The 41470-nt window shown below is 41.5% G+C and carries 46 protein-coding genes, 1 pseudogene, 1 riboswitch and 2 other annotated features (1 of these 50 cut by a window edge); of the genes and pseudogenes, 10 read left to right on the plus strand and 37 right to left on the minus strand.

All coding sequences use genetic code 11. The features are described from left to right. The 3 genes in view from PBF_RS10170 to PBF_RS10180 are tightly spaced (each overlapping or abutting the next) and all read right to left on the minus strand, a layout consistent with a single transcriptional unit that may run on beyond the window. Positions 1-61, minus strand: the 5' end (the start) of a protein-coding gene (locus PBF_RS10170) for a 4Fe-4S dicluster domain-containing protein (RefSeq protein WP_035329603.1). Its footprint begins 500 nt before the window's first position; only the first 61 of its 561 coding nucleotides appear in the window; it begins with the start codon at positions 59-61; the stop codon falls past the left edge of the window. Beyond that, positions 62-2230 (minus strand): molybdopterin oxidoreductase family protein, encoded by a 2169-nt coding sequence (locus tag PBF_RS10175; protein ID WP_035329604.1) that lies wholly within the window; start codon positions 2228-2230, stop codon positions 62-64. Next, positions 2217-3299 carry a hypothetical protein gene (locus PBF_RS10180; RefSeq protein WP_035329605.1) on the minus strand — a complete coding sequence of 361 codons (1083 nt, stop codon included), beginning with the start codon at positions 3297-3299 and terminating at the stop codon, positions 2217-2219. The genes PBF_RS10175 and PBF_RS10180 overlap by 14 nt, the downstream gene beginning before the upstream one ends. Positions 3300-3560: 261 nt before the next feature. Between PBF_RS10180 and PBF_RS10185 the strand changes: the two genes are divergently transcribed. Further along, entirely contained in the window at positions 3561-3770 is a 210-nt protein-coding gene (locus PBF_RS10185) for a hypothetical protein (RefSeq protein ID WP_035329672.1), read from the plus strand. Positions 3771-3810: 40 nt separating this feature from the next. Here PBF_RS10185 and PBF_RS10190 read toward each other — a convergent pair whose 3' ends face one another. Continuing rightward, positions 3811-4125, minus strand: coding sequence for a hypothetical protein (locus PBF_RS10190; protein ID WP_035329606.1), 315 nt, complete (start codon positions 4123-4125; stop codon positions 3811-3813). A 156-nt stretch (positions 4126-4281) separates the two neighbouring features. Here PBF_RS10190 and PBF_RS10195 point away from each other — a divergent pair, with 156 nt between their 5' ends. Beyond that, positions 4282-4794, plus strand: a complete 513-nt coding sequence (locus PBF_RS10195; protein WP_035329607.1) for a DUF3231 family protein — start codon at positions 4282-4284, stop codon at positions 4792-4794. Between the two features lie 181 nt (positions 4795-4975). Here PBF_RS10195 and PBF_RS10200 read toward each other — a convergent pair whose 3' ends face one another. Together PBF_RS10200 and PBF_RS10210 are read right to left on the minus strand one after the other, a co-directional pair. Beyond that, on the minus strand, positions 4976-5257 hold the full coding sequence (locus PBF_RS10200) for a hypothetical protein (protein WP_035329608.1): 282 nt from the start codon (positions 5255-5257) through the stop codon (positions 4976-4978). A gap of 447 nt (positions 5258-5704) precedes the next feature. Next, positions 5705-7831, minus strand: coding sequence for a peptidoglycan D,D-transpeptidase FtsI family protein (locus PBF_RS10210; protein WP_035329610.1), 2127 nt, complete (start codon positions 7829-7831; stop codon positions 5705-5707). 183 nt (positions 7832-8014) lie between these two features. Here PBF_RS10210 and PBF_RS10215 point away from each other — a divergent pair, with 183 nt between their 5' ends. Beyond that, complete coding sequence (locus PBF_RS10215; RefSeq protein WP_035329611.1) at positions 8015-8479, plus strand: DinB family protein; 465 nt, start codon at positions 8015-8017, stop codon at positions 8477-8479. A 26-nt stretch (positions 8480-8505) separates the two neighbouring features. Here PBF_RS10215 and PBF_RS10220 read toward each other — a convergent pair whose 3' ends face one another. Continuing rightward, positions 8506-9177: an SOS response-associated peptidase gene (locus PBF_RS10220; RefSeq protein WP_035329612.1), complete on the minus strand. Its 672-nt coding sequence runs from the start codon at positions 9175-9177 to the stop codon at positions 8506-8508. A gap of 100 nt (positions 9178-9277) precedes the next feature. Here PBF_RS10220 and PBF_RS26450 point away from each other — a divergent pair, with 100 nt between their 5' ends. Beyond that, positions 9278-9433, plus strand: a complete 156-nt coding sequence (locus PBF_RS26450) for a hypothetical protein (RefSeq protein WP_200870027.1) — start codon at positions 9278-9280, stop codon at positions 9431-9433. A 33-nt stretch (positions 9434-9466) separates the two neighbouring features. Here PBF_RS26450 and cdaS read toward each other — a convergent pair whose 3' ends face one another. After that, positions 9467-10066 carry a sporulation-specific diadenylate cyclase CdaS gene (gene cdaS / locus PBF_RS10225; protein ID WP_035329613.1) on the minus strand — a complete coding sequence of 200 codons (600 nt, stop codon included), beginning with the start codon at positions 10064-10066 and terminating at the stop codon, positions 9467-9469. A 130-nt stretch (positions 10067-10196) separates the two neighbouring features. Here cdaS and PBF_RS10230 point away from each other — a divergent pair, with 130 nt between their 5' ends. Further along, entirely contained in the window at positions 10197-10793 is a 597-nt protein-coding gene (locus PBF_RS10230) for a class I SAM-dependent methyltransferase (RefSeq protein WP_035329614.1), read from the plus strand. Positions 10794-10971: 178 nt separating this feature from the next. Here PBF_RS10230 and PBF_RS10235 read toward each other — a convergent pair whose 3' ends face one another. From PBF_RS10235 to PBF_RS10285, 11 genes are all read right to left on the minus strand, one after another. Then, positions 10972-11964, minus strand: coding sequence for an aliphatic sulfonate ABC transporter substrate-binding protein (locus PBF_RS10235; RefSeq protein WP_035329615.1), 993 nt, complete (start codon positions 11962-11964; stop codon positions 10972-10974). A gap of 16 nt (positions 11965-11980) precedes the next feature. Next, entirely contained in the window at positions 11981-12736 is a 756-nt protein-coding gene (locus PBF_RS10240; RefSeq protein ID WP_035329616.1) for an ABC transporter permease, read from the minus strand. After that, positions 12720-13508: an ABC transporter ATP-binding protein gene (locus tag PBF_RS10245; RefSeq protein WP_035329617.1), complete on the minus strand. Its 789-nt coding sequence runs from the start codon at positions 13506-13508 to the stop codon at positions 12720-12722. The genes PBF_RS10240 and PBF_RS10245 overlap by 17 nt, the downstream gene beginning before the upstream one ends. A 154-nt stretch (positions 13509-13662) precedes the next feature. Beyond that, complete coding sequence (gene trpA / locus PBF_RS10250; protein ID WP_035329618.1) at positions 13663-14448, minus strand: tryptophan synthase subunit alpha; 786 nt, start codon at positions 14446-14448, stop codon at positions 13663-13665. After that, on the minus strand, positions 14448-15650 hold the full coding sequence (gene trpB, locus PBF_RS10255) for a tryptophan synthase subunit beta (protein ID WP_035329619.1): 1203 nt from the start codon (positions 15648-15650) through the stop codon (positions 14448-14450). The genes trpA and trpB overlap by 1 nt, the downstream gene beginning before the upstream one ends. Next, positions 15647-16270, minus strand: a complete 624-nt coding sequence (locus tag PBF_RS10260; protein ID WP_035329620.1) for a phosphoribosylanthranilate isomerase — start codon at positions 16268-16270, stop codon at positions 15647-15649. Before PBF_RS10260 ends, trpB begins: the two co-directional genes overlap by 4 nt. Next, positions 16267-17055 carry an indole-3-glycerol phosphate synthase TrpC gene (trpC, locus tag PBF_RS10265; protein WP_035329621.1) on the minus strand — a complete coding sequence of 263 codons (789 nt, stop codon included), beginning with the start codon at positions 17053-17055 and terminating at the stop codon, positions 16267-16269. Before trpC ends, PBF_RS10260 begins: the two co-directional genes overlap by 4 nt. Then, positions 17056-18081, minus strand: a complete 1026-nt coding sequence (gene trpD, locus PBF_RS10270; RefSeq protein ID WP_035329622.1) for an anthranilate phosphoribosyltransferase — start codon at positions 18079-18081, stop codon at positions 17056-17058. Continuing rightward, positions 18053-18664, minus strand: coding sequence for an anthranilate synthase component II (locus PBF_RS10275; protein ID WP_035329623.1), 612 nt, complete (start codon positions 18662-18664; stop codon positions 18053-18055). Before PBF_RS10275 ends, trpD begins: the two co-directional genes overlap by 29 nt. Beyond that, positions 18661-20055 carry an anthranilate synthase component I gene (gene trpE / locus PBF_RS10280; protein ID WP_035329624.1) on the minus strand — a complete coding sequence of 465 codons (1395 nt, stop codon included), beginning with the start codon at positions 20053-20055 and terminating at the stop codon, positions 18661-18663. The genes PBF_RS10275 and trpE overlap by 4 nt, the downstream gene beginning before the upstream one ends. A gap of 66 nt (positions 20056-20121) precedes the next feature. Then, positions 20122-20365, minus strand: a binding site (T-box leader). 40 nt (positions 20366-20405) lie between these two features. After that, positions 20406-20657: a binding site (T-box leader), on the minus strand. Positions 20658-20709: 52 nt separating this feature from the next. Then, complete coding sequence (locus tag PBF_RS10285) at positions 20710-21351, minus strand: MOSC domain-containing protein (protein WP_035329625.1); 642 nt, start codon at positions 21349-21351, stop codon at positions 20710-20712. Between the two features lie 179 nt (positions 21352-21530). Here PBF_RS10285 and PBF_RS10290 point away from each other — a divergent pair, with 179 nt between their 5' ends. Then, positions 21531-22790 (plus strand): MFS transporter, encoded by a 1260-nt coding sequence (locus PBF_RS10290; protein ID WP_035329626.1) that lies wholly within the window; start codon positions 21531-21533, stop codon positions 22788-22790. Between the two features lie 37 nt (positions 22791-22827). Here the strand turns inward: PBF_RS10290 and PBF_RS10295 are convergent, their stop codons facing one another. From PBF_RS10295 to PBF_RS10330, 11 genes and pseudogenes are all read right to left on the minus strand, one after another. Next, entirely contained in the window at positions 22828-23589 is a 762-nt protein-coding gene (locus PBF_RS10295) for an alpha/beta fold hydrolase (RefSeq protein WP_035329627.1), read from the minus strand. A gap of 111 nt (positions 23590-23700) precedes the next feature. Next, entirely contained in the window at positions 23701-23826 is a 126-nt protein-coding gene (locus PBF_RS27010; protein ID WP_268745104.1) for a hypothetical protein, read from the minus strand. 282 nt (positions 23827-24108) lie between these two features. Next, positions 24109-24198 (minus strand): putative holin-like toxin, encoded by a 90-nt coding sequence (locus PBF_RS27190; RefSeq protein ID WP_219993454.1) that lies wholly within the window; start codon positions 24196-24198, stop codon positions 24109-24111. Positions 24199-24324: 126 nt separating this feature from the next. Beyond that, positions 24325-24579 carry a hypothetical protein gene (locus PBF_RS10300; RefSeq protein ID WP_035329628.1) on the minus strand — a complete coding sequence of 85 codons (255 nt, stop codon included), beginning with the start codon at positions 24577-24579 and terminating at the stop codon, positions 24325-24327. Positions 24580-24670: 91 nt separating this feature from the next. Continuing rightward, a complete protein-coding gene (locus PBF_RS10305; RefSeq protein ID WP_035329629.1) occupies positions 24671-25489 on the minus strand; it encodes a DUF2935 domain-containing protein in 819 nt (272 codons plus the stop codon). 106 nt (positions 25490-25595) lie between these two features. Further along, a complete protein-coding gene (locus PBF_RS10310; RefSeq protein ID WP_035329630.1) occupies positions 25596-26462 on the minus strand; it encodes a GNAT family N-acetyltransferase in 867 nt (288 codons plus the stop codon). 250 nt (positions 26463-26712) lie between these two features. Continuing rightward, entirely contained in the window at positions 26713-27705 is a 993-nt protein-coding gene (locus PBF_RS27195) for a PTS fructose transporter subunit IIC (protein ID WP_430515282.1), read from the minus strand. A gap of 114 nt (positions 27706-27819) precedes the next feature. Continuing rightward, positions 27820-28584: pseudogene (locus PBF_RS27200) on the minus strand (fructose PTS transporter subunit IIA); the annotation flags it as partial. A gap of 1 nt (position 28585) precedes the next feature. Beyond that, positions 28586-29515 (minus strand): 1-phosphofructokinase, encoded by a 930-nt coding sequence (pfkB, locus tag PBF_RS10320; protein ID WP_035329632.1) that lies wholly within the window; start codon positions 29513-29515, stop codon positions 28586-28588. Next, positions 29512-30264 carry a DeoR/GlpR family DNA-binding transcription regulator gene (locus PBF_RS10325; protein WP_035329633.1) on the minus strand — a complete coding sequence of 251 codons (753 nt, stop codon included), beginning with the start codon at positions 30262-30264 and terminating at the stop codon, positions 29512-29514. Before PBF_RS10325 ends, pfkB begins: the two co-directional genes overlap by 4 nt. A 405-nt stretch (positions 30265-30669) precedes the next feature. Further along, positions 30670-30942 (minus strand): DUF2188 domain-containing protein, encoded by a 273-nt coding sequence (locus PBF_RS10330; protein ID WP_035329634.1) that lies wholly within the window; start codon positions 30940-30942, stop codon positions 30670-30672. Between the two features lie 185 nt (positions 30943-31127). Between PBF_RS10330 and PBF_RS10335 the strand changes: the two genes are divergently transcribed. Together PBF_RS10335 and bioB are read left to right on the plus strand one after the other, a co-directional pair. Beyond that, positions 31128-31724, plus strand: a complete 597-nt coding sequence (locus PBF_RS10335; protein ID WP_035329635.1) for a biotin transporter BioY — start codon at positions 31128-31130, stop codon at positions 31722-31724. A gap of 24 nt (positions 31725-31748) precedes the next feature. Beyond that, positions 31749-32741: a biotin synthase BioB gene (gene bioB / locus PBF_RS10340; protein WP_035329636.1), complete on the plus strand. Its 993-nt coding sequence runs from the start codon at positions 31749-31751 to the stop codon at positions 32739-32741. A 49-nt stretch (positions 32742-32790) separates the two neighbouring features. Here bioB and PBF_RS10345 read toward each other — a convergent pair whose 3' ends face one another. The 6 genes from PBF_RS10345 to PBF_RS10365 all read right to left on the minus strand — a co-directional run bounded on the left by PBF_RS10345 (position 32791) and on the right by PBF_RS10365 (position 39808). After that, the gene (locus PBF_RS10345) at positions 32791-33828 is read right to left on the minus strand and encodes a ribonucleotide-diphosphate reductase subunit beta (RefSeq protein ID WP_035329637.1); all 1038 of its coding nucleotides are present in this window, start codon (positions 33826-33828) and stop codon (positions 32791-32793) included. Between the two features lie 10 nt (positions 33829-33838). Beyond that, positions 33839-36061, minus strand: a complete 2223-nt coding sequence (locus PBF_RS10350) for a ribonucleoside-diphosphate reductase subunit alpha (protein ID WP_035329638.1) — start codon at positions 36059-36061, stop codon at positions 33839-33841. Positions 36062-36195: 134 nt separating this feature from the next. After that, a riboswitch (cobalamin riboswitch) is annotated at positions 36196-36389 on the minus strand. Positions 36390-36510: 121 nt separating this feature from the next. Then, positions 36511-36639, minus strand: coding sequence for a hypothetical protein (locus PBF_RS27015; RefSeq protein WP_268745105.1), 129 nt, complete (start codon positions 36637-36639; stop codon positions 36511-36513). A 19-nt stretch (positions 36640-36658) separates the two neighbouring features. Further along, the gene (locus tag PBF_RS10355) at positions 36659-39094 is read right to left on the minus strand and encodes a heavy metal translocating P-type ATPase (RefSeq protein WP_051488858.1); all 2436 of its coding nucleotides are present in this window, start codon (positions 39092-39094) and stop codon (positions 36659-36661) included. Between the two features lie 148 nt (positions 39095-39242). Then, positions 39243-39449 (minus strand): copper chaperone CopZ, encoded by a 207-nt coding sequence (copZ, locus tag PBF_RS10360; RefSeq protein ID WP_035329639.1) that lies wholly within the window; start codon positions 39447-39449, stop codon positions 39243-39245. A 17-nt stretch (positions 39450-39466) separates the two neighbouring features. After that, complete coding sequence (locus PBF_RS10365) at positions 39467-39808, minus strand: metal-sensitive transcriptional regulator (protein WP_035329640.1); 342 nt, start codon at positions 39806-39808, stop codon at positions 39467-39469. Between the two features lie 163 nt (positions 39809-39971). On the opposite strand from PBF_RS10365, the gene PBF_RS26455 reads away from it, so the two are divergent. Beyond that, on the plus strand, positions 39972-40121 hold the full coding sequence (locus PBF_RS26455; protein ID WP_200870029.1) for a hypothetical protein: 150 nt from the start codon (positions 39972-39974) through the stop codon (positions 40119-40121). Between the two features lie 35 nt (positions 40122-40156). On the opposite strand, the gene PBF_RS10370 is transcribed toward PBF_RS26455, so the two are convergent. Continuing rightward, positions 40157-40336, minus strand: coding sequence for an H-type small acid-soluble spore protein (locus tag PBF_RS10370; RefSeq protein ID WP_009336786.1), 180 nt, complete (start codon positions 40334-40336; stop codon positions 40157-40159). 223 nt (positions 40337-40559) lie between these two features. Between PBF_RS10370 and PBF_RS10375 the strand changes: the two genes are divergently transcribed. Further along, positions 40560-41183: a LysE family transporter gene (locus PBF_RS10375; protein ID WP_035329641.1), complete on the plus strand. Its 624-nt coding sequence runs from the start codon at positions 40560-40562 to the stop codon at positions 41181-41183. Positions 41184-41470 lie beyond the last annotated feature (287 nt).

Genomic DNA, 41470 nt, shown 5'->3' on the forward strand with positions numbered 1-41470 from the left:
CTGCCAGACAAGAACGGCATCCTATACAGTTTTCAAGTTCCAAATACAGCCTCTTCTTCATTTATTGCACCTTCTTTAATTCGACTTTTTCCAGCTGTGCAGCACATGCCTTGAACTCAGGCATACGGGATATTGGATCTAATGCTGCAATCGTTAATAGATTAATAGAGTCTTCATGTCCAAAATGGTATGGAACAAAGACTGTATCCTTGCGGATGGCTTCGGTAAGTTTGACTTTATAGATAGCCTCGCCTCTTCTTGTAAATAAACGGACTCTTTCTTCATGTTCCATATTATATGTTAATGCTGTGTCCGGATGGATTTCCACATATGGCTCCGGACACATATCATGAAGGAATGGAATCCTTCTGGTCTGATTCCCTGATAGATAATGATAAACTACCCGGCCAGTTGTTAAGCGAAGCGGATATTTTTCACATGGTTCTTCCGCTGGCGGACGGTACGGCAGTGCGCATATCTTTGCTTTGCCATCCGGATGGTAAAACTTTTTATCAAGAAACATATGTGGTGTTCCTTCATCTTTTTCGTCTTTGCAAGGCCAGAAAACCCCATCCTGCTTATCGATCTTATCCCATGTGGCACCATAATAATCCGCATAGCCGCCCTTAGTTGCCAGCCTGAATTCATCTGCAACATCTCTGGCTGTTTTCAGGTGAGAGAAATATTTTCCTCTGCCTAACCGCTCAGCCAGCTCCACTTGAATCTGCCAGTCCGGCTTGGACTCACCTACAGGCTCCTGTGCCTTGTTGATTTTTATTATTCGACCTTCAATATTTGTTACTGTCCCTTCGTCCTCCGACCAGGTAACGGCTGGCAGGATCACATCTGCAAATTCTGCCGATTCAGAAAGATAGAAATCGGAGCATACCATGAAATCCAAGGCTTTAAATGCTTTTCTGACAAAATTCTGGTTCGGTGCAGATACAGCAGGGTTTGAGCATAGCAGGTATAGACCGCGAATGGTTTTTTGCTCCATCAGCTCAATCATTTCATATGCAGAAACACCGGGCTGCGGCATTTCTTCAGGCGTGATACCCCAAACGCTGCATACTTCTTCAACATGTTTTGGATTTGTAATCTTCCGGTAGCCTGGAAGCAAATCTGACTTTTGCCCGTGCTCTCTTCCGCCCTGTCCATTGCCCTGTCCGGTGAATGTGGCTACTCCGGCTTTAGGGCGGCCGATTTTTCCTGTTACAAGCGCCATGTTGGTATATGCAGAAACATTATCAACACCTTTATGCTGCTGTTCCACACCTCTTGCAAACATGACAACTGCATTTGGAGCTTTTCCGTATATTTCGGCAGCGCGGATGATTTTTTCCGGTGCTACACCCGTCAGCATGCTTGTATATTCAGGTGTAAAATCCTTTACAAGTTCATTTGTTTCTTCAAAGCCGTTCGTATGTTTATTAATGAATTCTTCATCTATATAGCCCATTTCAATCAATTGATTAACAATTCCGTTTGCAAGTGCAAGGTCTGTTCCAGGCTGAAGGTCGAGATGAAGGTCAGCTCTTCTTGCAATTGGCGTTTCACGGGGATCCACCACAATGATATATCCGCCTCTTTCCTGAACGTTCCAAATACGGAACATGGAAGTTGGATGGCATTCAGCTGTATTGCTTCCGGCGATGAACAGACAATCAGTTTCATGAATATCTGTCCAAGGCAATGTTGAGCCTCTATCTACTCCGAAGGAACGAAGGAATCCGCCGGCAGCGCTCGACATACAGAATCGCCCGTTATAGTCAATATAGCGTGTTCCCAGAGCAACCCGGGCAAACTTTCCTGTCAGATAACATTTTTCATTTGTCATGGAAACTCCGCTGAAGACGGAGAGTGAATCTTTTCCGTATTCTGTCTGAAGCTCTTTGAACTTTTTTGCGATCAAATCATATGCCTCATCCCAGCTTGCTTCACGGAACCCTTCTGCCGTTCCTTTCAAAGAAGCATCATCCCGGATCAGCGGCTTCAGAAGGCGGTCTTTGTGGTTGGTCTGCTGGTAGGCAGTAACCCCTTTCGGACACATTTTTCCGACAGTAACCGGCCAGTCATAACGGGGTTCAACCCCGATGATTTTGTTTGTCTGTGTATTAACCCTCAAATTCATTCCGCATTGCATGCCGCAATAGCTGCAGTGTGTTTTTATCAATTTTTCATTCGGATGGTTTAGGTTCTCAATTTCTTTAAAAAACTTATCCCTTTGCATTCTGGTTTGCCTCCTTGACCTTCACTTCATGAGTAGGGAATCCGGAAAATTGTGCAATCCGGTACTTTCTTCTGCAAGGGAGGCACATTTCTGCAAGATGATGCCCTTCCTTTGCTTTAAATTCAATAGCGTTCACGCAGAGAACATCGACGACATCTTTTGATTGTTCAACTGAAACAAACTGATCTCCGCAGACCTTGCATTCCTTCATGCCCTGTTCGGCATAATGTTCCCGGTAGTTTCTTGCCAAAACACTCATTGGCCGGAAAGGAATATGTGCAAGCTTTCCAAATGGCAGGTAAATCAGTGTAATGATAACTGACCACTGATGGATCAGTGACATTGCCGGCTGTCCCGCACCGTGTAAAAAGATATTCATAAAGGTTAAAGCCAGCCCTGTGATGCTAACCAGAAGCAGCATGTATAAAGGCATAAAATCATACAGGAATTTCTGCTCTGCTCTTGCCTGCATATTTTTCAGGCGGCGGTAAAGTGCCATGCAAACACCGGCAATTACCATTACTGCTGTAATATTCAGCGCGTTGTAAGAAAGGTTGGCGATAATGCCATCCGCCGGGACAGTCATTACCTTCATGCCCATTGCAATAATGTTGTAATGACCATTGTCATCCATCGTAAAATACATCCAGCCGAAAACCAGAGGGAATGTAACGAAGCAGGATAAGATACAGCCCCAGCCGATCAGCACGTGCTGGGTCCATCGGTAAATTCCCCTATTCCAGATAAAATTGTATGTTGCAAGATGCTCAACAGATGTCTTTGGCGTTGACTTTCTTAATAACAGTTTCAATCCTTTTTTCAAAATCAGCTTTGTTGGCGGCCTTTCGCCCCAGGCGATGAATCTATAGAAAAACCCTCCAATGAACACAATCGTCCCTACCATATATCCGTACAGGTTTAAATCAACATGTGTAAACATTCTTGTGCCAATAAAAGAAAGAATAGCTAATGCTGTTACAGATAAAAACATCGACTTGGCAAAATGTGATGCAAACGCATTGTTTAATGTGTTCCCTGATTTTTGATTGACTGCAGCTTTTGCCTGCATAATAACTCCTCCTCATTCACAAACAATTACCTTAAACTAATTGTATAAGTGCGAGGAGTTTTTCGATATCAGGGAACTTCCCCATTAGGAGGGGGAAATTCCCCTATCTTAAAAAATTTGAGAAATGACAGATGCCGGAAGGATAAAGCTGCTGACAAAAAAGACCACTTAAGGCCTTTTAGACAGGCAGTAAAGTTGTCTGCCGGGGGATGGAATTATCTAGAAATTAATGATACAATCCTAACAAAAGGAGCTGATAATATGGCTAAATCATCTGCTAAGAAGATAAGGGAAAAAGCAGTGCGTGAGGGAAAAAGAAACCCTGAATGCAATCGGAGCCCATTTGTGTTTAGCGACATGCGTACAAGGAAAACAAAAACTAAAAAAGATCAATTATACAGGGGCAAATATAAGAACCGTCTTTCTGATGAAGCAGAAAAGACGGTTCTTTTTATGTATTATTTTATTTAAAAGCAGCCAGTCCATTTAAAGACCAGCTGCGTTATTCCGATTATAGAATTCCCATTCCTTCGATATGTTTCCGGGCTTCATTATCACCCAGATCATAAATCATTTTATATATGCCTTCCATAGATGCATCGTATTCATCATTTTTCGATTCTTTATGGTACTCCAGAAACGGTACATGAGCACGGGCAAATGTTTTAAGATCTGCATCATAATTCTCGTTAATGTATTCATTTAACTGAGCCAATTCTTCGTCATTGGCAAAAATCTTAAACTGCCATTCGGCAGCTTCTACCGGTTCAGTGTAAATCTGAGCATTTTCAATATCTATATAATAGGTTTTTTTTGTTTGGTCCATAGTTTTCATCTCCTCTGCTTTTATAAGGTATTTACCACAAATAGCAGAAGTTTAACCATTTAATATTGATTACATTTTTAGGCGCCTGATGGGCATGATATAGCTGTGCATTATAAGGAAGGTGGCACAATTATGAATTTTCTAAGGAGGTATACTATGGGTATTTTAAGCGGAAATCCAAAAGATGAACCGATGCACTATGGTGAAGTCTTCAGTACTTGGTCTTACCTGCTCGCAGGCAAAGGTATGGCTTCTGCATACCAGACCATGCTAAGCCACTCTGGAGATGAGGACTTAAAGAAGATGCTTGAAGAAGCAATTCGCCTCTCCAAGCAGGAAGAAGAACAAATCGAGGCGATGTTAAAGGAAAACGGAATTGGCCTTCCTCCTGCACCGCCGGACAGACCTGATGCATGTGTGAATGATATTCCTCCAGGTGCCAGGTTCATGGATCCTGAGGTAGCTGCAAAATTAGCAGGAGACCTGGCAGCAGGATTGGTTGGCTGCAGTACGATCATGGGACAGTGTGTACGTGAAGATATTGCAGGCATGTTTGGCCAATTTCATATTCAAAAAGCCGCTTTAGGCTTAAAAGTTCTTCGCATGAACAAAGAAAAAGGATGGCTGATTCCTCCGCCGCTTCATCTTCACAAATCAGATAATTGCTAAAGGGTAGGTTTAAAGTATTGCCTTTTGAAAAAGGAGAGCAGAGTACATTGCCTGCTCTCCTTTTTGTTTTTCTGATGGATTTGCAAACTGGTTTTCTGCTTTTAGGAGCCATCACCTGATTAAATATTCCCCTCCAAATAAATTAATGCCTTAGTCTGCAATGTAACTAAGGCTCATGGACTTACTCAGAGTATTTGCTCTCACTGGAATCAGGAGACACCATGCCTCCCGCCCCGCTGGAATTAATATCAGGTTCCGCTCCTTCAGGCTGGGAAGGCAGAACCTTATTTTTCTTTTGATTTGGAAGGCCGGAATTCTCCTTTAAATATTGATCATTTTCCATAATCGTCACCACTTTAAATCCTGTTCCTTCGAGACGGCTCTTCAATTCATCAAATGCTTTTGTCTGATTATCATTTATTTCCTGATCATCATATTGAAGCTCTACATTTATTGTTTTCATGTCTGGAACCTCCTTTTTAAGCTATTTTCCCGAAAGCTCTATTATTAAACTACACAGAAACTTAAAGATGCAGAAGTTTATTTCAGTAGTAATAGGTTATTAAAGAAAACAACTAACATTGGTTAGCCAGACAGGACATATGGGTTACTTTTCCATATGTATCATTATCGTTACATTCCTGAATATAAATAAATTGTATGCGAATCAGACGAAAGAAAGGAGCAGAGGCATGTGGTTTTGGATTCTCGTAATCTTCATACTTTTTATAATCCTCGCTATACTGGAAGAAACTATTCAATTCATAGTTAATCGCAAAATCTTTGGAAAAACTGAAAAACCGATCTTGATAAAAGAAAAGCTTAAACACTTTAAAAATAAATTCAGGTATAAAAAAAGCCATTCCCAATAAGGAAAGGCTTTTTGTCCAGTCAACGTATGCCGCAAAAATTAGGATTCTTCGGCTTCAGACCCTTCTTCGGCAGATTGTTCCTGTTCTGCTCCGGACCTCTGCTTATTTTTCAGTTCAAAATAGCTATCTAATACTTTCCTGCCAATTTCATAATTGGCAGTATGCCCGCTTCTTCCCTGGTATGCCCATGGTACAATGACTGACATTGCGATTTCAGGATTATTATGCGGCGCATAAGCAACAAGGCTCAAATTCATTACATCGATTAATTTATCACCCTTTTTTTTGAGCGGTCCGTCATAAAATGCTTCCGCTGTACCTGTTTTTCCTGCCGGGGAATAGGGGGCATCCGCGAATCTTCTATAGGCAGTTCCTTCAGGATGCTGCATTACCTGTCTTAGTCCCTCTTTGACAGTGTTTAGTTCTCTTTCACTTACATCTATCGTATTTAAGACCGTCGGCTGAATATCCTTCCAGATTGGGCCAAGTTCCTCCTGCTCGGTGGCCGGCTCGCGGATTTCCTTAACAAGGCGCGGCTGAATGCGGTAGCCTCCATTTGCGATCGTTGATATATATTGGGCCATTTGCATCGGAGTATAGGTATCGTACTGTCCGATTGCAAGGTCTAATAGGAAGCCCGGCAATCGGAGAGGGCCCTCATAGCCTATTGCCTCATTTGGCAAATCGATGCCTGTTCTGACTCCAAGTCCAAATTGGCCGAAGGATTCTCTCATATCTTCAAATGCATTTGGATTTTTAAATCCAAGAGGCTGATCATAAGCATATCGCGCATCCGCAATTTCAATGGCTGTTTTGAACATATATACGTTTGAGGATATTCGCAGCGCCCTAGTTTCGTTCATGATTGCCTGAAAGTTAAACCAGGATTTTTTCACCTGCGGGGTTCCTGCAATTTTCATCGGCGCATCCAAAAAGGTCGTTCCGGGTGTAATTGCACCCGTTTTATAGCCTGTTAAAACAGTTGCCCCTTTAACAGAAGATCCCACATTGTAAGAAGAGGAAATCGTACCCAGCGCATAATCCTGCAGAACGGTTTTGCCCTTATCATCTTTGCCTATCATCTTTCCTGCCATTGTCAGAACTTCACCTGTATGCGGATCCATTAGGACAACAAATGCACGATCCATTAAATAAGTACCCCGGGTCCCCTTGGCAGCCCAAATTTCCTCTTCCAATATTTCTTCCACAGCTTTCTGAAGGTCCATATCAATCGTCAGGACAAGATCTTTGCCTCTTTGGCCTTCAGAAACCAATTCACTTCCGAGAATTTCCCCTTTTTTCGTAATAAGCTTTTCCTTTGATTTTTGGCCATGCAGAACATCTTCATACTGCATTTCCAGGTAGCTCTTTCCAACACGTTCATTTCTGCTGTAATCTCTGGACAGAAAATAATCCAGCTTTTCCTGCGGAAGTCCTTCGCTGGAATCCGTAACCTTCCCCAGCACTGTCTGGAGAGTACTCTCAAAAGCGTAAGTCCGGTCCCAGTCAGTGGTTGTATTGACACCTGGTAGATATTGAAGATTCTCACTTACCGCCGCATATTCTTTTTGTGATACCCCTTCATTCTTAACAATTTGCGGTGTCATCGCATAACCGCTCGTGAATTCACGGAAAATTGCCCTCACTTCCAGGTCCTGCTTGCTCAGCTGCTTCAGGTCATCTTCTGTGATTCTTTTTAGCTGCAACTTATAGATTTGTTTATCATCCAGTTTTTTTTCTTTAAAAAGCTTCCATTCCTTTTCAGTTATTTTTTCCCGTGCAGCTTCCGGGTTTTTTAAGATCCAATGATCCTTCTTATCCCGTTCGGTCACTTTATCGGTTTTTTTATCAATCAGAACAGCCAGCCGTTCTGCCACTTGAAGCATTTCGTCCTGTTTGGCATTCCGGTTGGTATATGTAATCGCACTCTTTGGGATATTATCCACGATAACCTGATGGTTCCGGTCAAGCATCCTTCCCCTTGGAACCGGGTTTGATACGATGACATCCTCCGTCCTATCGACTTCTTTTTTGTATGTCTCGCCATTTACAATCTGCACTACACCAAGCCTTAATATTAATACCGAAAATAAGACAAAAACAGAGAAAAACAATAAATTGACCCTAAATGGCACATGGCTTTTCTTTTTCTTTTTTTTCCCCATTTTGAATCTCCCCCCTTATGAACAATACCTCTGTAATATAGAGATTCTTCCAAATCTTCCCCTGTTAAATAATTCCACTAATTTTGTAAAATCCCTGCCAGCTATAAACTTTTTCTAATATAAAGGAATTTACAGAGGAAAAGTTGAAATGTTAGTCTGATTATCTTTTTAGGAGGAATTCATATGGAAAGAGCACAAAAATATCTATCCTATTTTTTATCACATAGAAAGGTGACCAATGAGCTGATCAAGAAAATTGATGTAAAACACTATGATTACAGACCAGCTGAAACAAGCATGCCGGCGGGAAAACTTGTTACCCATATGCTCACTTCCTTTTATATGTTTGCCAAAACAGCAAAAGATGGCAGCCCGGCAGTGTTTCGCGAAAAGTTCGATGAGGTAGCTCCAAATCTATCTGAAGCTGCTGAAAATTTTACAGAGAAAACAATTGAAGTGATTTCATCCTTAACCAGTGAGGAATTGGAAAGAAAAATTGATATGACGGGAATTTTTGGAATGCAACTTACAGGCAGCCAGCTGCTGCAGATTGCAATGGATCATGAAATTCACCATAAAGGGAACCTGTTTGTTTATGTACGGGAAATGGGCCATACGGATCTTCCGATGTTTGTGAGCAGAGGGTAAGGAGACGGACGCATCGCGCGTCCGTTTTATAGGCTATTAAGGGGAGCGATCAGCTCGGCCAGCTCATTTTTGGGTGAATTCACTTTGGCTGATACCGGATATTTATCCATTTTTTCAGCCGGGTAAGGTTCAAGTAAAGACTTCAGATATTCTGTATCATGAAAACGGGGATTCAGCCAATCCTCAAAATCATTTTCCTTTAGGATGACCGGCATTCTGTCATGAACTTCCTCTGTTACTTCATTAGGTCCCGTTGTAATAATTGTACAGGTTAATAAAGGAGCTTTGCCTTTATTCCAGATATCCCAAATTCCTGCAAAAGCGAAAGGCCTTTCATCTTTCATAATAAACCTGTAAGGCTGCTTTCCTTCTTCGGTTTTCTTCCATTCATAAAATCCATCTGCGAGGATTAAGCATCTTTTGCTTCTGAAGGGAGCTTTAAAGCTTGGTTTCGAGTCAATGCCTTCCGCTCTGGCGTTTATCATTTTGTAACCTATTTTTTCATCCTTCGCCCAAAAAGGGACCAGCCCCCATTTCATCTGCCTGCCGATCCGCTGTTTGCCTTCGCCAGTGACTGTTATGATATTCTGGCTGGGGGCAATATTATATCTTGGCATAACCTCTCCTTCTGCATACTCAAACCCAAACAGCAGCTGAAGCTTATGGATTGTTTCCGTTAAAGTAAACCTGCCGCACACTTTAATCACCTCTTTAGTTCAATTTTATAATATATTATTCATCTATTCCCGGTATTAGCGCATATTAAGACTGTCAGCTATTTTAAGGGAGGACTGAAATATGACAAAACAAGGCAGACAAAATCCAAATCAAACTAGATCCCAAATTGAAAAACAGGATAAGCGAAACGATGTTGAACTCGGAAGCGAGTTTCAGGCGGGAAACAATAAATCTCAAAGCCAGAAAAAAAGCGGAAAACAAATTAATAAGAAATAACTAAGATGAAATCCCCCGGTATTAGGGGGATTTTTAAGTGCGGATTGTATATAGCTGTCCATCTACTGCAAAAGAAATGCGGCCTGTTTCCTCTGAAACCACTATGGCAACTGCGTCTGATTTTTCAGTGATGCCAATTGCCGCTCTATGCCTAGTCCCAAGTTTCTTTCCTTCAATGGTTTTTCTTGTAAGAGGCAGAATGCTTCCTGCAGAAACTATGATGTCTTCTCTTATTAAAGTACCCCCATCATGCAGCGGGTTTCCCGGGTAAAAGATTGTTTCAAGCAGTGTATGGCTTACTTTTGCTCCTATCGGCGTTCCGTTATGTAAATATTCTTCAACCGGTTGTCTTCTTTCTACAACAATCAGCCCTCCATGCCTTTTTTCAGATAGGTGCTGGGCAGCGAGTGATACGCTTGAATATTCCTTCGCAAAAGGAGCTAAATATGACTGCAGATAATATGTCGAAGCAATAGTGTGGGCTTCTGCAACTGTCTTCTGCAAGGTTTCGAAATCAGATAAAATACAGCAGCTGAATTCCTCAAGAGTTTTGAAAAGCGAGTGAATTTGATCATCAATATTTCCAATATACCGATTAAGATCTTTTCGGTATTGATCTTCGCCATAAATCAACGGACTTCCTCCTATCTTATTTCATAATAGTACCTTTTCCAGTAAAAAATTAATTATCCATTTTACGGAATAAGGTTTAGAACCTCTTTAAAGAGACTAAATATAAGTATTAAACACCGAGGTGAGGGACATGTTCGATATTTTGGGAAAACAATTTGAGAAGCCAGAAGGATTACTGGGAAAGCTTGCCGGGAAAATCATGTACTTTGAAAACCGCAGGATTAACAAATGGACAATAGAACAATTACAGATTAAACGCAGGGACTCTATTTTAGAGGTTGGCTTTGGCCCCGGCTACAGTATTAAGCATATTATGGATCACTGGCGCCATGCAGAGACGGATGGAGTCGATGTATCCGAAGATATGAAGGAGGCTGCAGCTAAACTGAACGATGATTATATTCAGCAGGGAAAGGTCAGATTGTTCGTTAAAGATGTTCACGATTACTTTCCGGATAAAAAGTATAATAAAATATTTTCAGTTAACAATTACCCCCTATGGACAAAACCAAGAGAGTCTCTTCAGCATCTCCATGAGTTGCTTGAGAAAGACGGAATTATTGCGATCACCGTTCAGCCGAGAGAAGAAGGAGCAGATGAAACCATTGCCAAAAATCTGGGGCAGGTAATCAAAGCTGATATGGAGGCTGCAGGGTTCCATTCCATTTCCATTTCATATAAAGTGGCCAGGCCCGTATTAACCGTTTGTGTAACTGGAATAAAATAACGGAAAAGAGCAGGGATGCGCCGATTGCTTGGTTTTGTGTGAACGGACTGGCTTCTGGTTTGCGCGGGAATGTTGTTTTGTGCGCGGATTCTGGTGAGTTACGCGCGGAGGAGTTCCTTCTGTTCCCCCTATAACACAAGAAAGACCGGAACCCATCAGGGCTCCGGTCCAAATATGCTTATTTAATAAAGTTCTTCGCAATCAGTTCACTAAATTCCGGTTTATCCTTCAGGAATTTTAACGTGTAGGATGAATCTGCAAATTCCTGGATTGTGTCTGCATCAACATCGTAAGTGAACCCAATTCTTTCCCAGGCGCGGTCTACTACTTCTTTTTCCAGCTCCTGGCCGGTCACTTCTTTAATATCTTTGATTGTAATGGCTTTTGCTTCTTCAGGATTTTCTTCGATAAATTTAACAGCATCTTTATGTGCATCAACGATTTTCTGTACTTTTTCCGGGCTGCTCTTTACTGCATCGCCCGTTGCAACCAATACGGATGCCGGAAGTGTTTCACCAAAGGATACTTCATCCCATCCAATTACCACTTCTGCATTTGTTTCCTGTTCGATGACGGCTGCCCACGGTTCCGGAGCGACTGCAATATCGACTTTACCTGTTTTTAGCATGCTTGCATATTGTGCAGGGTTGCCTGTTAGATGCTTCATAGTACCGCCGATGCGTGCTGATGTGATGCCGGCTTCTTCAAGATATGTTTCATACTGGACATCATGTGTGCATCCTACACCAGGCGTGATGAATGTTTTCCCCTGAAAGTCTTCCAGTGAGTTGATTTCTACTCCTTCTCTCGCAAGGACAACGGTTCCGCCGGTTGAAGCACCCGCGATAATTTTAACATCAGCACCGGTTGAGAAATTATTCATGGCTGGTCCGGGTCCTACAAGACCTGCATCAATGTCGCCCGTTTTCAGAGCTGTCATGAAAGAACCGCCTTCAGCAAATGTTTTATATTCGACTTTCGTTCCATCGCCAAGCTGTTTTTCAAAATATCCCTGATCTTTCGCAACCATTGCCGGCACATGATTGATATTAGGAAAATAACCGATGACAATCTTGTCTTCCTCACCGCTGCTTTTCTCAGATGATCCGCAGCCCGCAAGCAGCCCGGTAAAAGTAAATAATACAGCAACCCATAAAATAGCCTTTTTCATTTTTACCCCTCCAAAATTAAGACTCAAGTCCCCATTTTTTAATAACAGATTTTTCAATGCGCTGGAAAATGAATTGGTCAACAATCATTCCGATAGCTCCAATAATAATCATGACACCGATTACGATGTCCATTCTTCCAAAGTCTGAAGCATATCGAAGTGTGTAGCCCAATCCAGGTCCTGTGCTTAAAAGCTCACCGGCCATCAGTGCCCGCCAGGCAAATGCCCAGGCAAGACGGGAGCCGGTTACAACGTAAGGAATGGATGCCGGAAAGATGACTCTTGTGAATAAGTCAATTCCAGTCGCACCCATTGTCTGGGCTGCTTTGATATATAATGGTGAAACGTTTTTTATTCCTGTTCTCATGTTCAGAGCCATTACAAATGTACCGCCAAGTATGGTCACAAAAATAACTGCCTTTTCATTCAAGCCGAACCACATGATCGCGATCGGCAGCCAGACGATGCTTGGTACACTTTGTAAAGCAAGAATGACAGCACCAAGTGTTTCATCAGCAGTTTTGGATTTCCCTAAGAGAATTCCAATCAAAGTCCCTATGATAAGGCTGATCGTTAAACCGACTGCGAGCCGCTTAAAGCTTGCGATTAAATCATAGATTAATGTCTTATCCTGAAACCCTTCAACAAGTGCACTGAATACACTGGACAGAGAAGGAAAAATCAGAGGATGCCAGAGCTCAAGCCGTGATCCAATTTCCCAGAAAGCAATGATGGCTGCAAAAAATATGATCCGTTTAATGGCTGTTTGCATATTGGAGCTCCTCACTGACCACTTTATCAATTTCCTTTTTCAGGTATTTCATAATATGATCTTCAATTTCAAGCATTTCTTTCTTATGTCCCTCACGGGGTCTGGGAATATCAACCGTTATATCCTGTAAAATGATTCCCGGCTTTGTCCCCATTACAATGATCCGATCTGACAGTTTAATAGATTCTGAGATGCTGTGAGTAACAAAAAGAATCGTTTTTTTCGTCTCAGTCCAAATGTTTTCCAGCTGTCCGTGCAATCGCGTTCTGGTCTGTTCATCAAGTGCTCCGAATGGTTCATCCATTAGAAGTGTTTCCGGGTTCATGGCAAGTGCTCTTGCGATCGCTACCCTCTGCTGCATTCCTCCGGATAGCTCATGAGGATAATGGGATATATATTTTCCCAGCTGAACCATTTGCAGATACTTTAATGCGGTTTCCTCTGCATCCTTTTTCTTCATCTCTTTTTTCAGGGGAAACGTAACGTTTTCCATGACTGTCAGCCAGGGAAATAACGCTGCCTGCTGGAAAACCATTCCCCTGTCTTTTCCGGGTTTTGTAATGGCTTTTCCATCGATTTGAATGTTGCCTGAACTTGTTTTAGTCAGCCCTGCGACGATTGAAAGAAGAGTTGACTTTCCGCATCCTGAAGGTCCTAAAATCGAGACAAACTGGCCCTTTTCAACCGATAGATTAATATCTTTCAGTACGTCAACAGGACGATTTTCTTTATCGTTATAATGTTTATTTACATCATTTATCTCAATGAACATTCAAGATCACCTATTCCTATAAATCTCATTAATTTACTCGGATTACTTGTAATTATAAAGTATTCATCTTGCATGTCAACCTTTACAGCAAATATTTTTAAAAATGGGCATAATCAAATAAAAAGCCTCCTCCATTAAGGAGAAAGCTGTTGTTTCACAGTTTAATTTCTTCTATTTTGGATGAAGCGATCAGCTCTTCGACTTTTGCTAACTCACCGCTTTGTAAAAGCTCTATGATCCTGCTTCCAACAATTACCCCGTCACAATGCTGATTCATTTCTTTGACATGCTCAGGCTCTGAAATTCCGAAGCCTGCCAATACCGGAATAGGACTTACCTCTTTAACTCTTTCCAAATGCTTTCCGAGTTCACCTTTGAACCCTTTTCTTGCACCTGTGATACCATTAACAGTTACAGCATATAAAAAGCCTTTCCCTTTGGCTGCAATCTCCTGTATCCTCTCTAAGGGACTGGTCAGTGTCACAAGCCGGATGATCTCGATTCCCGCTTTCTCAGCAATCGGTGCAATAATTTCCTCTTCCTCTGCAGGAAGATCAGGCAATATTAGGCCGTCCACCCCAGATCCTGAAGCATCAGAAATAAAGTTGCCAATGCCATATGCCATGATCGGATTCATATATGTCATAAAAATAAGGGGAATATGAACAATAGGCCGGATTTCCGCAATTGCAGCTAATACGCCCCTAAGTGTTGTTCCAGCTTCTAATGCCCGAATTCCTGCCTGCTGGATTACCGGCCCATCTGCCACTGGATCCGAAAACGGTATCCCAATTTCAATGGCCGTTGCTCCCGCTTTTTCGAGGAATGTAATCTTCTCAGCCAGCGTCTCCAAGCCTCCATCGCCAGCCATAATATATGGCACAAACGCTTTTTCATTGTTTTGCTTTAGGTTCTGAAAAACTTTTTCAATCCGGTTCATTATCCTTTCCCTCCTAATCTTGCTCTCACAGTTTCTACATCTTTGTCCCCTCTGCCGGATAGACAAATAACAAGGCCTTCGTCTTTTTTCATTTGCGGTGCAAGCTTCAATGCATAGGCCACCGCATGGGAGCTTTCTAAAGCAGGAATAATGCCTTCCAGCTTGCATATTAGCTGTAACGCCTCGAGCGCCTCTTCGTCTGTGATTGATTCATACTCGGCTCTTCCGCTGTCTTTCAAATAGCTGTGCTCGGGGCCTACTCCAGGGTAATCCAGGCCTGCTGAGATGGAATGGGCTTCCTGAATCTGTCCGTGTTCATCCTGCAGTAAATACATTAATGCCCCATGCAGAACTCCGGGCGTTCCTTTTGTTAAAGAGGCAGCATGTTTTTCAGTATCTGTTCCCAATCCTGCTGCTTCTACCCCAATCATACGGACCGTTTCATCTTTAATGAAAGGATAGAACATGCCCATTGAATTGCTGCCGCCGCCGATGCAGGCTACAACTGCATCAGGGAGTTTTCCTTCTTTTTCAAGATATTGCTCCTTTGTCTCATTTCCGATAACACTTTGGAAATCCCGGACAATCATTGGAAAAGGATGCGGCCCCATGACTGAACCCAGAATATAATGGGTATCCTCGACATTTGTCACCCAGTAGCGGAGGGCTTCGTTGACTGCATCTTTCAGTGTGGCACTTCCTGATTGCACACCTACAACCTTCGCTCCCAGCAGTTCCATTCTAAAGACATTAAGCTGCTGTCTTCTGATATCCTCTTCCCCCATAAAAATAATACATTCAAGATTTAATAGTGCACATGCAGTTGCTGTTGCGACTCCATGCTGCCCTGCACCCGTCTCAGCTACGATTTTTCTTTTGCCCATTCGCTGTGCCAATAGAGCCTGGCCGAGTGAGTTGTTGATTTTATGGGCTCCTGTATGGTTCAAATCTTCCCTTTTAAGATAGATTTTCGCACCGCCGGCATATTTTGTAAGGTTTTCTGCAAAATACAGAGGAGTTTCCCTCCCGACATAGTCTTTCAGCAAATCTTGAAGTTCCTTTTGAAAACTTTCATCCGCCTGCGCTTTCTTATATTCCTCCTCCAATTCGAGAATGGCCTGCATTAGTGTCTCAGGCACGTACCTGCCTCCATATGTCCCAAAATGGCCCCGTTCATCAGGCAAAGCATAAGCTGCATTCATTTTACTTCCTCCCTCTCCATACGTTTAGCGTTGTCTATGAATCTTTTTATTTTCTCCAGATCTTTCTTACCCTCCGTCTCAACCCCGCTGCTTACATCAACCATATAAGGATTGGCAGCTTTAATTCCTTCCCCCACATTTTCAGGATTGAGCCCTCCTGCTAAGATGATTTTTTTATCATGCATTGAATTTTTGTTTAGAATCGACCAATCAAACGATACCCCGTTGCCCCCCCGATATTTTCCTTTTGGACTATCAAGAAGAACGTATTCACATGCATATTCATCCAGTTTAGATAGATCATCAGGTGAGCCAATGCTCAGAGCTTTTATAACAGGTAAAGAGAATGAGCTGCAAAATTCCGGCGTTTCATCTCCATGAAGCTGAATGACATTGATCCCTGAATCACTTGCTATTTTCTCAATGGTCTCTTTCGTTTCATTTACAAACACTCCGACTTTTAAAACTTCTCTAGGAAGCTCTCTGATTATCTCCCCTGCTGCTTCAGGATTGATTTTTCTCTTGCTTTCAGCAAAAACAAATCCCAGGGCATCCGCACCGGATTCAAGGGCAGAAAGTGCCGTGCTGATATCTCTAATTCCGCAAATCTTCACCTTCATTTTCTGCCAGCCCCCTGCAAAGGAAGCTTCATGGCCTTCAAAAGCCCTTCCAGATTCTCTGCTTTCATAAAAGCTTCTCCGACAAGAATGGCGTCTGCTCCTGCTGCAATGACACGCCGCACATCGTCTTCCGACTTTATTCCGCTCTCGCTGATCAGAAATTTTCCCGCTTTCTTTATTAGCGGTGCAAGTTTTTCAGTTACACTCAGGTCTACTTCAAACGTTTTTAAATTCCTGTTGTTGACTCCGATCAGCTGTGCCCCGGTGTTTAGAGCGATTCCCAGCTCGTCTTCATTATGAACCTCCATTAATACCTCAAGGCCTTCACTTTCAGCAAAATCGAAAAGCTCTTGAAGCCGTTCTGCATCCATGGCAGCAGCAATAAGCAAAATAAGGTTTGCCCCTGATGCTTTTGCTTTTAAAATCTGCACCTCGTCTACAATGAAGTCTTTGCAGAGGATCGGCAGGTCCACTGTCTCTCTGACAGCTGACAGATCAGCGAAGCCGCCTTTAAAAAACCTATTGTCTGTTAAAACAGAAATCGCATCCGCACCATACTTTTTATAAAATAATGCCTGGTCTTTCGGATTTTGTCCGATATTTATATCACCTTTTGAAGGTGAAGCTCTTTTGAATTCGGCAATCACAGCCAGTTCGCTGCCTGACGCCAGCTTATTAATAAATGATCGTTTACTTGCGGTTTCTGGAGCATCGATAATTTCCTGCTTCAGCACCTCGACTTCTTTTCTTTTTTCAGCCAGTATTTTATCTAGAATTGTTCCCACTTATATCACCTCTTTATGGACACTTTTACTTGCTTCAATTAACCTATACAGTTTTGCTAATGCAGCACCTGAATCAATGCTTTCTCTGGCTAAATTTATCCCATCTTGAATTGTTTCGGCCTTGCCTCCTGTAAAGATGCCAATGCCGGCATTAAGAAGGACCGTATCTCTTCTTGCTCCCTTCTCCCCCTTAAGGACACTCAGGAGTATTTCAGCATTTTCCCTGGAATCTCCCCCTCTGATCGCCTCATTGCTGCAGACGGATAGGCCAACTTCCTCGGGGTGGAGTACCTTTTTCGTTACCTTGCCGTCAGCAAGGATAGCCAGGTGGTTTTCCCCCTGCAAAGATGCCTCATCCATAAAGCCTGCACCATTTAATACAACAGCCCGTTTTCTTCCAAGGGTATTTAACACTTCTGCAAACATTTCAATATAATCTCTGCGATAGATCCCGAGAAGCTGATGATCAAGCTCAACCGGATTGGTTAATGGCCCTATCAGATTGAAAGTTGTCGGTATCCTCAAATCCTTGCGCACTTTCATGATTCTTTTAATATTCGGATGAACATGAGGGGCGAATAGAAAGGCTATCCCGATTTCCTCCAGTATTTCCTCCGTGCGCTCAGGCTGGTGATTTAGATTTATTCCCAAATGCTCCAGTACATCGGCACTGCCTGTTTTGCTGGATACACTTCTGTTGCCATGCTTGGCAACTGGAATTCCTGCTCCTGCAATCACAAAAGCCGAAGTGGAACTGATATTAAAGCTGCTGGAACCATCTCCTCCTGTACCGCAATTATCCAAAACATTAGGAATCTTCTTACTAAATGAAAGCGATTTATCCCTCATTGCTTTTACGATGCCTGCAATTTCTTCAACTGTTTCCCCTTTCGTTTTAAGACTCACCATAAATGCCGCAATCTCACTGTCCGTCACATCATGGGCAAATAAATTGTCCATTGCTTCCTTCATTTCTGCCTCTGTCAATGACTCCCGATCAGATAACCTCTGCAGTATTGTTTTCACTCTTTTCTTCCCTCCCGATTGTTTGTAAAAAGTTTTCCAAAATCTTTTTTCCAAGGTCTGTTCCTACTGACTCCGGATGGAACTGCAAGCCGTATAATGGATAGTCTTCATGCTTGATTGCCATTATTTCATTGTCATCCATTGAACGGGCCAAAACCTTAAAGCTGCCAGGCAGCGTTCCTGACTGAATTATTAAAGAATGATAACGCATGATGCTTATTGGCTGCGGCATGTATTGAAACAGCTGTGATCCGTTGTGCTTCAGATTAGACACCTTGCCATGCATAATTTTTTTGGCTTTTTCAATCTTTGCCCCAAAGGCAAAGCCGATTGCCTGATGGCCAAGGCAAATGCCCAGGATCGGAAGCTTCCTGTAAAATTGCTGAATAACTTTAACAATGACTCCCGCATGTTCCGGCCTTCCCGGTCCAGGGGAAAGGACAATGGCATCGGGACCCAATTTTTCAATTTCTTCGACTGTGATCTGATCATTTCTTACAACTTTAATTTCTTGTCCCAGTTCACCTAAATACTGATAAAGGTTAAATGTGAATGAATCATAATTATCAATCAGCAGAATCATTTTTTGTCCTCCAAAAATGCTTTTAATTTATGAAGTGTTTCTTCGTACTCATTTTCAGGGATGGAATCATGCACGATGCCTGCCCCAGCTTGTATATAGGCGAATCCATCTTTTATCACCATTGTCCTGATAGCCAGTGCGAAATCCATATTGCCGTTCCCGGAAAAATAACCGACTGCCCCTGAGTAAATTCCTCTTTTCACGGTTTCAAGTTCATTGATGATTTCCATTGCTCTAATTTTGGGTGCACCTGAAACCGTTCCGGCAGGCAGACACGCTATTAAGGCATCAATCGCTGTGTGTGGATTTTTCAGTCTCCCGCCAACTTCGGATACAAGGTGCATGACATGCTTATATCTCTCAATTACCATGTTTTTTTCTATAGTGACCGATCCAAATTCGCAGACACGGCCGAGATCATTTCTGCCCAGATCGAGCAGCATCCTGTGTTCGGCAAGCTCCTTTTCATCTTCTATCAGGTCCCTTTCAAGCTGTAAGTCTTCGTCTTCTGTCTTGCCTCTTGGCCTTGTTCCAGCAATTGGGTTTGTGATTACTTTGTTTCCTGCTGTTTTTATAAGGCTTTCAGGCGATGCCCCTGCAACTGCATACTCTGCAAAATCAAGATAGTACATATATGGGGAAGGATTTTGCACTCGTAACTTCCGGTAAAATGCGAAAGGATCTCCAGTCAATTCTGCTTTTAACCGCTGAGAAAGCACCACCTGAAAGATGTCTCCCTCCTCAATATAGGACTTAGCTCTGTTTACCTTTTCAATGAAGTCTTCTTTAGATATGGAAGCTTTGAATGCTGACAATGAAGCTTCTTCCAGTTCATAAGCCACTGTCCCCTTCAGTATTTCGTCCTTTCTCTGCTTTAATCTTTCACGAAGCTCAGTTTCATCGGTTTCTTCCAGTAAAGGTATGGCAACGAGATACACCTTTTGCTCCAAATGATCAAATACAGCCACTTCCTCAAAAAACATAAGGTGGACATCCGGAACATTCAGCTCATCATGAGGAATTATTCCAATATCTTCGTATTGTCTGATGACATCATAGCCTGCATAGCCAACAGCTCCTCCACAAAATGGGAACTGTTCAAAAGGGTGATGTTTCTGCTCCGGCATCAGCCTTCTTACTGCATCAAGCGGCTTTTCAGCAAAAACTTCTGTTTTTCCCCTGGCAGTAACAGCTGTCCGGTTTCCTTCTCCTTTTAATTCCATCACGGGATCTGCGCCAATAAAGGAATACCTTCCCGATTTTTCATGCTTTAGCGAGCTTTCTAACAGAAATTTTTTTCTTCCGCTCATTCTCTGATAGATTGAAATTGGTGTTAATGTGTCACCCTCCAGTTCTTCGATTATATAAGTCCCATCTAATGTTGGTTTCAATATATCTCTCCTCCAGTTCTTTTAGGAAAATAAAAAAAGTCCCCTATACCCACAGTAGTTGCAGGTATAGAGGACGTGTATTATGAACGTGGTGCCACCTCTTTTTAGAGCAAAATGCTGCTCCCTTTTTCAGGTACGGAAATAAGTCGATACCCTATCCTTTTAACGGCGGAAACCCGTGCTTCCCTACTATCGTTCAGGAAGCCTCTCGCAAGTCCATTCGAATGACGGTCCGTACCGGGCTTTCACCTGTCCCCGGCTCTCTTGAACGGATTTCAATCAATCTACTCCTCTTGCTTAGCGATTTAAAGTATTAAAGCTGTATGAAAATAAAAAAGGGCCTCCCGTCTAAAAAGGACGAGAAACCCGTGGTGCCACCTTTGTTAGCTGAAACATCAGCTCACTTAACAGATATCAAAACGAAAAACGTTTGAATATCTGTCCCTTGTAACGATGAGACCGTTCGCCAAAGCCTACTGCTTAAAAAAGGTTCGGTTTGGAGGCTCGAAAGTCCATTCACTGCTGCTTCCACACTGATTTGCACCAACCATCAGCTCTCTTTAGCTTCAACCGCAGTTACTACTCTTTGTCATTGCCGATCGATATATTGCTTATTATACTATTCTGATTAATAAAAAATGTCAAGGGTATTTTTCATTTTTTTATAATAATTGCTTTTTCCAGCTTTTCTCTCCAGACATCTGCAAGGGCTTCAATCTTCAGCAGTTCTTCTATTGCTTTAAGGTTTTTGCGGTCATGGAACATGATATAATTTCCTTGCAGAACCGATACTTTTTCCTGCTTTCTTTCTACAAGCTTAAGCATGCTGTCTGCTGTAACAGTTCCTTCTTTCAGCACTCTGAAAAAATAGCCTGTGAAGCATGTTTCCACGATTCTTCCTAAAAGCCGATCTTCTCTGTTATGCTTTGATATTGTGGAGCATGGGATACGCCCCTGAGTTATTTGGATGACAGATTCACCCAGTGAAAAGGTATCACCTATAAAAACATCCTTTTCCAGCATATTTCCCGCACAAATATTTTCACCAAAAGACGGCGGGGAGAATGTCTTTTTAAATTCTTTCTCCCACATCCCGTAATGTTCGTAAGGATATAGGCACACTGCACGGTCTGGACCGCCATGAAAATCAGTATTTGCCATGCCATCCCCCAGAAAACCTTCCTTCGTTAGAAACGCACTGTTAATTCTTTCTTTGCCAATTCCCGAAATTTCCTCATTGTTTTTCCATCTGTGCTTTTTTGGCTTTCCTATGCTTAAGGCAATAATCCCCCTCACATGATTCCCTCCCCGTGTTCGTTTTTCTTTATAGTGTAACGGTTTCTTTTTAGGAAATCGAAACAAATTTTTCCAGAATTTGAATTTTCCCATAAAAAGACAAAGCTTTTTCTAGTAAGTTTTTCTCCATTTAGCTCATATTAAGACTAGTTTGATTAACGAAAAGGAAGGTCAGAAATATGGAGCACATTGAAAATTTACAATCTGTAAATTCCAAAGCTAAAAAGAAGTCAGGTGATGATGTTCATAACCAGAAATGGGCTATTCTTTCACTTTCTTCAATTCCTCTCGTTATGACACTTGGGAATTCCATGCTGATTCCTGTTCTGCCGGCGATGGAAAATAAACTAAATATTTCTGCATTCCAATCCAGCATGATTATTACCGTATACAGTATTGTAGCCATTATTTTGATTCCAATCGCAGGCTTTTTATCCGATCATATCGGCCGTAAAAAAGTCATAATACCAAGTCTTCTTATTGCAGGAATTGGCGGGCTGATTTCTGGTTGGGCGGCATGGAAAATGGCGGATGCTTATTGGATCATATTGGCCGGGAGGGCTTTGCAGGGTGTTGGGGCAGCCGGTGCGGCACCAATTGTTATGCCTTTAGTCGGGGATATGTTTAAAAATGATGATGATGTCAGCAGCTCACTTGGCCTTATCGAAACTTCCAATACTTTTGGAAAAGTTTTATCACCTATACTTGGAGCTTTTCTGGCAGGGTTCATATGGTTTTTACCGTTTTTTTCTTTTCCAGTTTTTTGTACCATTTCAATTCTGCTGGTTTTCTTCCTTGTTAAAACGCCAAATAAAAGAGAAGAACCGCTTCCGCTAAAGAAATTTTGGAGCAATATCAAGGAAACCTTTAAAAACAATGGAAAATGGCTTTATGCTATTTTCCTGATAGGTGCCATTCTCATGTTTGTGCTTTTTGGGATCCTTTTTTATTTGTCTGATGTGCTTGAAAAGACATACGATATAAAAGATGTGAAAAAAGGGCTTCTCCTCGCTGTCCCGCTTGGGGCACTTTGCCTTTCATCCTACCTGACAGGCAAAAAAATAAAAGAAAATAAAATACTGATGAAGTGGATCATATTTTTAGGATCTGTACTTGTGGCAGCTGCCACTGCAATCTTAAGCTTTTCAAACAATATGTGGTTTATGATCAGCATGTTCCTGTTTGCCGGAATTGGCATAGGCGTTGCTTTGCCTTCATTGGATGCACTGATTACAGAAGGAATTGCAAAAGAAGAACGTGGCACCATTACTTCTTTATACAGTTCAATGAGATTTATAGGCGTTGCCGGCGGCCCTCCTGCCATTGCAATTCTTATGAAGCATTCTGATAAAGGGCTTTTTTATTTATTAAGCGGAATAACCATTCTCGCTGCCCTTGCAGCCATTATAGCAATCAAACCAGACGCAAATGAGGGCTAAAAAAATTCCGTATCGCTCAATGACGATACGGAATTTTTTATTTAAAATGCTGATGTACAAAACCAGTTACAACCTGGTTGAAAATCTGCCACTTTTTGGTTGGCGCCTGGTGGGAAACACCTTTGATTATTGCCGCCTGAAAGCTGACATATCTCCTATAGCTCCTGATATGCTGATTAACAAAATCTCTTGAGCCATATATAAGGAGAAGGGGGACACTTAAGGTCCTCAGACGATCGGTACAGGAATAGTGAAGTGATCTATCATAAAATTGAAACCACATGGTGTGATTTGCCTTTTTCATGTGCTCCAGAATCTCGTCTCTGACTTTTTTATCATTTGTATGGCTCGATGCTATTACATACCGCAGGAAAGCTGGAAAGTGCTTCACAAAGTACATTCCCAAGATATGCTCATACCTGAAGGTTTCTGATAACACCTCTGGAAATCCGCCTGAAAGAATGACACCAAGTGTCCTTTCCGGATAAGAGAGGGCAAACTCCTGAGCAATTATACCGCCTGATGAATAACCCAGAATTACAGCTTTTTCAATATCCAATTGGTCTAATACAGCTTTTACCTCTTCTGCATATCCTTGTATAGTTACTGGTTTTTCCGGGCCAGCGGTATCTCCATTCCCGCTTAGATCAGGAAAAATAACCTGAAAATGCTCTGCCAGCAGACCTTGATAATAAAATACCTTTCTCCCCATGGCAGGCGGATGAATAAAGATGATCGGCACTCCATTGCCCTTCGTTTCATAAAAAATCTTTGTATCCTCAAAAGTCAATGCCGGCAAAATGAATCGTCCTTTCCATACAAAACATTCTAGGCACTCCTGCTCCCTGCCCCATAAAAAAATGGGACAATTGTAGTTTGCCCCATCTCTGTTAATTCTTTTTTTCCAACATCAGTCAGGTTTTGTCTTTTTTGCTTTTTTGCTTTCTGGACCAAGCTCTTTTGAGAACTCCATATCATTAATGCTTTTCTTTGTACTTTGCAATCCTGATTTAGTCTTAATATTACGCTTTGTCATGTCTGTTCCTCCTTTTATCGAAATGCCATTTTAGTATTGCACACAAGACTAAGAATCATGATAGGATTTTTATGCGAGATCTGCATATACTATAAGTGATCATGGGATATGCTTATTTCCGTGACTTTCTGAGACGTATATGATATCCTTGAATTAATAAATATGAATAAAAAACGACCGCAGGTGTTGCCGCACCCACGGTCATTCGCAATAGTCGTTCCCTTAGGGGATCGGCCTGTCAAAGACGTAGACCTCTCCCTCAATTGTCAGATCAAGGGAGGTCTATTTTTTATGGTTAAAAGTCATGACAGCAATGATCAGACTGGAAAAAGAAATCATCATCATGATCGATTCGAAAACTGTCAAAGGCATCACCCCCTTTCAAATACGGGGCTAGCCGACCACCCTTGAGAAACTCCCATTGCTTCTTTATTATAACACAATCTTGTCCATTTAGTCGAACGCGTGTTCTGTTTTGAGTAAATTGATTCTTCTTTCCTATTTTTTCAAATCTTTTTTATTTGCAGATTTCCTTTGAAGATATCCACGAAGAAAACCCATCTCCTGATTAAGCAAATACTCCATTTCCTCCAGCTGCTGCTCAGCAATTACGTGAGGATTCCCTTTCCATTCCGCACTGTGGATAAAATAATAATTTTTAATCCTTTTAAAAATGATGATTGCTTCAGGAAAACAGTCAAAAAACCCCTTTACCTGATTTCTCCTCATATAACTCCATTTTGTCAGTTTCATGATATCAGCCTTTTTATATTCCTTTACCCGGAATACTTGGATTCATGTTCTGAATGCAAAAAAACTGCCGAAAATGGCAGCTGCTTTGAAGTTATTCTTTAAGCCTTGGCTTGCCCGGATCACATTTCGGCTTTTCAGACTGAGTGGACTCGGCAAGCTTTGAGAGGTAATAGCATTCTTCACGGTACATGTGATCAGCCATTAAAGCTGCAAATGTCCCCAATGCCTCCTTGCTTAATTCAAGCTCCTCAATTTCATTGAGAAAGTTCATAAACAGTGACATTTCCAGCGTAACATCGCTGTTAAACTTTTGCAGGGCGGGGAATGATTCGACATTAGTCCGAAGGAAGCCGGACATTTCTACGGCCTTTAAATAAAATGCTTCAAAATCCTTTGTATAGCCATCACTGATTTTCTTAATTTTCTTCTCAACACGATCCATATTGTCCGATATGGCACCTGCATGGCCAGCTGCATCCAGAAGCCAGATTAAATGGTGATGGAGCTCATGAAATACAGGCGGGGCTTCCCCCTTTTTTAAATATTGAAGGACAAGCATATATTCCTCAAGCTCATTGACCATATGGTTAATGAAAACCGGACCAAGATGAATGGATATTTTCCCTATTAAATGACGTTCAATCAGGTTCAATTTAAATTCCCGCAGCTTTTTAGCTTCCTGTTCCGCCCTCCGGCTCAATTGCTCCAGATTATCCACTTCAACCCTTCCTAATAGCTGATCAAAGGTTTGTATAAAGTAATTTGCCCGTTCAATGCTGTCTTTTTCCTTTGGTGATAGCGAATCATGTATAAAGCGTGCATGATCGCCCAAAATCTGCAGCCAAAACCCGTGTTCAAATTTTGCAGCACTTTCAAATCCAGCAGCCAAGTGTATCTCCCCTTTCAACATACTCATAAAAACATATCAAAAACCAGCTGAAATTATGCCTAAGCATTGACCTTAATTATCGCAACTTAGTTTTTGAGTGAAAGGGGGAAATTGGAAGGCAGGTATACTATAGCGGCTTTTCCATCATTACCTGGCCAATCTTTTTTTCGAATCCCAATTTAAGTAAAGCTTTTGAGGCTGGATTGGAAACAGCTATATTAACTGCAGTGAAATCAATGGAATCATCCCCATCCAGGAACAGATGGCCAAGAATGCTTTCCGTCATTTTTTCATAGTTATTTTCATTATTGAACTTTAGCTGATAGATGATGATGCGCTCTGTTCGTCCTCCCGCTTCCAGTATTCTTTTGTATAAAATGTATCCCTCCTCATTCCCATCTTCACTTAATAGCACAGCAGCTTCCCCATGTTTGGCGCTTTGCCACTGACATTGCCAGGCTGCTTTGCTGTCATAAATGCTAAGTGACTGCAGCTGTTCAGGATATAACCTTTTTATGGAAAAATGGTTTTCCTTTAAAAAGCCTGGTTCTATATGTGTAAGCTTCTTGTTTAAATAAAGCAAATGATCGGTAATCACATAGCCTGCTTTTTTGTACAGTTTAATCGCTCTCTCATTTTCTTCAATTGCTTCAAGAACAGCGGTGTGGGCTTTTTCTGCTCTATAGATGTTAAACACCTCTTCAATCATTGCTGCAGAAAGACCTTTACCCCTGAATTCAGGTGCGATTCCAGTGCCTCCGTTCCAGGCTATTTTTCTGCCGTTATTCTCCCGGAACCCATTCATTATGATGCCGCAGGGCTCACTGTTCATAAAAACAACAATCGATTTTTCAGGCGAAAGACCCTCAGATATCATTCGATTTACAAATGCCGGAAGATCCATCTTAATGGGAACTATATAGCCTTCAAAGCCTTTGTTCCAGGCAGTCAGCGCCTCCTCCAGAGTGCACTGGGAAAGTCTTTTTATTTTCATAACCGCTCTCCTTTATGTTTTTAATGGTGGTTAGTTATTTATGTTTGTTCCCTCTTTTAATTACAATAATAATAGCCATGTTTTTACACCCCCGCCTTAAATAGACTGATTAGTTTATTTATTATCAAAAAAATATAGACTAATGAGTTTATTTTAATTAAAGCATTTATTTTCAGTTTTTTCAATCTATTTTAAAAGGATTTTTCAATAAGAAAAGCCGGTACATCGAGTACCGGCTTTGATTCATTCATTATTTATTTATAGGCTTTTTCAGGAATCCGATAAGGACAGAAGACAAAAGAGCACCTGCTATTATTCCTGCAAGGTAAATTCCCCATGGTCCATCGACTAGAGGGACGACAAAGACTCCCCCATGCGGTGCCCTTAATCCGATTCCAGCCATCATTGAGATAGCACCTGCCACGGCTGATCCTGCCATGATGGAAGGGATGACACGCAATGGATCTGCTGCTGCGAATGGGATTGCGCCTTCTGTAATGAACGAAAATCCCATAATGTAGTTTGCTTTTCCTGCATCCTGTTCTTGTTTAGTAAATCTATTCTTAAATAAAGTCGTGGCAAGCGCGATCGCAAGAGGAGGAACCATACCTGCCGCCATGATAGCTGCCATTGGTTCATAAACTCCATTTGCAAGCAGCCCTGTACCAAATACGTATGCCGATTTATTAACCGGGCCGCCCATATCAAATGCCATCATCAGCCCAAGCACTACTCCAAGCATGACAGCATTTCCAGTACCAAGACCTGAAAGCCACTCGGTGATAGCAGTATTTAATGCGCCAACTGGTTTGTTGACAACATAAAGCATCAGTAATCCCGTGATAGCAATTCCAAAGAGCGGATAGAGCAAAATCGTTTTAATTCCTTCAAGTGATGAAGGCAGGCCAGCAAAGACCTTTTTCAAACCAACTACTACATATCCTGCAAGGAAGCCGGCAATGATGCCGCCAAGGAATCCTGCGCCTCCAGATGCTGCCATCATTCCCCCGACTGCACCTGCAGCAAAGCCGGGACGGTCCGCAATACTCATGGCAATGAATGCTGCAAGGATTGGAACGATTAATCCAAATGCATTCCCCCCGCCAATGGTCATTAGTGCTTCAGCGATAGGATGGTATGAAGGATCATTAGGATCTGCTGCTTTATATCCGAACATAAAGGAAATGGCAATCAGAATTCCGCCGCCCACAACAAATGGAAGCATATTGGATACGCCATTCATTAAATGCTTATAAATTCCGGCTTTTTGTTCTTTTTGATTTCCAGCGGATCTGCTGCTGTCCGCACTTCCGCCCTTGTATACAGGAGCATCCTGCTTTAGTGCTTTCTCAATAAGCTCCTGAGGTTTCCGGATGCCATCAGCAACTGCTGTTTCAAGGACATGCTTCCCGTTGAATCGCTCCATTTCAACCTTGGTATCTGCTGCAACAATAACTGCTGCTGCATTTGCGATTTCCTCTGGTGTGAGAACGTTTTTAGCACCGCTTGAGCCATTTGTTTCAACTTTAATATCAACATCCATTTCAGCTGCCTTGGCTTTTAGTGAATCAGCTGCCATATAAGTATGGGCAATTCCTGTTGGGCAAGCTGTTACAGCCACAATAAATCGTTTGCTGTCTGCTATATTTTGGACTTCCTCTTCTTCTGTCTCGTCATAGCTGTCAATAATTTCAATAACTTCGTCCGCAGAAGCTGCATTCTGAAGTTTTTTTCGTGCTTCCTCGTTCATTAATATCGATGAAAGTCTGGATAGGGCTGCCAGATGTGTATTGTTTGCTCCTTCCGGGGCTGCAATCATAAAGAATAGATGTGCCGGCTGACCGTCAAGTGATTCATAATCCACTCCTGCTTCTGATTTGCCGAATGCAATAGCAGGCTCCTTTACCGCACCAGTTTTTGCATGAGGAATGGCAATTCCATCACCTATGCCTGTTGTGCTTTGTTCTTCCCTTTTTAAAATTGCAGTCTTGAAGGCTGCCCGGTCTAGAAGCTTACCAGCTGTATCAAGCTTGTCTACCAACCCATTTATGGCATCCATTTTGCCTGTTCCGCTCAATGAAAGCAGAATCGTATCTCTTGTCAGTAATTCTGTTATTCTCATCCTAAATCTCCCCTTTTAGGCTGACCTTTTCAATCGAAACCTGAGAAAGCAATTCCTCCGCTTTTTCCTTGGTGCAAAGACCTAGCGAAAAAGCTGTAGCACTTCCGGAAGCAACACTGTATTGAAAAGCCTTTTCTATATTTTTGTGTTTTTCAAAAGCTGCAAGAAAACCGGCTACCATGGAATCTCCCGCACCAACTGAACTTTTTACTTTTCCTTTTGGAACGCTTGAAATATATGCAGCATCAGCAGATATCAAGACTGCCCCCTTGTCTGCTAATGAAACAATTACATTTTGGGCGCCCATTTCAACAAGTTTCTGTCCAAATGGAATGACTTCTTCAGCGGAAGTGAATTCTCTGCTGAATATTTCACCCAATTCATGGTGATTGGGCTTTATTAAAAACGGTTTGTAAGGAAGGACCTTTTTCAATAATTCTCCCTCTGCATCCACCACAAAAGCCGCTCCATTTTCTGAACAGATCTTTACCAGCTCTTCATAAGTTGTTTCCGGCAAGGTTGATGGAATACTGCCTGCGAGGACAAGCAAATCTTCTTCTGATAGGATGCGGATCTTATTTTTAAGATCCTCTAAATTCCTTCCTGAAATGCCCGGCCCTTTGGCATTGACTTCTGTTTCCGTCTCTGTCTTGATCTTTACATTGATTCTTGTGTCACCAGCAACTTGCACAAAGTCAGTTTGAATATTCTCCTTGTTCAAGGAATCAACAATATAATCTCCTGTAAAACCGCCTGCAAAGCCAAGGGCTTTGCTTTCAACATCCATTCTTTTCAGCACTCTCGAAACATTGATCCCTTTTCCTCCAGGGAACTTTGTATCATGCTTCATGCGGTTAAGACCGCCAACTATCATTTCATCCAATTCTACGATGTAGTCCACTGACGGATTTAGCGTCAATGTGTGTATCATGCTGTCACGACCTTTATTGTAGTTTTGCTGCTATAAGACTCTCTCTGATCCTCATTCAGCTCATTTGTAATAATTGCTGCTGTGTGCAGCTCAGCAATCTTCGCAAACGCGATTTCTGAAAACTTCGTATCATCGGCAAGCACGAATGCCTCCCTTGAAAGCGAAATGGCCATTTGCTTAATCATAGCCTCATCCTGATCCGGTGTGGTGAAGCCGAATTGAGGATGGATGCCGTTAACCCCCATAAAGCATTTATCAAATCGATAATTTTCCAGGCTGGCCAATGCCCCCCTTCCGATGATCGCTTTTGTCTGTTCCTTGGCAAATCCGCCGATTAAAAATGTTTTTATATTCCGTTCCAGCAATGCTTGAATATGCATTAATCCATTCGTCACAACCACAATTTCTTTTGCAGGTAAAAAGGGAATCATTTCAGTTACTGTCGAGCCTGCATCCAAATAGATGGAATCCCCCTCTTCAACAAGGTTTGCTGCGTAGTGGGCAATTTGGCGCTTTTGCTGAAGGTTTTTGGATGATTTTTCAGACATGCTGGGCTCCTGAAGCTTTCCCTTAAGCCTGGCTGCACCCCCATGAATTCTTTTTAGGTACTTTCCTTCCTCAAGCTGGGTAAGGTCCCTTCTGATTGTTGATTCCGATGTTTCTGTCAAGTCAACGAGATCCTGAATTTTCACTACACCTTTTTCTTTTAAAAGCTGCAGTATCAATTTATGGCGCTCTGGTGTTAACAAAACATCACCTCCCTGGGTGTGTTGTTCTTCTTGACTACATCATACTGAAAACGATTGCAAAAATCAATCATTTTCACTCAAAATAAATCAAAATCACTCAAATATTGATCGTTTTTGATTGTTTATAATATATTTATTCTTTAACTTAGAATATTTTAAATATATTAAAATAATAGTTTGCTCTCTATGATTTATTATGCTAGAATCTAAAATAACAATATATAGTTTCTTCTAACAAAACACGCTACTATATATTGTTTTAATTTAAGAATTTACTCGTTCCAAGGTCTCTTTTTTAAACCGCTTTCTTATAGGAAGCGGAATTTTTTTGTTTTAGGAAAAAAATCTCATTTGCTCCATTCAAAAAAAAGAGCACTACTCTATGGTAATGCCCTTCCTCAAAGATTATTTATCTTCATAATTTAACAGATCTTCAATTTTTCCATCCTCATTATGCAGTATGGCCATTGTGCCTGCTTCTTCAGCCATGCGCTTCGCTTCCTCAACTGCATCTGACTGTGAACCTGCAGTGTACTCAGGCTCTTCCTCACCTTCTTTTTTGACTGCCCATCCTTCTTCATCGTGCGGTACTACATGGAATCTCGCATCATCTGTTCCTGCCCGGTCCTTAAAATATTGTTTCTGTTCTTCACTTTGAATGTTTTTATTATTTGCCATGTTTATACCTCCTTAAATTGTGTGGACATCATCTATTTGATGAGCAGTATCACTTTACCCTTAATCCCCGGATAGAAACTTTATTCAAAAAAACAAATGTAAACCATTTTTTATATTTAGTTGACATAAGGTATCTTCTGCTATTATTCTAAATTGTATAAATATAAATCTATCAGGAGGCTTTTATGAAGACAGGTTTGAGGACAATTGATCTAACATTGGCTGGTATGTTTGTTGCACTGATGGCGGTTGGGGCAAACATCACTTCATTTGTGCCATTTTTGGTTATCGGAGGAGTGCCCATAACTTTACAGACCTTTTTTGCCATTTTGGCAGGAGCTATATTAGGGAGCCGATTGGGGGCTATTACAATGGCTGTCTATGCTTTCGCCGGGCTTGCGGGCGCCCCGGTCTTTTCAAAATTCGGCGGCGGTTTTGCTTCATTACTAAACCCGACTTTCGGTTTTATCCTTTCGTTTATTCTAACTGCATATGTCACAGGGAAAATTATTGAAAAGAAAAAATCAGTTCCGGTGTATGTTACTGCTGCTCTAACCGGAATGGCGATCAATTATGTATTCGGGACAAATTGGATGTACCTGGCTTATAAACTCTGGTTTACAGCACCTGAAGGTTTTACCTATCAAATGGCATGGCTGTGGATGGCGGTCCCTCTTCCAAAGGACATTATTCTCTCTGTTTTTGCCGGGTTAATGGCATATCGACTGGAGCATAGAATATTTGCCCGCAGTCAATTCAGAAAAATAAACCGTGCAGCATAATCCATTTTACTAAGGAGGATACTTATGAATTTTCAAAAGCTGGCTTTTGACGTATTGGAAGGACATGAATTGACAGACTCGGAGGCAATGTCCATATTAAATTGCCCTGATGACAAGCTTCTGGATTTATTGCACAGTGCCTATAAAATCCGCCATCATCATTACGGGAATAGAGTTAAATTGAACATGATTATCAATACAAAATCCGGATTATGCCCTGAGAACTGCGGCTATTGTTCACAATCCAGCATCTCAACTGCACCTATTGAAAAATACCGGATGATGGATAAGGACTCTATCATACAGGGAGCTAAACAGGCGCATCAGCTTAATGTTGGAACCTATTGCATCGTTGCAAGCGGAAGAGGCCCGAGCAATAGGGAGCTAAATCAAGTAGTTTCAGCGGTTAAAGAAATAAAGGATAACTATAATATGAAGGTCTGTGCCTGTCTCGGGCTCCTAAAACCTGAACAGGCTGAGCAGCTCAAGGAAGCTGGAGTGGACCGCTACAATCACAATATTAACACCTCAGAAAATCATCATGAGAGCATTACTACATCCCATACATATCGTGACAGAGTCAATACTGTCCAATTAATAAAGGAGGCAGGCATCTCACCATGCTCAGGTGTAATAATAGGCATGAAGGAAACAAAAGCAGATGTCATAGCGATGGCCCGAAGCTTAAAAGTCCTTGATGCCGACTCAATTCCGGTTAATTTTCTTCATGCCATTGATGGGACGCCATTAGAAGGGACCGATGAGCTGAATCCCCGCTATTGCCTGAAAGTGCTTTGTCTCATGCGTTTTATCAATCCATCAAAGGAAATCAGAATATCAGGGGGCAGAGAAGTGAATCTCAGGAGCCTTCAGCCGCTTGGATTATATCCGGCCAATTCCATTTTCGTAGGAGATTACTTAACCACCGCCGGTCAGGAAAGCACCGCAGACCACCAAATGCTGAAGGATCTGGGTTTTGAAATTGATTATGCAGCCGGGGAGCCAGTATTATCCTGATAAAAAAAAGATTCTGCGCCAAAGCAGAATCTTTTTTAATATATCTTGTCTATAATTCGTCAAAGCCATTATCTATTTGAACTTTTGTATATTGCCTCGATTTTTGTTCAAAGAAATCAGACTTCCCATGGTCAACCTCCTCATAAGCGACTATCCAGCGGAGAGGATTAGTCCTATAGCCTTCAAATGGCCGTTCATATCCCAGCTGATTACAGCGGACGTTGGCATAAAATTTGATATAGGCTTCAACATCAGACAGCAGGATCCCTTCTGTTTTACTGCCGATCACCTCGCGGGCCCATTCAATTTCCAGTTCAGCCGCTCTTTTAAAAGTCTCCCGAACAAATTCACTTAAATCATTCGTATTAAGCTCCGGATTTTCCTTAAGAATTTCTTTGAAAATTTTAACAAACAAATCTACATGGATTTGTTCATCCCGGTTGATGTAATTAATCATTGTTGAAGTGGCAACCATTTTCTGATTTCTTGCCAGGTGATAAAAGAATGCAAAACCTGAATAAAAGAAAAGCCCCTCCAGAACGACATCAAATACAATCGATTTCAGCAGGTTCTCCGCGCCTGGATTCTCTGCAAAATCTTTATATCCGTTCACAACAAATTCATTTCTTTCAGCTAATATAGGTTCTGTACGCCAGAATTCAAAAACCTCATCCTGTTTTTGTTTGGGAACAAGGCTTGATAGAACATATGAATAGGAATGATTATGAATCACCTCCTGCTGTGCAAGTATGATCATGAGTGCTGACAGACTAGAGTCGGTAATATAATCGGCAACTTTTCCGGCATAATCCGTCTGGATGCTGTCGAGCAATGCAAGCAGCCCAATAATTTTCAAAAATGCCTCTTGTTCACTTTTCGTTAACTCCGGAAATTGCTTAATATCCTGTGACATGTTTATTTCAAAAGGCGTCCAAAAGTTAGCGAGCATTTTTTTATACTTTGGATAGGCCCAGGAGAAGCGGACATCATCCCAATTAAGAATATTGGAGCACTCACCGTTGATGATTGAAGTTGATTTATTAGGTGCCGATTGATTAATAATTGGCCGTTTTTTAAGAGTATTCATAAGGTCCTCCTTAGCTTGAGCAAGATTCGCAATCTTCAACCTCAGATGAAGTTGAACGGATGTAGTAAGTTGTTTTTAATTTATTCTTCCATGCTGAAAGATGCAGATTTAATAGATCGATAGCTTTAATATGGTTAGGTATATAGAAATTAAATGAAATAGCCTGATCTATGTGTTTTTGTCTGTTTGCATTCTGCCTGTTGCTCCACTCCTGGTTAATATGGTAGGCAGATTTGTAGTACCAGATGGTCTCACTATTAATATCAGGTGCAGTGACAGGGATTCGATAATCCTTTTTCTCTTCGGAATACTGCTTGTTAAATATAGGATCAATACTGGGTGTGCTTCCTGCAATTAATGCAGTTGACGCATTAGGGGCTACCGCCAACAGATAGGCGTTTCGGATGCCGAATTCCTTTACATCCCTGCTCAATCCTGTCCAGTCCATTTCTGTCTTCGCCTCCAGATATCCCCGCTTTTCAAAGTAGGCACCCGTTTCCCAATCAGATCCTTTAAAAACTGAATAGCTTCCTTTTTCTTTTGCCAGATTCATAGAGCTTTTTATCGCTAAAAAAGCAATTTGTTCATATAGAGTGTCAGCAAATTCTTCTGCTTCTTCGCTTTCCCATGTGATTTTTTTCAGTGCAAGAAGGTGATGCCAGCCAAAAGTCCCCAGTCCAATCGCACGGTACTTTTGATTTGTGATCTGCCCCTGAAGAACCGGAATACTATTTATATCAATAACATTATCAAGCATTCGCACTTGAATGGGCACAAGCCTTTCAAGGACTCCTTCACTTAAGGCACGTGCAAGATTGATGGATGAAAGATTGCAGACAACGAAGTCTCCCGGCTGTTTTTCGATAATAATTCTCCCATCCCTTGTATATTCCTCAACCCGCTTTGTAACACTTTGGTTTTGTACGATTTCCGTGCACAGGTTTGTACAATAAATCATTCCGCAATGTGAATTGGCATTTTTCCGGTTTACTTCATCCCGGTAAAACATAAATGGTGTTCCTGTTTCAAGCTGGCTTCTCATGATGGATTTCATAATATCGATGGCAGGAACTTTTTCCCTTGATAGATTCGGGTTATCTATGCACTCTTTATATTTCTGGCGGAATAAACCTTCGCCTTCACCTTCGTCGTAAAAATCCTCCAGTGAAAAGCCCATTACCTTGCGGACTTCATGGGGATCAAATAAATACCAATATCCCCGGCTTTCCACTTTTTCCATAAACAAATCCGGAATGCAGACACCTGTGAATAAATCATGTGTTCGCTGCCTTTCATCTCCATTGTTAAGCTTTGCATCAAGAAATGAGAAGATATCTTTATGCCAGACATCCAGATAGACGCTTATAGCACCCTGCCTTTGTCCAAGCTGGTCGACACTGACGGCTGTGTTATTCAGCTGCTTCATCCAGGGAATCACACCTGAAGATGCCCCCTTAAATCCTTTAATATCACTGCCTCTGCTGCGGATTTTCCCCAAATATACTCCGATTCCGCCGCCATTTTTAGACAGTGATGCAATATCGGTATTGCTGTCATAAATGGAATCAAGACTGTCATCAACTGTTTCAATGAAACAGCTTGAAAGCTGTCCCCAGTTTTTCCCTGCATTAGCGAGCGTTGGAGTGGCAACAGTCATATACAAACCACTCATTGCCCAGTACGCTTCTTTAACAAGCTCAAGCCGTTTACTCTTCAGCTCCTTTTTCATCAGCACCATGCTGATGATCATGAACCGCTCCTGTGGAAGCTCATATAAATTTTTCTGTTTGTCCCGGGCAAGGTATCGGTCAGCCAGCATTTTCAGCCCCAAATATGTAAATAAGCGGTCATTTTCTTTCTTTATAAAATGAGCAAGTTCATTTATCTCATCCTTTGAATACACATCTAATAAATCCTGTTCATAAATTCCCAATGCAGTCAGACGTTCAATTAGTGAATAAAAATGTATGTAGCAATCATCCGGCTCGCATTCTCTGTTTTTTCCTGACTCGATATAGAGCTTTTTAAGAAGCAGACGTGAAGCGGCAAACGTCCAATCAGGTTCTTCAATGCTGATAAATGATAAACAATCAAGTATTAGCTGGTCATACATGGCCTCAGCTGTTAGCTGACTCATTTCTTCATACCTTTTTAACAGCTGCTCAATGCCGAGCTGTGGAAATTCCGTCTTAAGTTCTTCTAAAATTTTTATCGGTTGTATGGTTTGGACCATTTTATTTCCTCCTAAAGGCAAAATAAAAATCCGCCCGGAAAATGAGCGGATCAAACGATAGTATAATAGCAGGTAGCAGATGAACAAACGGCCATTACGCGATCGTTTCATCATCTCAATCCCCGAAGATAAGAAACTTTCGATCGCCCTGGCAGGTCTCCTGGCTTGCGCTTCACCCTACTAAAAGCCCTTCCCATACTAGCGCCATAAAGCGTTTTGTACAGTGGTATGCTTTTTTCGTCTGCACTTACAGTTGCGGGGACAGCTTCGGTTTTTCACCGAATTCCCTATTAAGTCCATATAGGACACCAATCACGATCTATATTTAGTTTTCATTTTGAAAGTCCATACTATATATTGTAGACGATTCTATCATATAGAGAAATAAATTACAATTATTAATGTGCGAAAAACGGGCAGAGGGGGAGTTCCCTCTGCCTGATCATTTGTTATTCATGATTTTCGATTTCAATATCATGAGGTACCTGCTCTGGTTTAGCCCAAAAAGAATCATATGCCGCATAACCAGCCATTACAAGCACCAGGTAAGCAATCGCTATACCTGCCCATTTCTTCATTTAAATCTGCCCCTTCCAATTAAACGTTTTTTTCACTTACTTTTACTCTTTGTAATCTAAGTGCGTTTAAAACGACAGATACGGAGCTGAAAGCCATTGCTGCGCCGGCAAGCCAGGGAGCAAGGAACCCTAATGCAGCTACTGGGATGCCAAGTGTATTGTATGCAAATGCCCAGAAAAGATTTTGTTTTATATTCCTTATGGTTTTTTTACTCATCAGGATGGCGTCTGCGATACTATTTAGATCCCCTCTCATTAGAGTAATATCTGCTGCTTCCATCGCAACGTCTGTACCAGTTCCAATCGCCATTCCTATATCAGCAACAGCAAGTGCAGGGGCATCGTTTATGCCATCGCCGACCATGGCGACTTTTTTTCCCTGGTTCTGAAGTTTTTTTACTTCTTCTGCCTTGCCTTCAGGCAGAACCTCCGCAATTGCAAAGTCTATCCCCACTTCCTCAGCTATTGCCTGTGCTGTACGTTTGTTATCTCCCGTAATCATAATGACTTCAATCCCCAGTTGTTTTAAGCGATTGATTGCATTTCTGGAAGTTTCTTTTATTGTATCCGCAACTGCAGCGATACCTGCATATTTGCCATCGACCGCAACAAGCATTGCCGTTTTTCCATTTTCCTCAAGTGTCTCCATTTCCAGTTTGGCTGATTGGACACTTATATCGTATTTTTCCATTAATCTTCTTGTACCGATTAGAATGTTTTTTCCTTCCACTTTTGCTTTAATCCCATATCCGGGAATAGCCTCAAATTCCTGCGGATTAAATAGAGTGATTCCTTTATCTTTTATTCCCTTTACAATCGCTTCGGCCAATGGATGCTCAGACTGTTTCTCAGCAGACCCTACAAGCTGGAGAAATGTTCTTTCTTCAACGTGTCCTTCCGTAACCACATCCGTTAAAACCGGTTTGCCATGTGTTACGGTTCCGGTTTTATCAAGAACAACTGCAGTGATTTCATGTGTAAGCTCCAGGTGCTCCCCGCCTTTAAAGAGAACCCCATATTCCGCTGCCCGGCCAGAACCTGCCATTATAGAAGTTGGTGTAGCCAGACCCAGGGCACATGGACATGCAATCACCAGGACGGCAATCAATTTTTCGAGTGCTTCTGCAAAATTACCGGGACTTACCCATATATACCATACCAGGAATGTAACCACTGCTATGCTCACAACAATAGGAACGAATATCCCGGAGATTTTGTCTGCCATTCGCTGTATGGGCGCTTTTGAACCCTGCGCTTCTTCAACTACTTTAATAATCTGTGACAGTGCTGTATCTTTGCCGACTTTAGTGGCTTCAATTTTCAGGAAGCCATTTTTATTAAGGGTAGATCCAATTACTGTGTCGCCTGCTGTTTTATCAACAGGTACGCTTTCCCCTGTCAGCATGGATTCATCCAATGCTGACTGTCCCTCAATAATTTCACCATCGACCGGAATTTTTTCACCCGGTTTTACATATATGATATCTCCTGCAATAACTTCTTCAAGGGGAATTTCAATTTCTTCCCCTTCCCTTAAGACAGTTGCTGTTTTTGCCTGAAGACCCATAAGCTTTTTGATTGCTTCAGAGGAACGCCCCTTAGCCCTCGCTTCAAACAGCTTGCCTAAAATGATTAATGTTATAAGGATGGCGCTTGTTTCATAATAGAGCTCCACCATATGTCCATTGCTGCCAATTGATAATAGTGATTGATATAAGCTATAGAAAAAAGCGGCAGATGTCCCCAGCGCAACCAGCACATCCATATTGGCGCTTTTATTTTTTAATGCCTTATACGCCCCGATATAAAATTGTTTACCTATGAAAAATTGCACGGGAGCTGCAAGCGCCAGCTGCACCCACGGATTCATAAACATTTCGGGAACATAAATAAATGATGTAAACTCGAAATGTCCCACCATTGACCAGAACAAAGGGATGGAAAGAATTAATGAGAAGATAAATTTGCCTTTTTGCTTCTCGATTTCCTTTTCCCTATAACCTTCGATCTCTTGGTCACTATCCGTTTTTACTTTTGCCTGATACCCTAAATTCTCTACTTTCTTTATCATATCCTGGACTGAGACTTGCTCAGGATTATATTCAACAGTGCCAGTTTCAAGAGCCAAATTGACCACAGCATGTTTTACGCCAGGAAGTTTATTAAGTCCCTTTTCAATCCTTCCGGAGCAGGCTGCGCATGTCATCCCCAGCAATTCGAACTCTGCTTTCTCCGATACTACTGCATAACCGAGATCCTCAATTTTTTTCTCAAAAGCTTCAACAGAAGTTACTCCTGGATTATATTTTATTGCTGCTTTTTCCAATGCAAGATTCACACTTGCTTCCTGCACACCATCCAGCTTATTAAGCCCCTTCTCAATTCGAGACGAGCAGGCTGCACATGTCATTCCTGATATCGGAAGGTGGACCTCTTTCAGGGCTGCATCACCCATAACTACCACTCCTTTATTAAACGAAGTATCTTACACTTATATACTATACCCCTCTACCCTATATGTCAATCAAATTTAATTAGACAAATTTCTTAATTTATAAAAAAAGAGAACGTGCATTTTATTCACACGTTCCTTCCCAATTAGATTACTCTACGTCATAGCCTTGATCGTCAATTGTTTCTTTGATTTGTTCAAGTGAAACGGCTGATGAGTCAAATTGAACCTGCACCTGGCCATTATCAAGGTCCACTGCTACCTTATCCACACCATTTAATTTGCCGACACTGCCCTCAACTGCTTTTACACAATGACCGCATGACATTCCGCTTACTTTCAGAGTTACGTTCTCCATAATAAAGTAACCTCCCATTATTTTTTCATTAACTTTTGGATTGTGACTAAAAATTCATCAAGCACTTCTTCATCGCCTTCGTGGATTCTTTCAACCACACAGCTTTTCAAATGGCCTTCAAGCAATAGCTTTGCTACGCTATTCAAAGCTGACTGAGTTGCAGAAATTTGTGTTATTATATCGTCGCAATACACGTCTCTGTCAATAAGTCCTTTTATCCCTCGTATTTGCCCTTCAATTCGATTTAACCGGGTCGTCAAATTCTTCTTAACTTTTTCTGAATGATGACTTTTTCGCTCCGATTCAATCGAACAGCAGCTGTCAGCAGATAAATCCTCATTTTCCAAATCAAAAGCCATTTGATCAGCCTCCTTTGAACTAATTATATTATACCCCGGTACCCTATGTAAAGTTTTAATTTAAAATGGTATAAATTCCGGCTTTTTATGTATAAATTCCCTTTCATGTTATAGAAAATCTTTGTTTATACTAACGGAAACACTTTAAAAAGGAGGTAGTGATGTGGATAAAAGGCATGAAAATTCAGAAGACACGGGGAAGGATCTGTATGGAATTGAAAAAGAGATTAGTCTGCAGTCTGTAAACTTTGCTTCTGCTGAGAATAAGTATTTAAATGAACGGACAGAGATAGAATCAAACCAGGAAGTATAAATGTTAGCCGCCAGTGCTGGCGGCTTAAGGTCATATTACAATTCAGTCAGTTCTCCAATTTCCACTTCAGACCTTTCTTCAAGCGGGCCGCGCAAATGTACCGTAGCTGTTCTTCCATCCTCATTCAGCTTGTCGATCCACACGGAAGCACCATTGTATTTTACTTCGATATCTGCTGATGATGAAAGAATTTGCTTCACTCGTTTTGCATCCATAAGACACACTCTCCTCTTCTTTTTTCAGTTTATTTTTTGCAAATCTGAGAAATTTATGCTTACTTTGTCAAAAAGTGTGAAGCAGTCATTTTTTGATTTTATTAGACAATACTTTCTGATTGCAAAAACTGCTGCTTGCTCAGGATAAATAGTTGTCCTATCCTTTCAATACTCTGAATACACATTGTACAAACAGGTTTTGGCAGTTAGGAGCTGTATACATATGAGCATATTTCTAGGCTATGTTTTCTTGGGTCTATCGCTTGCAGCGCCAATTGGTCCAATCAATGCTGCACAATTGGATAAAGGGATAAGAAATGGTTTTTTCCATGCCTGGCTTGTGGGGCTAGGGGCTATGACAGCAGATGCAGTTTATATGGCGGCTGTTTATATGGGTGTAGTACATTTTCTTGAGATTCCATTTATGAAAGCTTTTTTATGGTGCTTTGGATTTTTTGTCCTGGTATATACAGGTGTGGAAACCATAATAAGTGCCGGCAAAGTAGTATCAAGCGTCAGGACGAAAAATGAATCTAAAGTTAAATCCTTTATGTCCGGCTTTCTTATGTCATTGTCCAACCCTTTAACTATACTGTTTTGGCTCGGCATCTATGGTTCCATTCTGGCAAAAACAGCAGCAGAGTATGACAAGGCCCATGTTATTTTATATAGCGGAGCTATTTTTACTGGTCTTCTTCTCTGGGATATAACAATGGCAGCTGTAGCCAGCAGCTTTAGAAGATTTTTAACCGGAAAAATCCTTGCTCTAATTTCAATATTATCTGGAATATCCTTGATTGGGTTTGGGATTTATTTTGGATTGCAGGCTTATAAACTTTTGTTTTAAATACATATTCTTTCCATTCGGTCAAATAAAGAAAAACAGATAAGGATTTTATTGAGTAGAGTATCCCTAAAGCTGCGCTGCAGTTCATTTCTTTGCAGCGAACATATTTCGTTTATATAGCAGAGGAAGAAATATGGAGTGGCGCATATATTTATAATTCCTCGGATAGAGCCCCAACAATGTTTTTCCAATTGGAAAATCATCTTAATACACAAAAAAGAGCACCCATCAGGTGCTCTTTCATTTGCCCGGCAGCGTCCTACTCTCACAGGGGGACAGCCCCCAAC

Origin of the sequence: Cytobacillus firmus DS1 (assembly GCF_000565285.1) — a bacterium.
GTDB classification, from domain to species: Bacteria; Bacillota; Bacilli; order Bacillales; family Cytobacillaceae; genus Cytobacillus; species Cytobacillus firmus_A.

Coding starts and splice junctions, on each gene's coding strand:
- PBF_RS10175 (WP_035329604.1), bottom strand. CDS start 2,230: ATGCAAAGGGATAAGTTTTTTAAAGAAATTGAGAACCTAAACCATCCG.
- PBF_RS10180 (WP_035329605.1), bottom strand. CDS start 3,299: ATGCAGGCAAAAGCTGCAGTCAATCAAAAATCAGGGAACACATTAAAC.
- PBF_RS10185 (WP_035329672.1), top strand. CDS start 3,561: ATGGCTAAATCATCTGCTAAGAAGATAAGGGAAAAAGCAGTGCGTGAG.
- PBF_RS10190 (WP_035329606.1), bottom strand. CDS start 4,125: ATGGACCAAACAAAAAAAACCTATTATATAGATATTGAAAATGCTCAG.
- PBF_RS10195 (WP_035329607.1), top strand. CDS start 4,282: ATGGGTATTTTAAGCGGAAATCCAAAAGATGAACCGATGCACTATGGT.
- PBF_RS10200 (WP_035329608.1), bottom strand. CDS start 5,257: ATGAAAACAATAAATGTAGAGCTTCAATATGATGATCAGGAAATAAAT.
- PBF_RS10210 (WP_035329610.1), bottom strand. CDS start 7,831: ATGGGGAAAAAAAAGAAAAAGAAAAGCCATGTGCCATTTAGGGTCAAT.
- PBF_RS10215 (WP_035329611.1), top strand. CDS start 8,015: ATGGAAAGAGCACAAAAATATCTATCCTATTTTTTATCACATAGAAAG.
- PBF_RS26450 (WP_200870027.1), top strand. CDS start 9,278: ATGACAAAACAAGGCAGACAAAATCCAAATCAAACTAGATCCCAAATT.
- PBF_RS10230 (WP_035329614.1), top strand. CDS start 10,197: ATGTTCGATATTTTGGGAAAACAATTTGAGAAGCCAGAAGGATTACTG.
- PBF_RS10235 (WP_035329615.1), bottom strand. CDS start 11,964: ATGAAAAAGGCTATTTTATGGGTTGCTGTATTATTTACTTTTACCGGG.
- PBF_RS10240 (WP_035329616.1), bottom strand. CDS start 12,736: ATGCAAACAGCCATTAAACGGATCATATTTTTTGCAGCCATCATTGCT.
- PBF_RS10245 (WP_035329617.1), bottom strand. CDS start 13,508: ATGTTCATTGAGATAAATGATGTAAATAAACATTATAACGATAAAGAA.
- trpA (WP_035329618.1), bottom strand. CDS start 14,448: ATGAACCGGATTGAAAAAGTTTTTCAGAACCTAAAGCAAAACAATGAA.
- trpB (WP_035329619.1), bottom strand. CDS start 15,650: ATGAATGCAGCTTATGCTTTGCCTGATGAACGGGGCCATTTTGGGACA.
- PBF_RS10260 (WP_035329620.1), bottom strand. CDS start 16,270: ATGAAGGTGAAGATTTGCGGAATTAGAGATATCAGCACGGCACTTTCT.
- PBF_RS10275 (WP_035329623.1), bottom strand. CDS start 18,664: ATGATTCTGCTGATTGATAATTATGATTCATTCACATTTAACCTTTAT.
- PBF_RS10290 (WP_035329626.1), top strand. CDS start 21,531: ATGGAGCACATTGAAAATTTACAATCTGTAAATTCCAAAGCTAAAAAG.
- PBF_RS27010 (WP_268745104.1), bottom strand. CDS start 23,826: ATGACAAAGCGTAATATTAAGACTAAATCAGGATTGCAAAGTACAAAG.
- PBF_RS27190 (WP_219993454.1), bottom strand. CDS start 24,198: ATGCCTTTGACAGTTTTCGAATCGATCATGATGATGATTTCTTTTTCC.
- PBF_RS10300 (WP_035329628.1), bottom strand. CDS start 24,579: ATGAAACTGACAAAATGGAGTTATATGAGGAGAAATCAGGTAAAGGGG.
- PBF_RS10305 (WP_035329629.1), bottom strand. CDS start 25,489: ATGTTGAAAGGGGAGATACACTTGGCTGCTGGATTTGAAAGTGCTGCA.
- PBF_RS10310 (WP_035329630.1), bottom strand. CDS start 26,462: ATGAAAATAAAAAGACTTTCCCAGTGCACTCTGGAGGAGGCGCTGACT.
- PBF_RS27195 (WP_430515282.1), bottom strand. CDS start 27,705: ATGAATGGCGTATCCAATATGCTTCCATTTGTTGTGGGCGGCGGAATT.
- pfkB (WP_035329632.1), bottom strand. CDS start 29,515: ATGATACACACATTGACGCTAAATCCGTCAGTGGACTACATCGTAGAA.
- PBF_RS10330 (WP_035329634.1), bottom strand. CDS start 30,942: ATGGCAAATAATAAAAACATTCAAAGTGAAGAACAGAAACAATATTTT.
- PBF_RS10335 (WP_035329635.1), top strand. CDS start 31,128: ATGAAGACAGGTTTGAGGACAATTGATCTAACATTGGCTGGTATGTTT.
- bioB (WP_035329636.1), top strand. CDS start 31,749: ATGAATTTTCAAAAGCTGGCTTTTGACGTATTGGAAGGACATGAATTG.
- PBF_RS10345 (WP_035329637.1), bottom strand. CDS start 33,828: ATGAATACTCTTAAAAAACGGCCAATTATTAATCAATCGGCACCTAAT.
- PBF_RS10350 (WP_035329638.1), bottom strand. CDS start 36,061: ATGGTCCAAACCATACAACCGATAAAAATTTTAGAAGAACTTAAGACG.
- PBF_RS27015 (WP_268745105.1), bottom strand. CDS start 36,639: ATGAAGAAATGGGCAGGTATAGCGATTGCTTACCTGGTGCTTGTAATG.
- PBF_RS10355 (WP_051488858.1), bottom strand. CDS start 39,094: ATGGGTGATGCAGCCCTGAAAGAGGTCCACCTTCCGATATCAGGAATG.
- copZ (WP_035329639.1), bottom strand. CDS start 39,449: ATGGAGAACGTAACTCTGAAAGTAAGCGGAATGTCATGCGGTCATTGT.
- PBF_RS10365 (WP_035329640.1), bottom strand. CDS start 39,808: ATGGCTTTTGATTTGGAAAATGAGGATTTATCTGCTGACAGCTGCTGT.
- PBF_RS10370 (WP_009336786.1), bottom strand. CDS start 40,336: ATGGATGCAAAACGAGTGAAGCAAATTCTTTCATCATCAGCAGATATC.
- PBF_RS10375 (WP_035329641.1), top strand. CDS start 40,560: ATGAGCATATTTCTAGGCTATGTTTTCTTGGGTCTATCGCTTGCAGCG.